Here is a 57,671-nt window from a genome sequence, read left to right as displayed (position 1 = left end):
CGCCTTGTGCAGGGCGTTTTTGAGCATAGGCTTCTCCGCCTCTGATCATGTCATCATACCTGGCATTAATGGCAGGTGCGTTAAGTCTGATTTACAGGATAAAACGCCTGTACAGACTTCTTTTCGGCCTGGGAAAATGAGAGATAAAAATATTCAGTTGAGAGTGGCGGTTAACGAGCCTTCATTCTTAAGCAGAGCATGCCCTCAGAATTGGGGCATGCTTAAGATCAGGAAAATCAGGAAGCCTTAAACGGATCTTTTTTATCATCCTGGCTGTCATCATTTTTTCTCGGGACTTCGCCATGATCTTTCGGCGCATCGGTAGCAGGATGATCGTCTTCCTCGTACGCATTACCCGCATTCGGCGCAGCTTCGGGTAATCCTTTGCTGACATCACCTTCATGTTTACGTTGTTCGTTACTCTGATGTTTATGCATTGTTTGCTCCTTTCTTCAGTCTGTTTAGTTTAGACCAGCAAAACAATTTCGTGAGAAACCGCCGTGACACGGATGAATGCTGCTGTGCATTAGCCAGCATTGTTGCGCTATTGCGACTACGCTTAAACGCTGACGCTAAGCGTTTGACCTGCTTACTCAGACTTCGCTCACCAGGCTCTTCAGCCACTTCCGATTATTCCTAATGCAATATCGCTATATTGTCCTATCTTTAAATCTCCAGGCGATATTTTCATTGGATAAACCACCAAAAGGAAAGACAGCATGACTGATTCAATCGAAACCAAAAGCAAAACAGATTACCTGCGTGACGTGGCATCACAGCTGAAAGAAATGCGTCACTATGCACAGACCAATACCGAGACACTTTCCGCCCATTGGTTAGCTTTTGATGCCGGTGAATACAAAGATGAGGGCAATGCAGCCCGCATTGATGCGCTGCTCAACAAGCAGGGTACGTTGCTGGAAGATCTGGAGAAGGCGATTCAGGATATCGAAATTGAAATTAACCACAGTGAGCAGGAGAGTTAAGTTATCTCCCGCTAACTGATGTGGTGGCGATTAAGGGATTAATCAGCCACCAACCAAAACTCTGCCTCATCAAACATCTCTTCCACCAGACGCGCTATCGTCGCCTTCTCGTTTTTGCTGAGATCGGTTTCAATCGCATTACGTTCCATGGGTTTGACCTTAACCTCGATATCAGGAAAAACACGATGTACGCGTTTTTCTAACTCTTCTAAGATCATTTCACGCGCGCCTGGCAAGCCCGCGACATTACGTTTATCGTAAATTAACTCTACAAACATGTTAACAATCCCTTAAGGGCAAAATCGCTTTGCCATTTTACTGTAAATAAAAACAGTATCAAGCTGATGTTCGGGTTAATTCGTTTTTTCTGAGCTGCGTAGAAAAGCACTTTCATCTGGTTTACTCTGATGGCGTTCACAACAATATGTGCGCTCACTCACCAGGAGAAGTGCAATGCGACAATTGGTTATAGATATTCTGCTCAAACTAGCAAAAATGGATGTCGACGCAAAGGAACTGACTGCGCAGATCGAAGCGCAGTCGTTGTTGGTTGCAGCTTTATTAGTCCAGGCGAAGCAAGACAATGCGTTAACCATTTCAGAAACGGTCCAGGATGCGATAGTAACGGCTTCACGTTCATCCTCTGAGTTCATGCAGTCGGACATCGATTTGCTACTGACTCACATCAACCGGCTGCTGGCCGTCGCCAAATATGTTGAAGTAAGAGGCAAAATGGCAGAGGAAGAGTAACGGCTTCGCTGGCGATAAGTCTGTGGTCTGTCGCCAGCGAAGCCGGTCAACATGATGATCGGCAAGCGCGTGCTCACTTTCTTACTCTGTCGTTCGCATCACGCGTCTTGCCCTCTCGCCTGCAAAGGGCTGAGTCACTACAGTTCATTCTTAATACAGAACTCTTCCCAGCTCATTCCCAGTGATTCCGCATGCGATCTGAGGTACGCCTCTATCGCCTCGGCGGCAACGGCTTTATCTGGTTCCGCGAGCTGGATTGAGAAAATAATGCCATCGAGATTCTTTTGACGTAAAAAAGCGGCGTAGATGCGCTCGGCATGCCATTCGCGTAATTCTCGCAACGACATGTTGGCGGCGCGTGCATCGCTTTCCGTCAGCTCATCTAATGCTGCCTGGAAGTCAGCATGGGCAGTGAAGAACAGGGTTCGCGCCTGAGCGTAATACGCTTCTGGAGTTTTCATTGCAGGTTTCCTGATATCTATTGCAGCGGCACAGTGTAGCCTGTTACATCAGGCTTGTCAGGCATAGCCGGGGCAGGGCAAGACGTCGTCCTTCATGCAGATGGCGTGGATAAACCCCGTTCGCCAGCGCCTGATACCCATGAAAATGCCGCTTTATCTCGAGGACCGTATTCAGATAGCTTGCGCACCTTACCGTAAAAATTATAACGTAGCCGCCATCAACCGGATTGTAGGGATCAAAGATGAAAAACTGGATGCTGATTGCCACACTGGCACTGAGTGGTTGCGCGCAAATCAATAGTTATGAGAGTGCGGTGCAAACGCCTGCTCCGGCAAATTTACAAGGTAACTGGCAGACGGTAGGGCCACAAAGCGATCTGATCAGTGACAAGGCAATGGCCAGCCTCATTATCCATGCCGATGGCAGTACGCTGGATTGTCGCCAGTGGCAGCGGGTGATTGCGAAACCAGGTAAACTGACACTGCTGAACGGGGATTACGTCAACGTTACGCGTCAGATGCGGGTGATGACTCTGGATGTAGATAATGGGGAGCTGGAATACGACGGCCTCACAATGCGTAAGGTCGAGCGACCGACTCTTGATTGTCAAAACGCCATTGCTGAAGTGGCAAAGCAGCCCGGCGTTGCGGTTATCCAGAATATCGAACCTCAATTAATGCGCCCGGCATTAGCGAAGTAAATTGCTGAACGCGGTCCAATGGACCGCATTCCTACAAGACCTTACAGCCTGTAAGTCAGGTTGAAAGCGTCGATAAAATGGATCTTACACATTTTACGCTTCAACTACCCACACGCTCACGCTGCCACCGTTACAGCTAAACAACGCACTGCCGTTGTCATCAGCGGTAAGGGTTTCTGACTTGTGTCCCAGATAATCACGCCAGACTTTCCCTGCATAGCCTTCACCCATCGAAATATGTTTTTCTCCCGCGTCACCGTTGGACATGATGACGACGCAGCCAGGGTTTTCAGCCGTGCCACTGCGGCTAAATGCCACACAGTTTGGATGATCAAAATAATCGGTCTGTGCTCCCCAGCCGAATAGCTGACGGGCACGAATAAGATTTTCCAGCTCAGGAATAACCGGCATATCAACCTGATGGACTTCGCCGTCACCGCCTTCATCCTGATAGCTGGCACCGAACAGGTCGGGATAAAAGACGGTTGGCACCCCTTGCTCCCGTAACAGAATGAGCGCGTAAGCGAGCGGTTTAAACCAGGACTCGACTGGGGCTTCAAGAGACTGTAAGGGTTGCGTATCGTGGTTAGCAACGATAGTCACGGCATGCCAGGGATCGGCCAGAACCAGCGAATTATCAAAGATTTTGCTCATGTCATAGGCGCTACCGGCTTTAGATGCCTCATGGAAATTCATATGTAAAGGGGCATCAAACAGCATGGTTTTGCCGTCAACCTGGTGAATATATTCCTGCAGTTTATCGGTTTCAAAAGACCAGTATTCCGCTACGATAAACAATGGATCGCTGGCGACGTCCTGAATATGATCGATCCACTCTTTATAAAACCACGCCGGAATATGCTTCACCGCATCCAGCCGGAATCCGGTGCAGGGCACCTGCTCCATAACCCAGCGCGCCCAGTATTTGAGCTCTTCTCTGACGGCATTATTGCGAAAATCGATATTGGCACCCATCAGGTAATCGAAATTACCTAATTCATTATCTACCTGATCGTTCCAGCCTTCGGCGGTGTAATCATTGATGATTTTAAATACGCCGTTTTCATCCGGGTTTTCGATATGATCTACGCCGCTGAAACACTTGTAGTCCCAGACAAATTTTGAGTATTGTCCTGCTCGTACCGGAAAATTAAAGCGTGTCCAGGCTTCGCACTCCACCACTTCTGGATAGATTTCATCACGATTATCGGGATTAACACGATTGACCCGAATCTGTTCTTTCTCATCTGCCCCCATTTTATGGTTAAGCACGACATCAAGTAGCACACCAATATCGTGACTGCGTAACGCGTTAACCGCATCCAGCAACTGCTGTTTATCACCATATTTCGTGGCTTGACTGCCTTTTTGATCGAACTCGCCTAAATCAAACAGATCATAGCTGTCATAACCCACCGAATAGCCACCTGATTCGCCTTTATAACAAGGAGGGAGCCATACCATGTTAATGCCTATGTCGTTAAGCAGGGCAGCTTTATCGGCTACTTCCGGCCACAGCTTGCTACCATCGGGATAGTACCAGTGGAAAAACTGCAATAAGGTTGGATTCTGCATAACGTGCTTCCAGTCAAAGGAGAGAGAACTGGAAGTATGGGATAAGAGTGAAGAAATTACGCGGGTGAACTAAAAATATAGTTTCCACCCGCGAAAGTCGGCTTTTTATTGGCTTTTTGGGTAAAGAATATTGCCCGCCATATTGCCGTAAGAGGTCATGACATTTTGTTGTTGCGTTGAGGTCGTCACCAGCGAGCGCAATTCATGCATCCGCTCGCCCAACAAGGTTTTCAGCGTGGTTTCGTTACGCAGAATTTGCTCAAGTACCGGGCGAATTTGTGCCCGCTGTAGTGCGGAAAGAATGTCGGCATCGTTATCACGCGCTACACGCTCGACGCTGCTAATGTAAGTTGATTCGCAACTCAACAGCTCATCCCATTGCCCTTGTCTGGCGTGCTCCAGCATAGCATTACTGAGCGTGAGCAATTGCTGATACCCTTTTAGCAGCTCGAGTGGATTACTCATTAAAACGTATCCTGCTGTGGCTGATAGTTAGGACCGATCTGTTTCCAGGCATCCGCGATGTTATTCAGTAAACCTTCGACTTCAGTAATCGCCTCAACATCATTATTGAGATTGGCCTGTAACAGACGGCGAGTCATATACTCATACAGGTTATCGAGGTTGGCAGAAATTTCACCGCCCACCTCATGATTCAGGCCTGCGCGCAAGCCATTGGTAATGATATTAATGGCTTTTGATAAGGCGTTTCCTTTACCCGGGATATCGCCTTGTTCAATTAAAATAGCGGCCTTTTTCATGGCGCTTATTGCGCCATCAAACAGCAGTACGACCAACTGGTGTGGAGTTGCGCTCAACACTGCACTCTCCACGCCCACCTGCGCATAGGCCTGAGTACCGGACTTAGCGTACATGCTTACTACTCCTGTTATAATTTAGCGAACTGCTGGGTCAGATAGTTACCGGTCTGCGTCATGGAAGAAACCAGGGTGCTCAGATTGGTAAACTGAGTTTTGTACCTTGCCATCGTTGCGGTGATCTGATCATTCACTTCAGTGTAACGGTCTGAAAGCTGCTTCAGGGAGGTATTAATCCCGTTAGTGGCATTTTGTACCTGACCACTACTTGAGAGCATCTGCGTCAGAGTGTTGTTAGCCTGCGTTGCAAAACCTGTCGTTTTACCGTCGCCTGTCAAGAAGCTCAACACATCGGAAGGCTGATTCGTTAACGCATTACTCAATTTAGTGCTGTCGACAGTCAGTTTGCCATTCACATCCTGCGTAATACCAAGCTGAGCCAGTGTTGTGAGGTTTCCGCTGGACTGAGGCGATGAAAGTTGGCTACGCAAACTGGTCTGAATATTGCGCAACGTGTTATCACCTAATAAATCACCATTACCGGAGTCCTGAGCTGTGCCAGCTTTGACAGCAGTATATTTCGTCTGATTACCAATGGTAGTCTGAAGCGAATTATAAGCATCGACATAAGCCTGTATCGCTGCCGTCATCGGTTGATTATCGGTGGCAACAGTGAGGGTTTCAGGTGATCCCGTCGCAGTTGTTTTACTGAGATTAAGCGTCACGCCTTCAGGGGCATCAGTGATGGTATTGCTGCTACGGGTGATGGACACACCGTTAATCTTTAACTGAGCATCCTTCGCGGCAACCTGTTCGGTCATAGCATTGCTGCTACCGCCCTGGCTGTAGTTAATGTACTGAGACAGGGTACTGTCATTGGTACTGACCGTCATCGCATTCGCCGTTCCACTATCACGTGCGGTCAGGGACAAATAATAGGTATTGTCATCAGCTTTAATAATACTCGCGTTAACGCTACCTTGTTGTTTGTTGATCGCATCGCGGATATCAGACAGGCTGGTCTGGTCTTTCGTCAACGTCACGCTAAGCGGCGTTTTCTGACCAGACTGAGAGATAGTAATGGTGCGGGATGCCATGCTCTGGTCACCCAGATCGGCATCTTTACTGGTTGCTGATTTAGACAGCAGTGACTGAGAAGAGGCCAACTGACTTACTTCAATCGAGTAGTTACCGGCAGAGGCTTTACTGGCAAGCGTGGCGGTAAATGCCGTATTGGTACTGGTCACTTTAGTTGCCGCGATAGCGGACGCATTCTGTAAGGCCGCAGCAGCGGTTTGCACTTTCGCAAGACCGGTTTTTACCACGCCCCAGGCGGTAAGCTGAGCGTTATAAGACGACTGCTGTTGAGTAATTGGCGTCAGTTTAGTCTGTTCAGCTGTTTCCAGACTCGTGTACAGAGTATTGAGGTCGAGACTCGTACCAGCACCGAGTGAACTTACACTTGCCATAGTTTATCCTTTACGAGGTTTACGCTAAGTAGAATGAGTATCGGCAGCGAGTGGTAAAAGATTAGCCTGTTTTTTACAAAATCGATGGCTGGATAAGCAGCCTTTCTTTAATTGTCTTCATGGATTTGCCCATCTGAAAATTACTGTGTTTTTTTTCTAAAGGTTGAGTAGGTGCTGACGATAATCAGGTTGTCGGTGAGCAAACCGAATTCAGACGCCTTAATCTGGCTCAATTTTTAAAGGAAAAATATCATGGCAGTGATTAACACTAACACCCTGTCTCTGGTTACCCAGAACAACCTGAGCAAATCTCAGTCATCACTGGGTACTGCGATTGAGCGCCTGTCTTCCGGCCTGCGTATCAACAGCGCTAAAGACGATGCCGCTGGCGAAGCCATTGCTAACCGCTTCACCTCTAACATCAACGGCCTGACCGTTGCAGCGCGTAACGCCAACGACGGTATTTCTCTGTCGCAGACCGCTGAAGGCGCACTGACCGAAGTCAACAACAACCTGCAGCGCGTACGTGACCTGACCGTCCAGGCGCAGAACAGCTCTAACTCAGCGTCTGATATCGACTCGATTCAGTCTGAAGTTAACCAGCGTATGCAGGAAATCGACCGCGTTACCAAGCAGACCGACTTCAACGGTATCAAAGTGCTGAATACCGGCTCAGGCAGCAGCACTTACAACTTCCAGGTTGGCGCAAAAGACGGTGAAACTATCGGTATCACCATCAGCGCAAGCGACGGTTTTGACCTGGCGGCTGCCGGTCAGTCTGGTACCACCCAGAACACCCGTGCTATGGGCACGGGCGATACCGTTAACGGTAACGCCCGTACTACTTCAGCAATTGGTTTTGACGTGCTGAAAGGTGCAGTAACGGGCGGCGCAACCGGTTCAGCTACCGGCACCACGCCGCTGGCCGATATCGACAAAGCGATTAAAGCTGTTGATAACCAGCGCAGCCTGCTGGGTGCGTCTCAGAACCGTTTTGAGTCCACCATCAGCAACCTGAACAACACCGTGACCAACCTGACCGCGGCCCGCAGCCGTATTCAGGATGCGGACTACGCGACGGAAGTATCAAACATGTCCCGCGCGCAGATCCTGCAGCAGGCCGGTTCTTCTGTACTGGCGCAGGCCAACCAGGTACCACAGACCATGCTGTCTCTGCTGCGTTAATCGCCGCAAACCACGCATGACTAAAAACGCCCTCATTATTGAGGGCGTTTTTTCATCTATAAAGTATCAACGGCTGACAACATTGACAGGTTTTAGGCTGCATTGGAGGTTTCAATGCCTGTCTGGCAGATACCTCATGTAGTGTGCAGATGTCTTCTTCATGAAATATGGAATCCGGTTTACCAGCACGGGGCCGTTTTTACTGCAAAATGATCAAAAACCCTAAGGAAAAATTAAAGTTTCAACGACAGCGGGCGATAACAATAGTGAAGGCGATAAAGCCGCAGGCCAAATACCTGACCCTGTCTTTCTTATTAAAGGATATTTATCATGGCAGTCATTAACACTAACACCCTGTCTCTGGTTACTCAGAACAACCTGAGCAAATCTCAGTCATCACTGGGTACAGCGATTGAGCGCCTGTCTTCCGGCCTGCGCATCAACAGCGCTAAAGACGATGCAGCCGGTGAAGCTATCGCTAACCGCTTCACCTCTAACATCAACGGCCTGACCGTTGCAGCGCGTAACGCCAACGACGGTATTTCTCTGTCGCAGACCGCTGAAGGCGCACTGACCGAAGTCAACAACAACCTGCAGCGCGTACGTGACCTGACCGTCCAGGCGCAGAACAGCTCTAACTCAGCGTCTGATATCGACTCGATTCAGTCTGAAGTTAACCAGCGTATGCAGGAAATCGACCGCGTTACCAAGCAGACCGACTTCAACGGTATCAAAGTGCTGAATACCGGCTCAGGCAGCAGCACTTACAACTTCCAGGTTGGCGCAAAAGACGGTGAAACTATCGGTATCACCATCAGCGCAAGCGACGGTTTTGACCTGGCGGCTGCCGGTCAGTCTGGTACCACCCAGAATACCCGTGCTATGGGCACGGGCGATACCGTTAACGGTAACGCCCGTACTACTTCAGCAATTGGTTTTGACGTGCTGAAAGGTGCAGTAACGGGCGGCGCAACCGGTTCAGCTACCGGCACCACGCCGCTGGCCGATATCGATAAAGCGATTAAAGCCGTCGACAACCAGCGCAGCCTGCTGGGTGCGTCTCAGAACCGTTTTGAGTCCACCATCAGCAACCTGAACAACACCGTGACCAACCTGACCGCGGCCCGCAGCCGTATTCAGGATGCGGACTACGCGACGGAAGTATCAAACATGTCCCGCGCGCAGATCCTGCAGCAGGCCGGTTCTTCTGTACTGGCGCAGGCCAACCAGGTACCACAGACCATGCTGTCTCTGCTGCGTTAATCGCCGCAAATCACGTATGACTAAAAACGCCCTCAGTAATGAGGGCGTTTTTTTATTTTATACCAGCATATACTGGGCTAATCACAGTTTTACGACGGCCGAATATTAGCTGAAGTGAAGCAGTACTGTTTTAAGGCTTTCAACCGTTCTGACTATGCTAAGTGGCTTTTAGATAGGGGCCTGCGTGAAGGAAGCTGCAAAACGTGAGCTCCGTCTTCTGGCGCTTGAAACCTCATGCAGCTATCTCATATTCCCATCCGTGGATTTATTACTGTGGCAAAGATTTTTCAGAGGATAGTCTGCTACTGTCATCCTGTGCGTTACTTTCGTTGATTATCGTTATAATTTCGTAAAGATAGCTTGTTTTAATTAACTGATAGAGAGGCACTTATTAACCTGGCGTGATTATAACATGCATAAAAAAGGTGATGCGTAGACGGAATAGGGCGGTGAGGGTTTCAATTGCGCGATAAAGTATTATTGCGTCCGTTTCATTACTAATACTATTACATTCATATGGTTTTACGGTAATTCAATGGCTTAGCATCTTTCTCTTCAACAGAAATGCGGTAGTGTTAGAGGTTTATATACTAGTCAGATACTGTGATTTTGCTATGTGTATTTTTAGATAATTGTTTAAAAACATAATTTTAAGGGGTTTTTGGGTGGCGCTGAATGCCAGTAAGGACGATTCTAAGACTCGGTCAATTAATTTCTCACAAAGCTGTTTTTTCCTTTATTAAGATAAAAAATCACCACAAGGCTTAAAGTTTTGCTCATAGCGGGCGATAACATTATTGAAGGCAATTAAGCCGCAGGCCAAAAACCAAACCTAAATCTCTTTATGAAGGATACTTATCATGGCAGTTATTAATACCAATACCCTGTCACTGGTTACCCAGAATAACCTGACAAAATCTCAGTCTTCATTAGGTACTGCTATTGAGCGCCTGTCTTCCGGCCTGCGCATCAACAGCGCTAAAGACGATGCAGCCGGTGAAGCTATCGCTAACCGCTTTAGTTCTAACATCAACGGCCTGACCGTTGCGGCCCGTAACGCCAACGACGGTATTTCTCTGTCGCAGACCGCTGAAGGCGCACTGACCGAAGTGAACAACAACCTGCAGCGCGTACGTGACCTGACCGTACAGGCTCAGAACAGCTCTAACTCAGCCTCTGACATCGACTCGATTCAGTCTGAAGTTAACCAGCGTATGGAAGAGATTAACCGTGTTACTCAGCAGACCGATTTCAACGGTATCAAAGTGCTGAACACCGGTTCAGGCAGCAGCACTTACAACTTCCAGGTCGGCTCAAAAGATGGTGAAACAATCGGTATCACTATCAGTGCCAGTAACGGCTTCAACCTGTTTAACACTACAGGTGCGACTGCTTCAACTACCGGTCAGACCATTAACGGCAACGCACGTACTACATCAGCGGAAGGCTTCGATGTCCTGAGCGGAACGGTTAACGCGACAGGCGGCACCGATGGCAGCCCGCTGGCAGATGTGGATGCAGCAATTAAAGCCGTCGACAATCAGCGCAGTCTGCTGGGTGCGTCTCAGAACCGTTTTGAGTCCACCATCAGCAACCTGAACAACACCGTGACCAACCTGACCGCGGCCCGCAGCCGTATTCAGGATGCGGACTACGCGACGGAAGTATCAAACATGTCCCGCGCGCAGATCCTGCAGCAGGCCGGTTCTTCTGTACTGGCGCAGGCCAACCAGGTACCACAGACCATGCTGTCTCTGCTGCGTTAATCGCCGCAAACCACGTATGACTAAAAACGCCTCAAATGTGAGGGCGTTTTTATTTAATCGATATAATTGCGCCGATTTATGGTAGCTATTTCCTCCCTTGATTCGCCTCTAACCGTAACACAATAGTCTGATATGAGTGCCACAGTTGCGCTCTGATTAGTACTGACGCGTTACAATAAGAGGGATACAAATGGGCAGGCTTTTAATTAGCATCGATAAATTCGAGCGTTTCACCATGTCCGTAAGCGAATCGCTTGATGTTATCGATGTCTTTCTTTCTATGGGATGGCAGGTTGATGTCGTAACCAGTTCTCATGGTAAAGCACTGTCATTCGAACTCGAACGACTTCGTCAACATCAGGCATTCCGCATCATTAGTGATAAACAAGGCGAAATTACAAAGAGTTACCATCTGATATGGATATATCGTGGCTTTGTATCAGAAAAGCTTTTGTCACTTCTAAGTGACTTAACTTGCACTACGCCAGTCATATTCCGCCATTTTTATGATTACAATGATGTTTATATGCCTTGGGGCGCAGAACTCGAGAACCAACTTGCATCTGTGTCATTAAGCTTATCCCCCGTAATTTCTGAACGACTGATACAAAATGGCCTGCTGGAAAAAAATCTACACCTTTTACCCTACACCGCATCAGCGGAATTCAGTTTTTCTCGCTCATTGCGATCTCGAACTGAGATAAAGAAAATTCTCTACTTTGCTCCTGACATTTCTGCAGAAATGTATGAATTACAGCAGCAACTCAAATCACTATCGGTATCGATGGAATGGTTTGACTGCAGCAATCCGGTCAGTCGTATCTATGCAGACTGGCTGGATACCTATGATGTCATCATCGGTAGTGATGAGATAGTGCCCAAGGCGCTGATGCTAGGCATCCCTGTTTTCCTTGCCTCAACAAATTATGTAGAGGGCTATCTTGGTGAACACAATATCAATGAATTTGAATCGTCTCATTTTAATGTCCTTAATTTACGCTTTTGTCCAGATACTGATGAGTGGATTGAACTGCTCAAGAAAGGTTTCGACGCAGCTAAAAGTTGGACACTAGAAAACCAGTCAGAATTTCAAAAAAAATGGCAGCTTGCCCCGGCCATTCAGGCGCTCTTATCCATCCCGATGGAAGCACGCTGCTGGAAGATGAGTGAAAGTTCTCGACATGCTTTACGATTTCACAGCCAGTCTGTTTTGTCCTGGGTAGATAAAACGTACTCTATTGAACAGTGGCTAAAAGAGCGATGCATTACTAATGCACGTCGTCAGGCGTTACTCTCATTTATAGCCTCTGTGCCCGAGAGTGGCGATATAGCCGTAGTTATTATTGATGGAAAAGGCGATAGTCAGGCTTGTATTCGATCTTTAAATGCTATCAAAAAACAAACATTAGCTCCAGCGCTCATAGATCTCATCAGCGTTATCGACATTGACCTGGAAGAAGGGCGTATTGAACGTTGCAAAACCTCTTTGGTTGATGAGGTGAACGTAATAATTAATAAAGAAGGACACGCAGCAATATTATTGGTTATGGCTGGCGATGAACTATTGTCAGATGCTCTTCTGCTATTGGCTGAACAACGATTGCGTCATCCAAATCGATTTTTTTGGTATGGCGATGAAACCTATAATGATGCGATGAATGAGCCGGGTGTTGTGTTGCGTCCCGCCCCTAACATTGATTTGCTTCGCTGTACGCCATATGTCGGTCGAACCGTGTTATTTGATCGTCTCAAGGCAAGTAAACTGGGTGGTATGTCTGACATCAGTGTTGGCATGGGAATCTATGAACTCATGTGGCGCGCTGTTGAGCAGCAAGGCACGGAGGCAATAGGACATCTTGCCGAGGTTATTGTCAAAACAGATGAGTCTAATCGCTTTTGGTACGAAAATGAGGTGTCAACTCTTTCATATCAGAATGTTGTCAAGGCCCACCTGGATCGTCTTGGTGTACCTGCTGTAATTGAAAAGGGCAAAAACGCGGGCTTTTCACGTGTAAGGTATCACTGGGAACAACGTCCTTTAGTATCAATAATTATCCCCACTCGTGACCATTTGACGCTACTGCGAGCTTGTATTGATTCGCTAATGGAAAAAACACGCTATCCCCATTACGAATTATTGATCGTGGATAATTTATCGACTGATCCTCAGGCCTGTGAATTTTTAGCGGAGTTGGAAGGGCTAAAATTAGAACAAATTAAATTATTGCGCTTTGACTCACCCTTCAATTTCGCTGCAATGAATAATAGGGCTGCAGAACGTGCAAACGGGGAAGTTCTGCTATTTCTCAATAATGACTGTCAGATTATTGAAGCTGACTGGCTTGATGCTCTAATTGAACATGCACTTCGCCCAGAAATTGCGCTTGTCGGGGCAAGGCTTGAGTATCACGATGGCCGAATCCAACATGGTGGTTATCTCCTCGGCACACAAAATGGCGTCGATAATCCCTGGGATGGGGCTGACGGTGAAGCCAAAGGATTTCAACGTTATTTACAGACCGAGCATAACCTTGGCGCCGTCAGTGCTGCATGCATGATGGTGCGAAAAGACGTTTTCTTCAATCTTAATGGCTTTGACGAACAAAACTATCCTCTCTACTTTGCTGATGTTGATTTAGGGCTACGTGCGCAGCAACAAGGCTACCTGAATGTATGGACTCCATGGGCGCGTGTTCGCCACATGGGCGGGGCAACGAGGCTAATGACAGAGAAGTTTCATATTCAGGAAAGGCCGCTCCTGCAAGATTACATCATGCTTCGAAGCCAGTGGCGCTCCGACCTTTTAAACGATCCCTGCTATCATTCTCACATGCAGCGCATGGGAAAAGCCTTTACGTTGGGTCCGGGAACAGCGCGTTTTCAGCAACCCCTACCTGGCCGTCCATTGCCTGTCGTTTTGGCTCATCATGTAGATTGGCAGGGGTGTGGAAACCACAGAATTTTGCAGCCTTTTAAAGCCATGGAAAGTCATTTTATGATAGAAGGGGGCATGACACAGGATATTCCCGGTGTCATGGAAGTGGCGCAATTACAGCCTGATGTCATTTTACTGGAGTCACTTAGCGGTAGCCGTTTTCCTTCAATAATGAGTCAGTACCGGGACGTTTGTGATGCAAAAATTGTTGTTGAGTATGACGATTACTTACTAAACGTCCCACTAAAAAATGGAAATCGTAATCATTTTCCCCAGCACATTATAAAAAATCTTCGACGTGTGATGGAGTGTGCTGACTGGGTTGTTGTTTCGACTGCACCACTTGCAGATGCCTACAGTCGCTTTCATTCGGATATTCGAATCGCTCAAAACAGGCTTGCAGAAAAACAGTGGGGGCATTTGCTTAGTCAACGAGGAATGGGTAAAAAAATTCGCGTCGGATGGGCGGGCGGGGGAACGCATGCCGGTGATTTAGAGATTCTGTTGCCTCTAATAAAAGCAATGGAGGATAAAGTGGAATGGGTCTTCATGGGAATGAAACCGCGAGGAGTGCAATGCGAATTTCATCCAGGCGTTCCATTTAATATGTACCCAGAAAAACTGGCGAGCCTGAATCTTGATCTTGCTTTAGTCCCCTTGACAATAAACCATTTTAACGAGTGCAAAAGCAATTTACGTCTGCTTGAGATTGGCACGTGTGGTGTTCCAATTATTGCAACAGATATAGCACCTTATCGCTGCGGCTTGCCTGTAACGCTGGTCGAAAATCGTTTTAAAGACTGGATGGCAGCAATCAATGCTCATCTGCATGATATGGAAACAACTTACCGCTTAGGCGATCAACTAAGAGAATCAATTCATAACGAATGGTACTTACGCGGTAATGGCCTTCACGACTGGAAAGAGGCATGGAGCTAAATTTAATGAGCGTTAAAGTAAGCAGAAATGATGATGCCGCATTCACAGGATGCAAATTTATATATCTGAATTTGGGATAAAGGAAATAACACCATGACATTAACGCACCCTTACTACATACTTTCTCCTGATTACAGAGAGTCGTCAGGCGGCATCCAGGTACTGCACAAACTATGCCATCGGATTAATTCTGAGGGGGGGGAAGCCTATATGGTAGGTTGTCAATTGACAAACCCCCGTTGGAATACGCCACTCCTTGATGAAGCGTCTTATGCACGGCATGTTAATGAGAACTGTCCCGGGATCGCTGTATATCCAGAAATACAATCAGGTAATCCTCTTCAGGCCGAAGTTGTAGTGCGTTACATGTTGAATCATGAAGCTTTACTTAACGGAAATAAGATGGATGAGGGCGTTGAGGATTTCATTTTCTGGTACAGTTCTCAATTAATAGTGAATGAAATAAATGTCGATTTTTTGACCTTAGTAGGCCCTGATAAAGAACTTTTCTTTGATGATGGTAGAGAGAAAACACTAAATTTATTATATCTAAACAGGGTTCCTGAAAGCGCTATAAACTTTAGTGAACTTCCTGACGATATCGAAATAATCTCTATTCAAAACCCACTGCCATTAGATGAACTTGCTAATAAATTACGACAGGCTAAGGTTTTTTATACCTATGAGTGGTCAGGGACCTGCAATTTAGCGGCTATGTGCGGGGCTCCTGTCGTTGCAAAAATAGCAAAAGGATACGAGAAATTAGCAATTGGTAACGCTGCGATAGTTGATATGGGTGGTGGTGGTGTTGCCTGGGCTGATGATTCGAACAGTCTGGAAAAAGCGCGAAGTGAGTTATATAAAGTTCATCTGCATATAAAAAAATTTGATGATGAATTCATTGCTCAACTCAATGTTTTTTTTGAAAAAACACAGCGTAGGGCACAAGAAAAATCTGCTTTACGTATTTATGATGAAGTGAGTTGGTTAAAAAATATTCATCAACACTACAATGATAGTCAGATTTCACAAGATCTGATAAGCCAGAAAATTAATTTTCTGGTAATTGTTGATGATAATGCTGAGTGGAAAGGTCCGGATAATAAAAGCCTGGGTTTGAATAAGTTGCAAAATATTGATGTGGGTTTTGTGAATGCGCAAAATGAGTTTAGTGGAAAGTTAGAGGATTACTTTGCTTTTCCTGACGCAACTACTTTCATAATGCATGATACTGACATGCTGCACACTAACATGTTTTTATCTGCACTTTCTGTATTCAATGAAAGTGTAGCAGAAATTGGTATGTTTGATAAGAGCTACCGTTTTCCATCCGGAGAAAACGCCCCCTTTTTTTCACCCGGTATTAATCCTGATTTGATTTTGCAAATGCCAGGATTAATGGGAAAGCATTTTTTGCTTCGTAATGGCAAACTTTTGGAACGTTTTCTTGAACCCGGAACAATTTTTGCTGACGCAGAACTACGCTTTTTATCTGTCTTAATCAGACTTAATCTAACGTCAAGCATGATACATATTCCGCTCGCGATTGTTTGTGCTCAAACAAATAGTGTTGAGGTTACAGAATCAAATTTGGCGACGATAAAAAAACACTATCATGAATCAGGTAGTAAAAATTTTAGTGTCGTGAAAAATAATTTTGCGACTGTTAAAATGATGGATGAACAATGCTGTGTGGATAAATATACTATTATTGTTTATGGATACAATAATCTTGATAGCTTGCAGAAAACGATTCTTTCATGCCTGGAAACACTTGATGGCATCGATTATCAATTCATCGTTATTCATGAAGACAAGACTTATCCAGAGTGTGATTTATGGTTAAATAATTTAATCGAAGTAGATTCAGCAAGGTTCAAAATTCATAAGTCGAAAAATGATATTGCCATTTCCGAAAAAATAAATTTGGTTATTTCTGAATGTGAGACTGAGCATTTTCTCCTGGTCAGTGCAGGCGTGATTTTTTGTAATAATGGGTGGCCTCGGACAATGCTTAAACACTTGAAGCGTGACACTATCGCTGCAGTGGGTGGGAAATTGACGTTAGAAAATAACCTTATTTATAGTGCTGGTCAGGAAATTATATCGCATGTAGGAATTTACAATCAGGGATATGGTGAAGCGCTTTCTGCTCAGGGCCCCTGGATGAAGTTGATCGTTGATCGTAATGTTTCGAGTTTGAATGCGGCCTGTATTTTGTTTAAAACCCGTAGTTTCATTATGGCAGGCAAACTCGACGCACGCTTTCAACTGTTACAATCGGCTGTGAGTCATCTTTTAATGTGTTTCTGTCAGCATGGTCTTTTTAATGTGGTGGCTCATGAGGCAGTAATGACATACGAAGGAAATGATATAGCAAAGGTCATCCACCTTCCGCATCAGGACAGTGCGCTAATTGATGAAACATTCTTTCTGGCTGAGGGTGTCGATCCTTTTGCTTGTAAAGCTTATAACTTCCACGATGATCATTACAGACTTGAAAAAAATCTCTCTCTCTACCCTCTGCGACTTCATCGTAAAGGCGTTGTTTATCTCGATACGGTTAATAACACTGAGACCCAACTCCGCGGGGATACGTTATCTCGTGCGTTTTCATCACAGGGTATAAATGGATTCGCCTCAGTTAGTAATGGATTGACTGCTAATGAAATTGCAAGTCTCGGTGCATGCTATTTCATTTATAACGATATTATGGCTCCAGAGTTGATAAAACATCTCTCGCTAAAAAAACAGAAGCAAGCAGGATTTGTTATATTGGATGCAACAGTATTCTACGATTACAGTAAACATAATCTATTAAATCTAAAAGAAATCATCTGCAAGCTTGATATGGTTATTGTACGTAACATTGAAGCCGAACAGTTCTTCTCTACAATGAACGAAAACGTGATTAATATTCCTGATGATGTTGTAATTGAGTCTTTACTTACAGAAAAAACAATACATAACAAGCCTAGGGTTGCCCTTGCTTTACATTCACTTCGAGAGAGTGATTGGCGTTTTTTATTACCTGTTATTCAGCACTATTCTGAGAGAATTGACTGGATTATTTATGGTGAATGCCCCGCGGAACTTAAACCAAATATTAAAGAATATCACCGGAAAGTCGTAAAAAAAGACTTCTTTGGCACGCTCTTGCACCTCAATGCTGATTTAGCATTAGCACCACTCGAAAGAGGGAATTTTAACAGACATAAGGGTGCCTTTGATGTATTAGCCTGGCAGGCTTTGGGTGTACCATGTTTTGCCAGTGATGTTATGCAATACGATTCTCTGACAGGGATTAAAGTTATCAAAAACAAAGCGTCTGAATGGAAATATGCTCTGCAAAAATATCTGGAGCAAGCCGATATTCTTAAAAGTGAAGCGATGATTTTTAATCAAGAATAGTGTTTTTTTAAATGCGAATTTAATTCAAGGGATTTGATGTCAGGTTGTTTTTAATATTCAAATTCGCATCGGATATGTACAGGTGTTGGATATCTCCAGTTTTCAAGCCTGTCATGTTATGCAGGCTTGACTGGTCATACTAACAATAGGCAGGAGTTGGAACAACAAGGCGAAGCGCAGCTTCCCAATTTGATGGGGAAATACCAAGATCACGAATTTTATCGCAACTCAGAACACTGTTCGTTGGTCTTAAGGCATTGGTAGGATAACTACCGCTATCAATGCCTTTTACAATTACGTCGTATTGGGCAATGATGAAGATGGTTTGAGCAAATTCACACCAGCTAACTTTTTGGTCGCCACAAAAATGATAAATTCCCTGACTTTCAACGCGCTCGGCAAGTTTTATCATTGCCAGTGCCACATCTCCGCCATAAGTTGGGCAGCCAAACTGATCATTAACGACTTTAATTTCGCCGTGCGATTTAGCCAGTTTTAATATCCTTTGGACAAAGTTGTCACCATATTCACTAAATATCCATGAAGCCCGCAAAATTACAGCATTAGGTAAAATATTTAATATGCGAGTTTCACCTTCCCACTTACTTAAACCATAGAAATTAATAGGGCAGGGTGAGTCATCTTCATTATAAGGCGTTTTTTTTCTGCCATCGAATACGTAGTCTGTAGAGATATGGATAAGGCGTGAACCATATTGTCTGGCAACAAGTGCAATATTTTCGGCGCCAAGCGCATTTATTTTCATCGCTCTGACGCGGTCGGTTTCAGCTTTGTCTACTGCTGTATAGGCCGCTGCATTCATTATCACATCAGGCCGGAATTTTTTTACAATCAGTTCAATTGCAGATCTTTTAGTAATATCAAGTTCCGCTGACCCACACGCCAGGGTAATCCAGTCTGTGGGAAAGCGATCCAGTATGCAGCGGCCCAGTTGACCATAAGCACCTGTTAGTAAAACGCGCATCAGAGCGACTCCTGCGGTAATGTTCCTTGATGATCATTTGCACACAGTATCAACAGCAGTACTGGCGATAGAAAAGTCACTTTGCGGTTATTCCTCATTTGGCAGGTGTGGTCCTTTAGGTAATTGTTTCAGCAAGGTTTCCTGGAAGCCCTGATCTCAGGCCATGCCCCTTAACTCTCTGGAAATTGTCACCCGTTCTACAATCAACCCATTTACGATGGGCATGTATGACGTCCCCGCTATTCACTTCCTCTAGAACCGGTCTGCGCTTGCAGAGTGATGATGAAAGAATACGAGCTTGCAAGTGAAACTAATGGCAAGAATAACCGATAAAAAAGCAGGTAAAGTAAAGGATAAGCTAAAGACGCAGCGCACAAGCGGAAAAAACACCCGGGCATCCGCGACGAAAATACCTGTTTTCTCGCGCAATAAGGCAAATGTGGCGTACTAAAACGGCAGGATTTTAATCCGGACAGGGAAATAATAAAAAAGTCATCGCAGCGTTACAGTTCATTACAACTATGCCGATAATCCCCTTCAGAATGACTCTCATTTTGATATAACTTTTCATGTTCTGGGGTGGTTATGCGCTTTAACTATGACCTGCTTCCGGGCGAACGCCTTTCTTTTGAAGAGATCGCCCGGCGTTATGCACAGCAATACCCTGATGAGAAAGAACTGACGGCGCGTGCGCTGCTGAGTCCTTCAACCAGCTATCGGACGTTAAAAATTCGTGCGGTCTTTGCTCAGGAAGAGAGTAACAGTCCTCTGGAAGACCTGTTGTTCATTGCTAACGACAATGAACGGAAAAACTATTTGCGCCGTTTTGAGTACTACCTTAAACAGCAGCAGCCTTTTCACTATTTTCGCCGTGGAAAAGAGGATGAGGATAATCGCTGGAAGGTGATAGGGAAAAGCTATGTCTATGCCATGGTCGATCCCCATTCTGCGCAGGCGCAAAACCTGATCAACAGCCGGGGTTATAAACTGGTTTTGATGCGTGAAGATGAAGAAGATGCCTGGTGGCAGCTGTTCAACGTGCAGTCTAACCCCTGTTTCCCGCAGTCTCGTCGCATCCAGTTTATTGTGGTACTGAGCACGCCCGAACACAAGATTCCGGCTGCAGTTATGCCTGGTACTGAAGTGGGGCGGCGAGTCAAAGCCAAAGTGTTGCAGAAAGCCAGCCAGTCAGAATTTATGGCGGCGGTAAAAGCGCGCTACGGTGCCTGTATTATTACCGGAACCAGCCTTCTCGACCCGCATCTGTGGCCGTGGGTTGAGGCCTGCCATATCGACACACGAGAAAACGATGAGGGTTTTCTGGCAGACAACAGTGTGGATAACGGGTTGTTCCTGCGCAGCGATTTACAGCGGCTTTTTGTCAACAAAATGATAAGCATTGATGGTGATTCCGGGCAGGTGCGTTTTCATGCGGATGAAAAAACGCGTGAAAGCATTGGTCCGTTTTATCAGGAGATGGAAGGGCAGGTTTGTGCACTGTGGGAAAACGTGCCATCCGCAACCCGCCAGCGTTTACTGTCATTACGTTAGTCTGTCTGTACAGAGCGGAACCTTCCGCTCTGAAACATCACAAATTTGAAATAACCTTGGTTTATCCCGCCTATTCAGCCAATCAAAAGCCCTACAGAATTGCATAATCATGCCGATAACTTCATTAACGCAGGGTAGTCAACGTGAACGATCTCTATACCGCCGATGGCGTGATGGACAAACATTCGCTCTGGCAGCGCTACGTCCCACTGGTACGTCATGAAGCACTGCGCTTACAGGTCCGCCTGCCAGCCAGTGTTGAACTTGACGACCTGCTTCAAGCCGGGGGCATTGGTCTGTTGAATGCGGTGGAGCGCTATGACGCGCTTCAGGGTACCGCCTTTACCACGTATGCAGTACAGCGCATTCGTGGGGCCATGCTTGATGAGCTTCGCAGCCGGGACTGGGCGCCGCGTAGCGTCAGACGAAATGCTCGCGAGGTAGCCGGGGCTATGCATCAGGTCGAACAGATGCTGGGTCGGGCCGCTTCTGAACAGGAAGTCGCGCAACAGTTGAATGTTTCGATAGAAGAGTACCGGCAGATTCTGTTGGATACCAACAACAGCCAGCTCTTTTCGTACGATGAGTATCGAGAAGAACACGGTGACAGTGCGGAACTGGTGACGGAAGGGCACGAAGAGGCCAATCCACTTCATCAGTTAATGGAAGGGAGTCTGCGTGAACGCGTCATTGAAGCGATCGAGGCGTTGCCCGAGCGCGAGAAGATGGTGCTGACACTGTACTACCAGGAAGAACTGAATCTGAAAGAGATTGGCGCGGTACTTGACGTGGGGGAATCCCGAGTCAGCCAACTGCACAGTCAGGCGATAAAACGCTTGCGTGCCCGACTTACGGGAGCGCGCTAGAAGGCTCAGTTCCTGGCGATCTATAAATAATAAGAAATCGGGGACTCAACAGTGGGAGCCAAAACCAAAGCCAGACCTTTAAGTCGTTATCTTAAAGACTACAAACACAGCCAAAACAATTGTTCACACTGTGGCAAAGTATTAGACCGTATGGCGCTGGTCTTTCGTGGCCAGATCATCAATAAAGAGGCCATCGCACGGATGGACCAAATGATTGATGAGCCGCTTTGGCTAAAACTGCAGCCAGAATTAACGGCACTTTGTCGTTTTTGCAGCGATATTTTTTGTAATACGCATCCTAATTATTTTGACATCATGGCCTTCAAACAATATCTGTTTGAACAGACTGAAATGAGCCCAAGCACCATTCGTGAATATGTGGTTCGCTTACGTCGGCTTGACGATATGTTGAAGGCCAGAAATTTTCCGGCTGAAAAACTCACAGGCAATAGCTGGCATCAATGCCTGGAAGAAGACTTACCCGATGCAGGTAATAACAATTATCGTATTGCGCTTCGTAAGTACGACCAGTTTTTGGGCTGGCAGCAACGTTAAGGGATCGGGTAAAAGTGTCAGGCAGGTTTTCCTCTGACATTCTGTCTCCCACCCCATTTTCCCCCTGTCCACAGGAGGAAAATGGGGAAGTTGTGTAACAGCCGGTGGATACTTGCCCGACCGCTTCTCCGTTCATCACCTGAGTTTGAATTCAGGATGATCCTTTCTGCATCTTCTGTAACACTGTAAAGATCACTGCTCTGTGCCCAACTGGAGGCCGCATTGTCTTTACATCTTATTCATCAGTTTCCCCGTATCGAACTTCTGGGCGCACCGACGCCGTTAGAATACCTGCCCCGATTATCAGACCATCTTGGCCGCGACATCTTTATCAAACGTGATGACGTGACGCCGCTGGCGATGGGCGGCAACAAGCTGCGTAAGCTGGAGTTTCTGGCCGCAGATGCCCTGCGTGAAGGCGCAGATGTGTTGCTGACTGCGGGTGCCATTCAGTCAAACCATGTGCGGCAGACGGCGGCGGTCGCCGCGAAACTGGGCCTGAAATGCGTAGCGTTACTGGAAAATCCGATTGCGACTCAGAGCGAAAACTACCTGACCAATGGTAATCGCCTGATGCTGGACCTGATGGATGTTGACGTGGTGATGGTCGATGCCCTGACCCATCCCGCTGCGCAGCTGGCGGAACAGGCGGAACGTCTGGAGGCGCAGGGTTTCCGGCCTTACGTGCTACCTGTGGGCGGCTCAAATGCACTGGGTGCGCTAGGTTACGTGGAATGTGCCCAGGAGATTGCGCACCAAAGTGAAGGCGTAGTGGATTTTGCGGCGGTGGTCGTGGCGTCAGGCAGCGCCGGGACCCATGCGGGCCTGGCCATAGGACTGGAGCAGCTCCTGCCAGAGACCGAGTTGGTTGGCGTAACCGTGTCGCGTAAAGTCAGTGAGCAATTGCCTAAGGTTGAAGAACTGCGTCAGGCGCTGGCGGCGCAGTTAGCCGTGCAGGCGCAGGCACCCATAACGCTGTGGGATGAGTATTTTTCTCCGCGCTATGGCGAGCCGAATGAAGAGGGCATGGCGGCGGTGAAAATGCTGGCCCGTCTTGAAGGCATTTTTCTTGATCCCGTTTATACCGGTAAAGCGATGGCCGGTCTTATTGATGGGATTAACCAGAATCGTTTTCGCCGTGAAGGCCCGTTGTTGTTTGTGCATACAGGCGGTGCACCGGCGTTATTTGCTTATCACCCTTCGGTCTGAGACGCAGCGCAAAAAAGGGTTATAATTCAGGCGTTATTTTGACGTCTTATGCGAAATAACGCCCATAATGACAGAGCGGCAAACCGTGTTTAGCCGCTTAACACCACACTGATAAATAATAAATGGGGTAAACATGGCTTTTTCACAGATTCGTCGCCAGCTGGTGACGGGAATGATGGCTGTTGCGCTGGTTGCAGGCGTCAGCGTTAAAACTTTTGCGGCGGAGAATTTACTGGCGCAGGTTAAAAGCAAAGGCGAGCTGCGTGTGGGCCTGGAAGGCACCTATCCCCCTTTCAGTTTTCAGGATGAAAAGGGCAAGCTGACGGGTTTTGAAGTGGAGTTCGCCCAGGAACTGGCGAAACACATGGGGGTGAAAGCCGAGCTTAAACCGACCAAGTGGGATGGTATGTTAGCCGCGTTAGATTCTAAACGTATTGATGTGGTGATCAATCAGGTCACGATCTCCGATGAGCGTAAAAAGAAGTATGACTTCTCTACGCCCTATACCATTTCAGGTGTGCAGGCGCTGACCTTGAAGAAAAACGCGGGCAGCATTACCAAACCAGAGGATCTGGCCGGTAAGAAAGTCGGTGTAGGCCTGGGGACGAACTACGAACAGTGGTTACGTGCCAACGTCAAAGGCGTGGATATCCGTACTTACGATGATGACCCAACCAAGTATCAGGATCTGCGTTCTGGTCGCGTTGATGCGATTCTGGTCGATCGTCTGGCAGCCCTGGATCTGGTGAAGAAAACCGGTGATACCATGGCGGTAGCCGGTCCGGCATTCTCTCGTCTGGAAGCCGGCGTGGCAATGCGCAAAGGCAATGAAGACTTGCTGAAAGCGATCGATCAGGCCATTGCGGACATGCAGAAAGACGGCTCACTTAAAAAGCTGTCAGAGAAATGGTTTGGCGCGGACGTAACGAAATAATGCAGGAAAGTTTACAACTGGTGCTGGATTCAGCACCTTTTTTACTTAAAGGCGCGTTGTTCACGCTACAGCTCAGTATCGGCGGGATGTTCTTTGGGTTGATACTGGGCTTTTTGCTGGCCCTGATGCGTTTATCGCGCTTCTGGCCGGTAAACTGGCTGGCGCGTATCTATGTGTCCATCTTTCGCGGCACGCCGCTCATCGCGCAGCTGTTTATGATCTACTACGGTCTGCCGCAGTTTGGCATTGAGCTGGACCCCATTCCGTCGGCGATGATTGGGTTATCGCTGAATATGGCGGCCTATGCATCGGAGTCGCTGCGTGGCGCAATTGCAGCGATTGAGCGTGGTCAGTGGGAAGCGGCTGCCAGTATCGGCATGACGCCGTGGCAAACCCTGCGTCGGGTTATTCTGCCACAGGCTGCCCGCACCGCGTTGCCACCCCTGGGAAACAGCTTTATCAGCCTGGTGAAAGATACGTCACTGGCCGCCACCATTCAGGTTCCTGAACTGTTTCGCCAGGCGCAATTGATTACCTCGCGTACCCTGGAAGTGTTCACTATGTACCTGGCGGCTTCGCTGATCTACTGGGTGATGGCCACCGTGCTGTCAGCATTGCAAAACCGTCTGGAAGCCCACGTTAACCGTCAGGATCAGGAGGCGAAATGAGTGCAATCGACGTTCGCCAGTTGGTGAAAAAGTTTAACGGACAAACGGTACTGCACGGCATTGACCTTGACGTCGCGCCCGGTGAAATCGTCGCCATCATCGGCCCCAGCGGCTCGGGCAAAACTACGCTGTTGCGCAGTATTAACCTGCTTGAAGTGCCTGACGCCGGTCGCATTAAAGTGGGGGATATCACCATTGATGCCAGCCAGGGCATCCACAAGCAGAAAGAGCAGGTGCGCCTGTTGCGCCAGCAGGTGGGCTTTGTCTTTCAAAACTTCAACCTGTTTCCCCATCGCTCGGTGCTGGAAAATATCATTGAAGGGCCGGTGATTGTAAAAGGTGAAGCAAAAGCGGACGCGATTGCCCGCGCGCGGAGCCTGCTTGAAAAAGTCGGGCTTCACGGTAAAGAAGACAGCTACCCAAGGCGTTTGTCCGGCGGTCAACAGCAGCGTGTTGCGATTGCCCGTGCGCTGGCAATGCGACCCGAAGTGATTTTGTTTGATGAGCCGACGTCTGCGCTGGACCCGGAGCTGGTGGGCGAGGTGCTGAACACTATCCGCGCGCTGGCGCAGGAAAAGCGCACTATGGTGATTGTCACGCATGAGATGAGTTTTGCCCGCGACGTCGCCGACCGCGCCATCTTTATGGATCAGGGACGCATCGTAGAACATGGACCGGCTAAAGCGCTGTTTAGCGATCCGCAGCAAGCGCGGACTCGACAATTTCTCGATAAATTTCTTAATCAATAAACGCCAACGCCGCCGGAAACAGGCGGCGTTTCTTGCCGTGCCTTCTGCTTTTATCCTCTCAGTTTCTTCTGAAAATTTACATTTAGTATTATTTTAATGGTTTGATTTTTATGGTTTTATACCGGATTGGCTTCTGCGCGAGTAACAGACTGTAACTTTTAAGAGCCGCCTGATTGAGACCTGCGTGAAAATATAAATAATTCTTCACAAATTCATCGCACGATCAGGACGAAATAATGAGTCAGGACAGAAAGGAAATCCTCTGGATTAATACCCTAAAAGGAGGATGCATCTTACTTGTGGTATTGCATCACTCCATCATCACCACGTTCGCACCTTCGCTCCCTCATCTGACTGCCGGTCTGTTCCCGGCTCACTGGTGGGTAGCATTTAATACCTGGCTTTCGCCCCTGCGGATGCCTGCATTTTTCTTTGTGTCCGGACTGCTGGCCGCCAATTCGGTCGTGAAGAAAAGCTGGAAAGCGGTCTTTACCAAGAAGTTCAGCAATATTGTCTACCTCTACCTGCTGTGGGGCGTGATTCAATGGCTGAGTATCCACTACATCTCAACCCATCTGGGCGAGCGGCTGTCGAGCAGTAAGAATGCCGCCTATGCTGATTCCCCGCTGGAGTTTATCAAGCTGTTAATGCTGTCGATGACCAGCCTGTGGTACTTGTATGCGCTGGCCGGATTCTTCCTGGTGACCAAGCTTTTTCATCGACAGAAAATAGTGCTGGTCGTATTCGCGATTGCGGCGAACTATGCGGCGCAGTTTAGCCTTATTCCCGGATGGGGACCGGCCAGCGTCGCGCAAAACTATCTCTATTTCTTACTGGGCGTCTTTTTCAGCGCGGCATTAATTGAGCTCAGCGGTCTGAAAGGTCGTCACTGGCTGTGGCTGGGCACAATAGCGCTGATCGGCATCCTTCATCATGCGGGCGGCATTTATAAAAATCCGTTTTACAGCCTGTTGACCATCGTCTTTGGCATTGTGCTGTGCCGTTTTCTTAACGCACATTTCAATATGGCCTGGTTGAATTACATCGGACGCAATACGCTGCAGATTTATGTCTTACACCGAATTTTTATCGAGTTAGTGGGGCTGAGCGCCATTTCCCTGGCGCTACATTATGGCTGGTTCGGCAATGCGGGCTTTAGCTGGGGTTGGGCGCTGTTGATGCCGTTAACCGGCGTGGCGGTGTGTACGTTGCTTTCGCTGTTGGTCTGGACGCTGTTGAACCGTGGACCCGGACGGATACTGTTTATCCACCCGCGTTTACTCAGTAAGCATCAGGCGGAAACGCAAACCTCATCATCCTGAATTCACGGGCCAGCTTACTGGCCCGTTTTTTGTCTACGTTAGTCTGGCGTGCAGATGCCTTTGATGACCAGATGCTGAATCAGAATAATGGTTTTCGCGTCAATGATGGTCCCCGCATCAATCATGGCAAGCGCCTCTTTAATCGGCACCTCAATCACCTTGATATCTTCGCCTTCGGCGGCAATACCCCCGCCCGCGTTTATTCGCATCTCACGGGTAAAAGGGGCGATAAAAAAGTGCAGACGCTCGGTAACGGAACCGGGGCTCATGAATATCTCGCCAATCTTAGTGACGTCATTCAGCTTGTATCCCGTTTCTTCTTCCGCTTCGCTTCTGATGGCCTGAATGGGGTCACGTGCGTCGAGCAAACCTGCACAGGCTTCAATCAGCTCAAAGTGATGACCGATCAAAAAAGCAGGCATGCGGAACTGACTGGTCAGGATGACCGTCCTGTCGTCGCGGTTGTAGAGCAGGATGGTCGCACCGTGACCGCGATCATAAGCTTCACGGGTAAAGCGCTGTTCTGTGCCATCGGTGCGCACATAGGTCATATCGTATTTGGTCAGGGTGCCCCAGTCGTTTGCCAGTATCTGCTGGTCGTTAACGGTAGCGGTAGTGGCAACGGGCGTAAAACGCGTCTGCTTCATGATGACATTCCATTTGTGAGTAAATCAGGAACAACCATTCAGACAGCGCGTGCCGAATGGAAAACTGAAAAATTAACCCTGAATCCGTAAAAGCCAAATGGCCTTTTTAGCCTGTCTGCGTTATTCCGCAGAGCATAAATAAACAAAAAGACGAATAAGCTATTAACGGCATTTATCCTCACGACCCGTGCGTCCTCTCTGTTATTCAGGTGATATCCGGACCTGAAATTACCCCAAAGGCGGCAGGAGAAAGGGCAACATGATTAATACGTTTCGACGTAGGGAAAAATGTTTTTCCGGTAAACTCTTTTACCTGGAGGACTGACTCACTCGCGATTGTCGGATGCATTGAAAACGCTCACCTGCACTTACGTTGAGTGGCCTGTCTTAAAGTACAGTTAACGTAATGGCAAAAATAGCGTTAAGCAAGTACCGACAGAGAAAATTCATAGTAAAGTCATATTCCATTGTGGATGGGCGATCCTGATTTACTCTGACGCTCAATGAATGTTACCGACGTCAAATTAAAGCCGGCATAAATGTCAAAGAATACCCTTTATTGTAAAGCTGGGTTCTAAACCGTTTCCGACAGATAACTTTAAGACTTTCGCTACATTCAGGTAACAGGACATACGGAATACTTTCCACATAACGATCATATGAGCAGCGCGAATTCGTTTTTTCTGGAATGACACCACGGCGGAAATTCCCTGATGAAGCACAATGAAAAAGAACACATTGCATGGATTAATACGCTCAAAGGCATCTGTATCCTGCTTGTTGTGCTGTACCATACGGTGTTGCCCGGCTTTGAAAATACGCTAAAAGACCTGAGCGCGGGCGTGTTTCCCGCAGAGATGTGGGGGCAGTTCAATAGATTATTATCCCCACTGCGTATGCCTGCTTTTTTCTTTGTTTCAGGTTTGTTGGCCAGCAATGCCATTATTAATCGCCCCTGGAAGCACATCACGACCAGCCGAATCACTAATTTGTTTTACCTGTACCTTGTATGGGGAGCCATTCAGTGGTGGTCAATCGTGGGGATTTCAACAGAAATCACCGGACAGCGTATTTCACAAAATCTTAATGCGGCCTATGCGGGATCGCTGGCGGAGTTTCTTACGCTGACATTTCTGGCGATGAGTACCTCATGGTACTTATATGGTTTAGCGATCTACTTCCTGTGCGCTAAACTTTTTCAGCGTTATAAGGTGCTATTGCTGGTCGCGGCAACGCTGCTCAATTACCTGGCTGTTGAAAAGGTGATCCCCTTCTGGGGGCCACAGAGTCTGGCGCAGTATTTTGTGTTCTTCATACTGGGGACGTTCTGGTGTACGCAGATGCTGCGTTTGAGCGAGTGGCGACGGGAAAATAGCTTGCCGTGGTTGTTGCTGGCGCTGGTGGCAGGTCTGCACGGCCTGTTCGGTGTGGATAAGCGCCTTTTCGTATCTGTCCTTGCCATCCTCATCAGTATTGCCGCCTGCCGTTGGTTAAATCAGATCAGCAGCATGGCCTGGCTCAACTGGATGGGGCGTCATACTTTACCCATTTACGTTCTCCATCGTATCTTTATTGAGTATTTCGGTATGACGGCCATTTTATTGGCACAGCGTCATCAGCTGTTTGAATTAGCGTGGTTTTCCTGGCTGTGGGCCAGCCTGTATCCGCTGGTGATTGTGGCCCTCTGCTCACTGTGTTCCATTGCCGTCTGGTCGCTGACGAATCGGGGAGCAGGGCGCGCGCTGTTTATCTTTCCAACCCTGATAAAACGGCCAGTTTACCCTGGCACCTGACCACGCGTTTGGGTCATAACGTCTGGCCGGGCGAGATATCAGCGGTTTGAAAAAGAGACATGAACCCGGCCAGCGATGAGGTGGCCGGGTTCACGTCCGTCTTATTTACGTGCGCGTACCACCTGATAGCGACGCGTGAGATACTCAACTGGCGCGCTCCAGACGTGCACAAGACGGGTAAACGGGAAGACCAGAAAAATCGTCATGCCCAGAATCAAGTGAACACGATAAATCCACTCAACGCCGTCAAGCCACTGGGCAGCATTGCCCTGGAATGTCACCACCGCCTGCGCCCAGCCGACCAGTTTCATCATGCCAAGGCCGTCCATGTGCTGCAGCGAAAAGATGATGGAAATCAGCCCCAGGGAAACCTGCACCACAAGAATACCCATAATCACAATGTCGGCGCGCGTCGAGGTCGCCCGGATGCGTGGATTGAGCAGCCGTCTTTTCAGCAACAGAAAGCCGCCAACCAGCGTCATCAAGCCAAAGACGCCACCGGCCATCATCGCGAGTTTCTGCTTGGTGGCAATCGACAGAAAGGGTTCGTACATCCAGTGCGGCGTCAGCAGGCCGAACAGATGCCCAAATAAGATCCCAATAATGCCGATGTGAAAGACGTTGGACGTAAAGCGCATGCCCTTTTTGTCCAGCATCTGGCTGGATGAGGCGCGCCAGGTATACTGTCCGTAGTCATAGCGCAGCCAACTGCCTACCAGGAAAACCGTTCCGCACAGGTAGGGATAGATATCAAAAAATAACACGTCCAGGTAGTGCATTATCGTGCACCTCCAGAGGTCAGTTCAAGATACTGCGGACGGCTGTCCTGACTGAAACGGCGTTGATGCTGTTGCCGTTCAGAACGATCGCAGGCTTTATCATCGATGAACTTAATTTGTTCTTCTTCCCATACCGCATCTATCGCTTCGCGCGTGTCATCGCGCGGCTCGGTGGCAACCTGCCGGGCAACGCTCTCACTGTGCAGCGGGCTACGCGCGAGGTTGAGAAGGGCGTCAAACAGCTGGCTAAACTCACTGCCGCGCGCTTTCAGTCGTCCGCCCAGCAGGGCCAGAATTGGAGCGATATCCTCCAGGCCCTGACGCGCCGCTTTCTCATCCTGTTGACTCAGGTACTCCAGATAGAGCGGCAGATGATCGGGCAACTCCCGGCAGTGGAGTTCCAGACCAGCCTGCTCATACTGAGCAAGCAGATCCACCATCGCCTGACCGCGATCGCGCGATTCAGCATGAACATGTTCGAACAGCAGAAGCGATGTTGCCCGCCCGCGTTCAAACAGGGCGCACCAGTCGCTCTGCTTATCCAGCGGTGCTGCCGTCAGATAATGCTGGGTAAAGGACGAAAGTGCAGGATAGTGCTGCGCGATCAGTGCATGCACCTCATCCTGGTGCTGCCACAGCGATTCATCCGGGTATTCAAGCAACATGCCAATAAGTTTCAGGATATCCATCATTCCCCTCCCGCTTTATTACCGATATCAATGGCATCAATGCGGCGGCTGTTAAACAAATTGAACTGAGTATCACTGCCGTGGCAACCGTCACCAAAACTGAAGCCGCAGCCGTTGCGTTCCGGAAAGGCATCCCGGGCCAGTTCGCGATGACTGGAGGGGATAACAAAGCGGTCTTCATAGTTGGCAATGGCCAGATAACGGTACATCTCTTCTGCCTGCTGCATACTCAGGCCCACTTCTTCAAGCGCGCGCGTGTCCGTCACGCCGTCAACGGTCTGCGAGCGTTTGTAATGGCGCATTGCGATCATCCGTTTCAGCGCGCGTAATACTGGCGCGGTATCGCCCGCCGTCAGCAGGTTAGCGAGGTATTGCACAGGTATCCGCAGGCTTTCCACATTGGGTAAAACGCTGGCATCCGCTTCGAGCAGACCGGCATCAGCCACCGACTGAACGGGTGACAGCGGCGGCACATACCAGACCATCGGCAAGGTGCGGTATTCCGGGTGAAGCGGCAGGGCCAGCTTCCAGTCCATTGCCATTTTCCAGACTGGTGAAGCCTGGGCGGCGTCGATCACGCTTTGCGGAATGTCCTGACGTAAGGCTTCCTCAATCACGGCGGGATCGTTCGGGTCAAGGAAGATGTCGCACTGGCGCTGGTACAGGTCGTGCTCATTTTCCGTGCTGGCGGCATCGGCAATCTTATCGGCGTCGTAGAGCAGCACGCCCAGATAACGAATGCGGCCCACGCAGGTTTCAGAGCAGACGGTCGGCATGCCTGACTCAATGCGGGGATAGCAGAAAATACACTTCTCTGACTTGCCGCTCTTCCAGTTGAAATAGATCTTTTTGTAGGGACAGCCGCTAATGCATAAACGCCAGCCCCGGCATTTATCCTGATCGATCAACACAATGCCGTCTTCTTCACGCTTATAGATCGCGCCACTGGGGCAGGTGGCTGCACAGCCTGGGTTCAGGCAGTGTTCGCACAGGCGCGGCAGATACATCATGAACGTGTTTTCAAACTGGCCATACATCTCTTTCTGCATGGCATCGAAGTTTTTATCGGCACTGCGTTTGCTGAACTCCCCACCCAGCAGCTCTTCCCAGTTAGGGCCGCCGACGATTTTATCCATCCGTTCGCCGCTGATCAGCGACCGTGGACGGGCGGTCGGCTGACTGTTACCTGCTTTAGCGGTATGCAGGTGTTGGTAGTCATAGGTAAAGGGCTCGTAATAATCATCAATGCCCGGCACCACGGGATTGGCGAAAATTTTAGTCAGCACGGTGCTGCGGCTCCCCAGACGTGGCGTCAGTTGGCCGTTGATTTTGCGTATCCAACCGCCTTTCCATTTCTCCTGGTCTTCCCAGGCCTGGGGATAACCTATGCCGGGTTTGGTCTCGACATTGTTAAACCAGGCATATTCCATGCCTTCACGCCCGGTCCAGACGTTTTTACAGGTCACCGAACAGGTGTGGCAGCCAATACATTTATCCAGATTCAGTACCATTCCGACCTGTGAGCGAATCTTCATTTTGCTGCCTCCTGAATCTGATCCCGGCCTTCATCATCCAGCCAGTTAACCTGTTTCATTTTGCGCACCAGGATGAACTCATCCCGGTTGGAACCGACCGTGCCGTAGTAGTTGAAGCCATAGGCCAACTGGGCATATCCACCGATCATGTGAGTCGGTTTAGGACAGGCGCGGGTCACCGAGTTATGGATACCGCCGCGCATGCCTGTTACTTCAGAACCAGGAATGTTCATCAGTCGCTCCTGGGCGTGATACATCATGGTCATGCCGGCAGGTACGCGCTGGCTGACAACGGCACGGGCCGTTAAGGCACCGTTGGCGTTGAACACTTCAATCCAGTCGTTATCTTCGATGCCCAGTTCCTGCGCATCGGCTTCGCTCATCCACACAATCGGTCCGCCACGGGACAGCGTCAGCATCAGCAGGTTGTCACTGTAAGTCGAGTGAATGCCCCATTTCTGGTGCGGCGTCAGGAAGTTAAGGGCTTTTTCCGGAAAGCCGTTGGACGGGATATGTTTTAGTCCTTCCAGACTGCGGGTATCAACCGGTGGACGATAAACCACCAGGCTTTCACCGAACGCCCGCATCCAGGGGTGATCCTGATAGAGCTGCTGACGACCGCTCAGGGTGCGCCAGGGAATCAGCTCATGGACGTTGGTATAACCGGCGTTATAAGAGACATGCTCATCTTCAAGCCCGGACCAGGTGGGGCTGGAAATGATCTTGCGCGGTTGCGCCTGGATATCCCGGAAGCGGATTTTTTCCTCTTCTTTGTTGCGGGCCAGATGGGCATGTTCCCGGCCGGTGAATTCGCTCAGCGCATTCCAGGCTTTGACCGCGACCTGACCATTGGTTTCCGGGGCCAGCGTTAAAATCATCTCAGCAGCGTCAATGGCGCTGTTGATCTGCGGCTGTCCTTTGGCCGGACCGTCCGCTTTCACGTAATTGAGTTTGCGCAGCAGTTCGACCTCTTTATCGGTATTCCAACTGATGCCTTTCCCCCCATTGCCCAGTTTTTCCAGCAGCGGCCCGACAGAGGTGAAGCGCTCATAGGTGGCCGGATAATCACGCTTAACGGTCACGATATGCGGCGCGGTTTTACCCGGAATCAGGTCGCACTGGCCTTTTTTCCAGTCACAGATATCGCCGGTCTGCGCCAGTTCGGCGGGCGAGTCATGCTGAACAGGCTGGAGCACCACATCGGTTTCCTCACCCAGGTGGCCCTGACAGAGTGCCGAGAAGGTTTTAGCGAGGCCTTTATAAATATCCCAGTCGCTTTTTGATTCCCAGGCCGGGTCGACTGCCGCAGAAAGCGGATGGATGAAGGGATGCATGTCAGAGGTGTTCATGTCATCTTTTTCATACCAGGTCGCCGTGGGCAGCACAATATCCGAGAACAGGCAGGTGCTGGACATCCTGAAGTCGAGGGTCACCAGCAGGTCGAGCTTGCCCTCCAGCGCCTCGGTCTGCCACTCCACGTCCTCTGGCATCAGCGCCGGATCATCCACTGGCTGGCCCTGAATACCGCTATCGGTGCCCAGTAAATAGCGCAGCATATACTCATGGCCTTTGCCGGATGAGCCAAGCAGGTTGGATCGCCAGATAAACATATTGCGTGGATGGTTGGTGCCGCTGTCGGGTTGCTCACTGGCCATACGAACGGTACCGGCTTTCAACGCCTGAGCGGTCCAGGCTTCTGGCGTCATGTTGGCCTGGCGGGCCTGGGCGCAGATCTCCAGTGGGTTGACGTTAAGCTGTGGCGAGGAAGGCAGCCAGCCCATGCGTTCTGCCCGAACGTTAAAGTCCAGCAGGTGACCGGTGTAATCGTGTGGATTGGCCAGCGGTGACAGAATGGATTTGACCTGCAATTTCTCAAATCGCCACTGGCTGGCATGATTGTAGAAAAACGAAGTGCTGTTCATATGGCGAGGAGGGCGATTCCAGTCCAGCGCAAACGCCAGCGGGGCCCAGCCTGTCTGAGGACGCAATTTTTCCTGACCGACATAGTGCGCCCATCCGCCGCCGCTCTGACCAACACAACCGCAGAACACCAGCATGTTGATCATCGCCCGATAGCTCATATCCATGTGATACCAGTGATTAATACCGGCACCGAGAATGATCATGGAACGGCCGTGGGTTTTATGGGCAGTCTCGGCGAATTCCCGGGCGATCTTTTCGATCTGGCTGCGTGGCACGCCACAGATCTGTTCCGCCCAGGCTGGCGAATAGGCACGAATATCGCTGTAATCCTGTGCGCAGTTGCTGTCATCCAGCTGACGATCGATGCCATAGTTCGCCAGGGTCAGGTCATAAACCGATGCAACGGGCACCCGGCTGCCGTCCGCCAGCGTCAGCATTTTCACCGGCAGTTTATGCAGCAGGATGTCGTCCTGCTTAACATGGCGGAACTGTGGGTTTTCCAGTCCACCGAAGTAAGGGAACGCCACGTCCACCAGCGCATCGTTCTGATCGATGAGGCTGAGTGCCAGTTGGGTGGCGGAGCCATTCGCTTTTTGCTCCAGGTTCCATTTCCCTTTTTCACCCCAACGGAAACCTATCGAGCCGTTAGGCACCACCAGTTCGCCATCGGCATTGCAGGCCACGGTTTTCCATTGTGGATTGTTTTCTTCACCCAGATTGTCCATCAGGTCAGCGGCACGGAGCTGGCGGCCCGGCGCATAACTGCCGTCTTCACGGGCTTCAAGCACGACCAGCATCGGCATGTCGGTGTACTGACGGGCATAGTTCAGGAAGTAATCACTGGGATTTTTCAGGTGGAATTCATTGAGGATCACATGCCCCATCGCCATGGCCAGGGCGCTGTCGGTGCCCTGTTTCGGGGCCAGCCATTGATCGCTCAGTTTTGCGACCTCGGCGTAGTCCGGTGTGATGGCGACGGTTTTCGTTCCTTTGTAGCGCACCTCGGTAAAGAAGTGCGCATCGGGCGTACGCGTTTGCGGTACGTTTGAACCCCAGGCAATGATGTAGCCCGCGTTGTACCAGTCAGCGGATTCCGGCACATCCGTCTGTTCGCCCCAGGTCATGGGCGAGGCCGGGGGCAGGTCACAGTACCAGTCGTAAAAGCTCAGACAGGTGCCGCCGATTAACGACAGATAGCGCGTACCCGCCGCATAGGACACCATCGACATCGCCGGGATAGGGGAGAAGCCAGCAACGCGGTCGGGGCCATAGCGTTTAATGGTCCAGATGTTGGCTGCCGCAATCAGCTGATTCATCTCCTGCCAGTTGGCCCGCACGAAGCCGCCATGGCCGCGCTGCGATTTGTACTGACGCGATTTTTCCGCGTCAGACATCAACGCATCCCATGCCGCAACCGGATCGCGGTTCTCACGCAGTGCTTCACGCCACAGCTCAAGCAGGGCTTTTCGCACCAGAGGATATTTCAGGCGGTTGGCGCTGTAGAGATACCATGAATAGCTGGCACCACGCGGACAGCCGCGAGGCTCATGGTTAGGCAGGTCTGGGCGAGTGCGAGGGTAATCCGTCTGCTGGGTTTCCCAGGTGACGAGACCGTTTTTAACATAGATTTTCCAGCTACAGGAGCCAGTACAGTTCACGCCATGGGTTGAACGGACAATTTTGTCGTACTGCCAGCGCTGACGATAACCGTCTTCCCAGTCACGGTTGTTGTGATAAACCTGCCCATGGCCATCGGCGAAACTTTCACCTTTTTGTTTGAAATAGCGAAAACGGTCAAGAAGTTTACTCATAACACTTCTCCAGTCGGGTCAACGACCCGTTGAATTCAACTCAATCATGAGCTGATGTGTGAATAATAATCGGGTGAATTAATCGCTGGTTTTCTTACCACGACCATATAAAAGCCAGGCCACGAGCAGGCAGACGATGTAGAAAAGCAAAAACACAATCATGGCGGCGGCGGGCGTACCTGTAATGGCCAGCGAACTGCCAAAGGCTTTGGGGATAAAGAAACCGCCGATGGCGCCCAGTGCCGAGATAAAACCCAGCGCCGCCGCCGTATCGGTCACGGCGGCATGCTGTGCGGCGTCCAGACTGTGGCCTTGTGCCAGCATTTTGCTTTGCGTTAGCTGGCGGAAAATCACCGCTATCATTTGATAGGTGGAGCCACTGCCCAGCCCGGCGGTCAGGAACAGCCCCATAAACACCAGGTAGAAACCCAGGAACGAGCCGCTGCCGCTGCCGGGTAAGGTGAGGAACAGCAGGGCGGAAAACATCACCATCAGCATAAAATTAATGATGGTCACTTTTACGCCGCCGAGCTTATCGGAGATCATCCCGCCCCCCGACCGGGCCAGTGCGCCAAGCAGCGGGCCAAAAAAGGCGAAATGCGTGATATCCACCGCTGGGAACTGGGTTTTCGCCAACACGGCAAAGCCCGCGGAAAAACCAATAAACGAGCCAAAGGTGGCAAGATAAAGCATGCCCATGATCCAGACGTGGGCATTTTTCAACACCGGCAACTGGTCACGAAGTGACGAACGCATTCCGGCAATGTCATTCATGCCAAACCAGGCGGCAATAGCGGTCAGCGCCAGTAGCGGCACCCAAATCCAGGCCGCGTTTGCCAGCCAGATGGCTGATCCTTCGCCGTGGGGAACGCCGTGGGATAAAAACGGAACAAAAATGATAAAAGGGGCAACGAGTTGCATCACGCTGACGCCTAAGTTACCCAAGCCGCCATTGATGCCCAGCGCCGAACCCTGCTGACGTTTAGGGAAGAACAGGCTGATATTACCCATGCTGGACGCGAAGTTCGCCCCCGCCAGTCCGCACAGCAGCGCAATAATGATGAAGACCGCATAGGGCGTTTGCGGGTTTTGCACAGCGAACCCAAGCCAGACACAGGGGACGATCAGGATAGCGGTACTGAACGTGGTCCAGACACGGCCGCCTAAAATGGGCACGATAAAGGAGTAGGGAATGCGGAAAAGGGCACCCGACAGCGCCGGAAGTGCGGTTAATAAAAAGAGCTGTTCAATGGTGAAATGAAAACCCACCTGATTCAGATAAACCGAAACGGCGCTGAACAACATCCACACACAAAATGCCAGCAGCAACGCTGAAACCGAAATCCATAAATTTCGACGAGCAATATGCTGCCCGCGCCGTTGCCAGAAATCAGAATCTTCAGGATGCCATTCCCGTAATAGCCTTTCTTTTTTATTCACAATGTACTCCGGGTCAGGATAAACGTTACGCGCAGGCAGGCGTGAAGGCATCTGCCTGCATTGAGGGCAAAGGTGATGAAATGTCAATTAACGTAAATTTTGCTGGTTAAATTATGATTAAGTTTCGGTTGTGGATTTTGATAAATATCAAGAACATCCCCAAATACGCCTAAAGGGGTAGAAGGCTGGCTAAAATAAGGATTAACAAAATTGTATTAATAATGGGATATTGAAATTTTAAATAAAATTACTGCCTTTAAATCAGGTTATTAGATTGGGCTTGTTTTGACAGGATGGAATAAGGTGTTAGTGCCACTAATAAGTTTCTGTCGCATTGTCGTGCGCCAGTCATCAGCAGAAAAGGGCTGAGAATAGCGCTGAGGGCGTGCGTTTTCGTTATCAACCTGACGCTTTCTGTCAACGCTTTTGACAGCATTGGTCGCTGCAATAAGGTTTTTTTTCTTTCTGGGGAAATATTCGTTTTTAACGCTGTTTTTATTTAACGATGACGGATGCCAGAAATAAATTACGCCATGTGTAAGGCGAAAAAAAAGGTTCATGCCGGGCATGAACCTTTATTCATTAGCGATCAGAGAGAAAGTCTGAAGATCGTTAGCCGATGGTCATCAGGCTGGCATTTCCACCTGCCGCCGCGGTATTCACGCTCAGCGATCGTTCAATCAGCAGGCGTTCCAGCAGCAGATTGGTTTCTCCACGGGCAAAGCCCTGCACCGATACAATGGCCCCTTCGCGCGCCGCGACCTGTTCGCACAGGCTGCGGAGCTGGTCGGCATCACCATGGTAGATCACGGCGTCAAAATGCCCAGCCAGCGGATCTTTCGCCAACGTGATACGGGCTTTCACCGCCGTCGGCAAGGTGGCGAGCACTTTGCGGTGCAGTTCATCGTCCGGCCACAGTGCCTGGCTACCGACGCTGGTCACCGCCGCCAGTTGAATCAGTGCATCTTGCTCGTTGTCCGCCAGACACAGCACCTGCTCACGCGGCAACAACAGGAAGGTATTGCGCTCACCGGTCGGGCCTGGCAGCAGACGCACGGTTCCCGCCTGGGCCAGCGCGGCATAGTGCTGGCAGAGTGAAGACAGCTGAGGTTTATCTGTTGCCCAGTCGGTCAATGCCTGATGCGGAGCCAGCAGGAGTTGACGCTGCGCATTATCGGCCGGACGTTCAGCATCCTGACGGGCGAGGGTAATGCTCAGTGCGTCATCCGGACGGTTCGCCAGCAGGCGATACAGATAAAGCGGACCACCCGCTTTCGGGCCGGTACCGGATAAACCTTCCCCGCCGAACGGTTGTACCCCGACGACCGCACCGACCATATTGCGGTTGACGTACAGGTTGCCGACTTTGGCCCCCGCCGTTACCTGCAGAATGGTTTCGTCAATGCGGGTGTGCACGCCTAAGGTCAGACCGTAACCCGATGCATTAATCTGTTCAATCAACTGCGGCAGGCTGCTGCGGGTGAAACGCACCACGTGCAGCACAGGGCCAAACACTTCCTGGGTCAGATCACTGACCTTATCCAGTTCAATCAGCGTGGGTTTAACAAAGGTGCCCGTTGCCCACTCTTTGCTGTCCTGCGGATTATCCTGCGCCGTTTGGTACACCTTAAAGCCTTTATTACGCATCGCCTGAATATGGCGCTCAATATTGGCTTTCGCTTCTTCATCGATCACCGGGCCGATGTCGGTAGACAGGCGTTCCGGGTTGCCCATACGACATTCCGCCATCGCGCCACGCAGCATTTTCAACGTATGATCCGCCACGTCTTCCTGCACACACAGCAGACGCAGGGCAGAGCAGCGTTGACCTGCACTGTCAAAGGCCGAGGCGACGATATCGATAACCACCTGTTCGGTCAGGGCGGAAGAGTCGACAATCATGGCATTCATGCCGCCGGTTTCGGCAATCAGTGGGGTAGGACGGCCTTGCGGGTCCAGCCTGCCGGCAAGGTTACGCTGCAGCAGCGTGGCGACAGCCGTGGAGCCGGTAAACATCACACCACGAATGCGTTCATCTCCGGTCAGTTGCGCACCCACGGTTTCGCCCAGGCCCGGCAGTAGTTGCAGTACGCCAGCCGGGACACCGGCGCTCAGTAAAATCTCCACGGCCTGGGCGGCGATCAGCGGTGTTTGCTCGGCAGGTTTCGCCAGTACGCTGTTCCCCGCAGCCAGTGCGGCCGCGACCTGACCGGTAAAAATGGCCAGCGGGAAGTTCCACGGGCTGATACAGACCACCGGGCCTAGCGGGCGGTGCGTTTCGTTGTCAAAATCATGGCGCACGATGCCAGCATAGTAATAGAGGAAATCGACGGCCTCACGCACTTCAGCAATGGCATTGCTGTAGGTTTTACCGGCTTCACGCACCAGAATGCCCAGCAATTGCTGCAGTTGACCTTCCATCAGCTGCGCGGCACGTTCAAGGATCGCCGCACGCTCCTGCGGTGGCGTAGCAAACCAGATAGGGCCGGCATTCACCGCCGCCTCAATGGCCTGCGAAACCTCCTGTTCTGAGGCGTTGCGGACCGTACCTACCACATCCGACGGTGCGGCCGGGTTGACGACATTCTGGCTTTCCCCGCTGCTCAGCGGTGCGTCGATAAGCGGTTGTGCGGCGTAAGGCTCACTGGCACCGCTCAACAGGGCGCTGGACAGCGAAGCCAGGCGATGTTCATTGGCCATATCGAGACCCGCAGAGTTCACCCGATCGCTGCCGTATAAGTCACGTGGAAGTGGAATTTTTGGATGCGGCAGGCCCAGCGTGCCTTCACTGATGCCCATTTTTTCGACCTGGGCCACCGGATCGGCCACCAGCTCGTCAATCGGCATCGTCGTATCAGCGATACGGTTAACAAACGAGGTATTCGCGCCGTTTTCCAGTAAGCGACGCACCAGATAAGCCAGTAAAGTTTCATGCGTGCCAACCGGTGCATAGATACGGCAGGGACGATTGAGTTTACCTTCTGCCACTTTGCCCACGACCTGGTCATAAAGCGGTTCGCCCATACCATGCAGACACTGGAACTCGTACTGCCCTGGGTAGTAGTTATTTCCCGCTAACTGATAGATGGCCGCCAGCGTGTGCGCATTGTGCGTGGCAAATTGCGGGTAGATCAGGTTCGGCACCGCCAGCAGTTTACGGGCGCAGGCCAGATACGAAATATCGGTGTACACCTTGCGGGTATAAACCGGATAGCCTTCCAGCCCTTCCATCTGGGCGCGTTTGATTTCGCTGTCCCAGTAGGCCCCTTTTACCAGACGGATCATCAAGCGGCGGCGGCTGCGCTGAGCAAGGTCCGTCAGTTCATCAATGACAAACGGACAACGCTTCATATAAGCCTGAATGACAAAACCAATGCCGTTCCAGCCTTCCAGCTCAGGTTCAAAACAGAGCCTTTCCAGCATATCAAGAGAAAGCTCTAAGCGGTCGGCCTCTTCAGCATCAATGTTGATACCGATATCGTAAGAGCGGGCCAGCAGGGTCAGAGACTTAAGAATCGGATACAGCTCGTCCATCACCCGGTCGTACTGGGCGCGGCTGTAGCGCGGATGCAGCGCAGACAGCTTGATCGAAATGCCCGGGCCTTCATAGATTCCACGGCCGTTCGAGGCCTTGCCAATAGCGTGAATCGCCTGCTGATAGGAAACCAGATAGGCTTTGGCATCGCTGGCGGTCAGGGCGGCTTCACCCAGCATGTCATAGGAATAGCGGAAGCCTTTCTCTTCAAGTTTGCGGGCATTCGCCAGGGCTTCGGCAATGGTCTCACCGGTCACGAACTGCTCGCCCATCAGGCGCATCGCCATATCCACGCCTTTACGGATCAGCGGCTCGCCGCTCTTACCGATAATCCGGTTGAGCGAGCGCGACAGGTTGGCTTCATTGTGGGTTGAGACCAAACGCCCCGTAAAGAGTAATCCCCACGTGGCGGCATTCACAAACAGTGACGGGCTGCGGCCAAGGTGCGACTGCCAGTTGCCGTTGCTGATTTTGTCACGGATAAGCGCATCGCGGGTCGGTTTGTCGGGAATACGTAACAAGGCTTCGGCCAGGCACATTAACGCTACGCCTTCCTGAGAGGAGAGGGAGAACTCCTGCAGCAGGCTCTGCACCATGCCAGCGCGGCCGGTTGCCCCTTTTTGGTGCCTCAGCTTGTCGGCCAGCGCGTACGCCAGCTGATGGGTTTTTTCTGCCAGCGCGGCCGGAAGACGGGCTTGCTCAAGCAACATGGGAACGGCATCGGTCTCTGGACGACGCCACGCGGCGGTCACCGCCGAGCGGGCAACCGACTGAGGCAGAATGTTTTCTGCGAATTCAAGGAAGGGCTGAACTATCTCTTCCTGGGCAAGCTCATCGGCGGCCGCATCGCTCAGCTGCAATGGAATCTCTTCCACCGTCTCACCCGCTTCTAACTGGGTCAGATAATTAAAGATCGCTTGTTTAATCAGCCAGTGCGGCGTGCGATCAATTTTCTGTGCCGCCAGTTTAATGCGGCTGCGGGTGGCTTCATCCAGCTTCACCCCCATGGTGGTTGTTCCCATGATTTTCTCTTCCTTAAAACGGTTTTGACCAGAGCATGGGCTGCACTATTACCCATGTTGCAACTTTGTGCAACCGTGTTAAATGTGACCTCAGTTGCACACTTTGAAACCCCTTTCATTATTAACATTTAAAAGCGGCACAAATCTTGCTGCAAGAAACTCGCCAATGTTGCAACCCCATTCAAGATAAAGGGTGAAAGGGATGCAAAGGTGCAACTTAATTGTGAGCGGGCGCAACCTGTGAACATTTAAAAAGGCCTGGGAGGTGAAACCAATGTGACGGATGTGTTAAATGCATTGTGTGCGCCGTGCCTTTACGGCAGGATACCGCGCCTTAAGGGAAATCGCTTTCTCTTGATGCGGTACTACCCTGACGCCGTCACGTTCCGATGGTTCAGGAAAAAGATTTCTCTTAAGAGATCGGATAATAACGGAGAAACAAATGACAGTAAGTACGCCAATGTTGGTGACCTTTTTAATTTATATCCTCGGGATGGTGCTCATCGGTTTTATCGCCTGGCGCTCAACCAAAAACTTCGACGACTATATATTGGGTGGCCGCAGTCTGGGCAGTGTCGTAACCGCGCTGTCAGCCGGTGCCTCTGATATGAGTGGATGGTTGCTGATGGGATTGCCCGGTGCCATTTTTCTTTCCGGTATCTCGGAAAGCTGGATCGCCATTGGTCTGATTATCGGGGCATGGTTTAACTGGAAAATCGTGGCGGGGCGGTTACGTGTCCAGACAGAGCACCATGATAACGCCCTGACGCTGCCAGACTTCTTTACCAGCCGCTTTGAAGATCGCAGCAAAATTTTGCGGGTGATTTCTGCGGTGGTGATCCTGGTGTTTTTCACCATCTACTGCGCGTCAGGTGTGGTTGCGGGCGCTCGCCTGTTTGAAAGTACCTTCGGGATGGATTACGCCACGGCTTTGTGGGCCGGTGCGGCCGCCACGATTCTCTATACCCTGGTGGGCGGATTCCTGGCCGTGAGTTGGACGGATACGGTCCAGGCCAGCCTGATGATTTTCGCGCTGATTCTGACGCCTGTTTTCGTGGTGATTGCCGTGGGTGGCTGGAGCGATTCCGTGGCGGTTATTCAGGCCAAAGGCGCTGAAAACCTGGATATGTTTAAAGGACTGAATGTGGTTGCCGTGCTGTCGTTATTGGGCTGGGGCCTGGGCTATTTTGGTCAGCCCCATATTCTGGCGCGTTTTATGGCGGCGGACTCACATCGATCTATTCGCACCGCGCGCCGTATCGGTATGACCTGGATGATTCTCTGTCTGGCAGGTGCGGTAGCCGTCGGTTTCTTCGGTATCGCCTATTTCCAGAACAACCCTTCTCAGGCCGCAGGCGTTTCGCAGAATGGCGAACGTGTCTTTATTGAGCTGGCGCGCATCCTGTTTAATCCCTGGATTGCGGGCATCTTACTTTCTGCGATTCTGGCGGCGGTCATGTCCACGCTCAGCTGTCAGCTGCTGGTCTGTTCCAGTGCGCTGACGGAAGATCTCTACAAAGGCTTTTTACGTAAAAATGCGAGTCAGAAAGAGCTGGTATGGGTCGGCCGTCTGATGGTGCTGTTGGTGGCATTAATTGCTATCGCACTGGCGTCTAACCCGGAGAACCGGGTTTTAGGCCTGGTCAGCTATGCATGGGCCGGATTTGGCGCGGCATTCGGGCCGGTGGTTCTGTTTGGCGTGTGCTGGAAACGTATGAACCGCAACGGTGCGCTGGCGGGCATGATTGTGGGGGCGGTAACGGTGCTGGTGTGGAAACAGTATGGCTGGCTGGGACTGTATGAAATCATTCCGGGCTTTATCTTTGCGAGTATCGCCATCGTGATCTTTAGCCTGGCGAGTCGTGAACCCTCTGCGCAGGCCGTCGAACGCTTTGAGGCTGCCGAGGCTGAATTCCTGACCAAATAAAACGCGTTACGTGTTGAAAAGCCTGCCTTATTGAGGGCGGGCTTTTTTTTGCCTGGCATTTGGCACAGACAGTTACGAAATTATTTCACCAAGGAACTTGTTTTTTTCTGAGTGGTAATGATAATCGGTATCGTTCGTTTTTACGTAAATTTACGTCTTATTGACGCTGCTTAACATTTAAGAGGTTGGCGATGTTTGTTCCTTTTCTCATCATGCTGCGTGAAGGTCTGGAGGCGGCACTTATCGTCAGCCTCATCGCCAGCTACCTGAAACGGACGCAGCGCACACAATGGTTTCCGGCCATGTGGGCGGGCGTGTTTATTGCCGCCGCGCTTTGCCTGGCGTTGGGCATCTTTATTAACCAGACCACGGGCGAGTTTCCCCAGAAACAGCAAGAGCTGTTTGAAGGTATTGTGGCGGTGGTTGCGGTCGTCATCCTGACCTCTATGGTGTTCTGGATGCGCCGGGTAGCGCGCAATATCAAACGGGAACTGGAGCAGGCGGTTGATCAGGCCTTGCAGAAATCCGCCGGGGGCGGTCTGGCGCTGGTCCTGATGGTCTTCCTGGCCGTAGCGCGAGAAGGGCTGGAATCGGTGTTCTTTTTGCTGGCCGCCTTCACGCAGGATGTGGGTTACGCACCGCCGCTGGGTGCTCTGCTTGGGTTAGCCACTGCCGTGTTGCTGGGCATGGCGATCTACTGGGGCGGCGTGCGCCTCAACATGGCGCACTTTTTCCGTTGGACCAGTATTTTCATTCTGTTCGTTGCTGCAGGGCTGGCGGCAGGCGCTATCCGCGCCTTTCATGAGGCTGGTCTGTGGAACCATTTTCAGCAGGTGGCGTTCGATATGAGTAATACCTTATCGACGCACTCGCTGTTTGGCACGCTGCTGGAGGGCATTCTGGGCTATCAGGAAGCCCCCAGCATCAGTGAGGTGGCCGTCTGGCTGCTTTATTTGATTCCCGCGTTATTACTGTTTGTTATGCCTGCACGCGCTGAACCCTCAGCCGCTGCGCGCTAACGCGTTTACCTGGCGCGTTCGCCGCGCCTCTGACTTTATAGGGAAAAATATGATGATGCGTTTTCGCCGTAATGCGGTGCTGGCTTCGCTGCTGGCGGTTTCCGGTTCTACGCTGGCCGCCGCGATCCCACAGGTTAGCGTGAGTGTCACTGACAAGCAGTGCGAGCCTGTGTCGCTGACGGTTCAGGCGGGTAAGACTCAGTTTTTAATCAAAAATAACAGTCAAAAAGCGCTGGAATGGGAAATCCTCAAAGGTGTGATGGTGGTTGAGGAGCGCGAAAATATTGCACCGGGTTTCAGTCAAAAACTGACCGCCAACCTCGAAGCTGGCGAATATGAAATGACCTGTGGCCTGCTGACCAATCCAAAAGGTAAGTTGATTGTGCAGGGCAGCGGCGGCAAAAGTGCGCAGAAAGGGAAGAGCGAACTGATGCAACTGGCCGGCCCGATCAACGCTTATAAAGCCTATGTGACTGATGAAGTGAATCAGCTGGTGACGGGCACCCAGGCCTTTACTGACGCGGTGAAAGCCGGCGATGTAGAAAAAGCCAAAGCGCTGTTTGCGCCGACGCGCCAGCATTATGAACGTATAGAACCCATCGCTGAGCTGTTCTCCGATCTGGATGGTCGCATCGACGCCCGTGAAGATGATTATGAGAAAAAAGCACAAGATCCGAAATTCACCGGTTTCCACCGTCTGGAAAAAGCCCTGTTTGCTGATAACAGCACCAAAGATATGGCGGGCTATGCCGAACAGTTGAACAACGACGTGCACGATCTGCAAAAACGCGTCAGCGAGCTGGCTTTCCCACCGGCAAAAGTGGTCGGTGGCGCGGCGGGGCTTATCGAAGAAGTGGCCTCCAGTAAAATCTCTGGAGAGGAAGATCGGTACAGCCGCACCGACTTGTGGGATTTCCGGGCTAACGTCGATGGCGCGCAAAAAATTGTCGAGCTGTTGCGTCCTGTTCTGAAGCAGGCGAATCCCCAGCTTCTGGCGAAAGTGGATGCGAATTTCGCTAAAGTTGACGCGATCCTGGATAAATACCGCAGCGGTCAGGGGTATGAATCTTATGAAAAACTGACGCCTGCCGACCGCACCGCGTTGAAGGGCCCGATCACCGCCCTGGCTGAAGATCTTTCCCTGCTGCGTGGCACCTTAGGCCTGGATTAATCATGGATAAGGATCAGGAGTTGACCCAGCCATCGCGTCGCCGTCTCTTAAAAGGCCTGGGGATGCTCGGTGGCGCGGCGGCCGTCAGTGCCGGATGCCCGTTTCATGCCGGGGCCGCCGACAATCCCGCCAGCTTTTCGCCGGGCACAGTGACGCCGAACGCGCGCCAGCAGACGCAGCCGTTTTATGGCGTGCACCAGGCTGGCATTACGACGCCGCAACAGGCGTCGATGATGCTGGTGGCGTTCGATGTGCTGACCAGCGACAAGCAGGAACTGCAGCGTTTGTTCCGGTTGCTGACGCAGCGCATCGCCTTTCTGACCCGGGGCGGCACGGCACCCGCAGTGACCAACCCGCAGTTGCCGCCGCTCGACTCAGGCATTCTCGGGGCAGAGATTGCCCCGGATAATCTGACCATGACCGTTTCGGTCGGCCACTCGCTGTTTGATGCGCGGTTTGGCCTGTCGGCGCTGAAACCGGTGAAACTGCAGACAATGACGCGTTTTCCTAACGACGCGTTGGATGCAAATCAGTGCCACGGCGATCTGCTGCTGCAAATCTGTGCGAACACCCAGGACACGGTGATTCATGCGCTGCGTGATGTGGTCAAACACACACCCGATCTGTTAGGCATTCGCTGGCGTCGGGAGGGGTTTATTTCCGATCATGCCGCACGCAGCGCGGGCAAAGAAACGCCGATCAATCTGCTGGGCTTCAAAGACGGCACGGCTAACCCGGACACGCATAACACGGCGTTGATGGATAAGCTGCTGTGGGTAACGGAAGAACAGGCTGAACCCGAGTGGGCGCGTCACGGCAGTTATCAGGCCGTAAGGTTGATCCGCTTCCATGTTGAAATGTGGGATCGCACGCCGTTAGGTGAGCAACAAACGATTTTTGGCCGAGAGAAACTGAGTGGTGCACCGCTGGGCATGCAGAACGAGCACGACGTGCCGGATTATCGCAAGGACCCTGATGGCGACATTATTGCGCTGGATGCGCATATTCGTCTGGCGAACCCACGCACCGCAGCAACCGAAAGCAGTTTGATGCTGCGCCGTGGATACAGTTATTCAGCGGGTATTTCAGCGTCGGGCCAGTTGGAAATGGGATTGCTGTTTGTTTGTTATCAGCATGATTTAGAATTAGGCTTTCTTACCGTACAAAATCGTCTGAATGGTGAGGCGCTGGAAGAGTATATACGTCCGTTTGGCGGGGGGTACTTTTTTGTATTACCTGGCGTTATCAGTGAAAAACATTATTTAGGCCAGTCCTTACTTGAGAGTTGATTAAATTTTAGTCACGGCATGTTGTGTGTGACAGCACAGGATGCCGTCTCTTTTCTCTCCTGCCTGTTTTTTTAGCGCTCCGTTTTTAACGTTTATTCACCTGACGAAAAATAAACTAACACGCTGTAATACAAGCGTAATTTAATTTAAGTAAGGTCAGTGTTAACGGTCGGTTGAATATTTATTTTTCATTAAAGTGAAAATACTGTTGCAAAATACCAATAAGATGGTTCACTTTACTATGAAAGCGTAATCGGGCGTGTTGATGTCTCACACTGGAGTTCGCGCATGGATAGATGTTTTTACAGCCGTATAGCAGTAAACAATATCGCACTTTCCCGTGAGGACGTTTCTTCCTCAATCGCTTTTACACCTCAACGTGTTTTCTCTCTTCAACCTCATTCCTTTTTTACCGGTAAACGGCAAGGCTGTTTTGCTGCCGGATATCAATCGTCATGGCCTGTCACGGCTCTAAAGGAAGCCAACTGAAACCTCTAAAGCGTTCACGTAATCGCATCGGGCTTGTTGCCTGAGCGGGAAATGAAACCAACTGTAAGGTGCCACTATGGGAAGACAGAAAGCAGTGATCAAAGCGCGTCGAGAAGCAAGACGAGTGCTTCGTAATGACTCCCGCAGTCATCGTCAGCGTGAAGAAGAATCGGTCACTTCGCTGGTGCAAATGGGTGGGTTGGACTCGATTGGCATGGCGCGCGATGTGCGTGACCGGGCACCGATTGAAGCCCGAAATGAAGCTCAGGCGCACTATCTTAACGCCATAGAATCAAAACAGCTTATCTTCGCCACCGGTGAAGCGGGCTGCGGCAAAACCTGGATTAGTGCTGCGAAAGCGGCAGAGGCCCTGATTCATAAGGATATCGACAGGATTATCGTTACGCGCCCGGTGCTGCAGGCGGATGAAGATCTGGGATTCCTTCCCGGGGATATCTCAGAAAAGTTCGCCCCTTATTTCCGCCCGGTTTACGACATTCTGGTTAAACGTCTTGGCGCATCCTTTATGCAATATTGTCTGCGGCCCGAAATCGGCAAAGTCGAAATCGCTCCCTTTGCTTATATGCGTGGTCGTACTTTTGAAAATGCGGTAGTGATTCTGGATGAAGCGCAGAACGTGACAGCTGCGCAGATGAAAATGTTTCTGACCCGCCTTGGCGAAAATGTCACGGTGATTGTTAACGGCGATATAACCCAGTGCGATTTGCCCGCTGGGGTGCCTTCTGGTCTCGCAGACGCGCTGGCGCGTTTCGAAGAGGACGAGATGGTGGGCATTGTCCGTTTCGGCAAAGAGGATTGTGTGCGTTCCGCGCTGTGTCAGCGCACTTTGCATGCTTACAGCTAGCGTTCGATTGAGCCATGTAGCGACCAAAACCCGGCTTCGGCCGGGTTTTTTATATTCTCCCGGCGCGTTATTCGCCGCCACCAATCTGCCAGATAAAGGTCGGATCACGTTGGTTTACCTCCCAGTCACCCACGTTGCGGCTCTTGTAGATCACCGGATTATGCGAACCAATAGTACGGGCATTGCGCCAGTGCCGATCCAGGGCTTTACTGACGCGCGTATCTGATGCGCCAAGGGCGTTAAACAGCTCGCTTGCTGCGCGCGTAATCCAGTCAACAGCCACCACCTGAGCCTTAGCCGCCTCCACTTCGGCCTGCACGTTGGCCGCATGAATCTGTTTTTCGTCCCGTCCCTGAATGTGCGCATCAAAAGCCAGCTGTAGCGCATGCGTTGCCTGCTGCACGGCGGCATCAGTTGCCCACACCCAACTGCTTATCTGCCCCACGACCTGTAAAACCTGCACATCCTGGCTAACCTGTCGGGCATTACCGTGGCTGTAGATTCGCTTTCTGCTTGCCACGCCCTGTGACACGTCGCGAACAATGGCCCGCCCAATACCGGCCAGCGTCGCCAGTAAAACATGCTGATAGAAGGCGGTTTGATAGCGAAAGCGCTCACTGAAATCATAGACGTGCGCAGGCTCAACCCAGGCCTCGCGAAAGCGGGTCGTACCGCTACCCGTCAGGCGTTGGCCAAATCCGTCCCAGTCATCGTCCCGCACCACCGCATCCTGATGTGTACTGACTACCGCAATCACATCACGCTGATTGTCAGTGCGCTTAGCGTAAACATCGATCCAGTCGGCATACAACGAGCCGGTGCTGTAAAACTTCTCACCATTGAGCTGCCAGCCTTTGTCGGTAGGAGACACGCGGGTGTTGACGTCTCCCAACTTGACGCTGCCTGTTTCACTCCAGCCGCTGCCAACGATATCGCCATCGATAAAACGACGAAACCAGCGTTGGCGATCGTCACTGTCGGGTTGATTAAGGCGATCCTCGACAAAGGCCATATGGGCTCGCAGCGCCTGAGGCAGGTTGGAATCGGCCTCGGCCAGTTCAGTCAGTAAGCGGAATAACTGAGGCAGGGACGCGCCAAAACCGCCGTGTGCCTGAGGAATACGCAGCGTGCCAAAGCCCGCCGCCTTCAGCCAGCGCAAAGGCTCATGCAGCAGCGTACGGTCACGTTCACGCTCGACGGCGCCTTCGGCGATACGGGCAAAAAGAGGGCGAAAACGCGCGGCCAGTAAGGTGTAATCAGGTTCAGACATGGTGTTCTCCGTGTGTTGACGGGTCATCAATATCGTGGCGAGTCGGCTCAAAACGGACCACTAACAAGAAAATGATGGGAATAATGGCGGCCAGTGAAACAATCCAGAACATGTTGGTGCCATAAGCCGCCTGCAGGATGGGCAGGATGAACAGCGCCAGGGCGCTTCCGATGCCCGAGATGGAACGACTAAAACCGACGCCAGTGGCACGAATATGTGTGGGATAGGAGAGTGCGGGATAGATCATTAACTGCGCGCCCGGTCCAAAGCCCTCAGCAAACAACCACAGCCCCAGCATCAAAATGGCAAACACCACGCCGGTTGTCGCATCGGGATGGCCAATCAAGGCCAGTGAGGTGAGGGCAATAAACTGCAGGGCAAATCCGGCAATGGCGACATGGCGTGACGGAAATTTCCAGGCCAAACGCATGCCAAGCAGGCCGCCGGTAAAGGCAAACAATGCGTTGAGTCCCAGCGAGGCGGAAATGGTTTCGAAGATGCCCGCCCCCAGAAACTGCGCCAGAATGGAGGGCAGAAAAAAGGCAATCGCGGTGTATTCAAACGAAATACAGGCGTTCATCACCGCTGCCACCACGGTGCGCTCCCGATAAGGTTTCTGGAATAACACGCGAAAACTGACCGCCGGTGCGGCTGGTTTTGTTGCCGCAGGAATACTGGTGTCTTCATGCGCGCGGATGCCGTACGAATCGCGCAGGATACGCACTGCACCGCTTAAATCACCCTGGTTCGCCGCCCACAGTGGGGATTCGTTCATAAACTTACTGCGCACGGCAATGATAAGCAGAGCAGGCACGGCACCAAACAGCAGCGAGGCACGCCATAACCAGTCAAGGTGCTGCGCCGGTAACAGAAAATAAAGGGCGAAGATAATCAGAAAGCATACCGAGGAGGCGGCGTACCACATCGGGCACCAGGCTGCCAGACGGGACGCTTTATTGCCTTTGCCGGAGAATTTCGAGAATTCAGCCAGATAAGCCATCGCCACAGGCAAATCAATGCCCACACCAATGCCCATCAGAAAGCGCGCGCCAATCAGTACCCAGACGTTAGGTGCCAGACCGGCTGCAATGGCGGACACCACAAAGAAAAGCATGTCAGCCATAAACACGGAATAGCGACCATATTTGTCGGTCAGCCATCCACCGATCAGATTGCCCAAAATCGTGCCAATCATAATGGATGACGTGACTAATCCGGTTAACGTGGGCGTTAAGCTAAACGCTTTCACCACATCATCAATGCCGTAAGACAGGGTCGTCAGATCGTAGGCATCCAGAAATACCCCGCCCAGCGCCAGAAACACTATCCAGCGCGCATAGCTGTTTTTCTCACTTTGGGTATTAATCAGTTTCGCGACATCACTGACGGAGCGAATAGGCGTGGAGTGAGGCGAGGCGGGGATCGCCACATCCTCATCAATATTCAGTGTGCTCATGTTGTCCTCGTTATTGTCTGTACAGGTAATGCCTTTATATGAAGGAATTGAGCCGTAAACAAACAACAAAAAGTCATAACTATTATTTTAAATTCAATAAGTTATTTCATTTATTTTTCGCATGAGAAACACCGGAAGCGTTATCGCGCATCCGGTGAAAAGAGAGCGTCAGAGGAAATAGTTCAGGCCTGACCAGAGGCTGACAGGCCAGATGGACAGACCTCAGGCGGCGGAACAAACCTCATCATGATGCCTCCGCCGGGACAATCAGACCTGATTCCGACGTGGTGCGTCGATAGCCAGCGCCCGGGTGCGGATGCTCAAGGCGCGCGCCCTGGCCAAAGAGCTTCTCTCTCAGCGTACCAGGTTGATAATCCTGTTTATAAACGCCCCGTTTTTGCAGTTCCGGCACCAGCAAATCGACGACATCTGCAAAGGTTTCATGCGTAACGGCATAGGCCAGATTAAAGCCATCAACATCGGTTTCCTCTACCCAGCTTTGTAATTCATCGGCAACGGTTTCAGTGCTGCCGACCAGCAGAGGCCCAAAGCCGCCGATGCCGACCCATTCAGCCATATTTTGTACGGTCCATTCACGTTGCGGATCGGCAGTGGAAAAGCTCTCCACAACGGACTGAATCGCATCGGTATGCAGATGCTTAAACACCTGATCGGGTTGGTACTGACTGAAATCGATGCCGGTCCAGCCGGAGATCAGCGCCAGTGCCCCTTCATGGCTGACATAGCGTTTGTAATCCTGCCATTTAGCCCGGGCGACGTTGTCGGTTTCCCCCACAATCACCGTTTGCATATTGAAAATCAAAATACTGCGTGGATCGCGACCGGCTTCCTCTGCGCGACGTCGGATATCGGCCACCGTTTTCTTTAACAGCACCTTAGACGGCGCGGCGACAAACACGCATTCGGCGTGCTGCGCGGCGAAGGCTTTACCGCGGCTGGATGCACCCGCCTGATAAAGCACTGGCGTGCGCTGCGGCGAAGGTTCACACAGATGAATGCCCGGCACCTGGAAAAAGGTTCCCTGGTGATTGATGGGATGCACCTTACTGGGATCGCTGAAAATATGGCGCTGGCGATCGCGTATGACGGCATCATCCTCCCAACTGCCTTCCAGCAGTTTGTAAACCACCTGAAGATATTCGTCGGCGTAGTCATAGCGGGCATCGTGGCTGGTTTGCGTGGCCTGTCCCAGATTGCGGGCGCCGCTTTCCAGGTAGGAGGTGACGATATTCCAGCCGACCCGACCTTTGGTCAGATGGTCCAGCGTCGACATGCGCCGGGCAAACGGATAGGGGTGCTCAAAAGAGAGCGATGCGGTCAGGCCAAAACCGAGGTGTTTTGTGACCATCGCCATTGGCGTAATCAGGGCCAGAGGATCATTCACCGGCACCTGGGCGGCACTGCGAATGGCCGCATCATTATTGCCGTTGAACACATCATAAATGCCCAGTACGTCGGCGATAAACAGGCCATCGAATTTACCGCGTTCCAGCAGCACCGCTAAGTCCGTCCAGTACTCCAGATCTTTGTATTGCCATGAGCGGTCGCGGGGATGCGCCCACAGGCCAGGGGACTGATGACCAACACAGTTCATATCAAACGCATTTAAGCGAATTTCACGTTGTTTAGGCATAGCAAACTCCTGAGCGGATGCGGCACTGTCAGGCCGCCCACGTTATTGGGATGGTGAAGAAAAGGGGTGAGTTAGTCAGTCAGCGAAAGGGGACATCGCTCATTTAGCGTTTCGGCGGTGAGGTTCAGCAACTGGCGGGCGACGGATTCAGCATGTGTGGCAACCTGGGGCAGGCCCATCAGTTCGCCAAACCGCCCCCGCGCCGCGGGGCCGACCACGTAAAGATGGGGATTAGGCTGGCCCTGAAGGTTGAGCGTTTGTGACTGCGCATTGACATGTATTCCCAGCGCCAGCGGATCGGGCTGGATAACGCCGTCGTCGGAAAGCTGTTTTAACAGCGCATCGCGCTCGGTTAAAGCACCATGTGCAGGGCCAGTGGTCACGATGACCCGCTCAACCTCCAGCATCACTGCATTGCCAGAACGGGGTTGCAGAGTAAGCTGAAGGGCGGACGGTAGGGCTTCAGCCACAGTCAGCCGCGCGGCGAGCACGCATAATTCACCACGGCGTTGTCGGTCCTGTAAGACCTGTCCGACCTGAGGCGCGATGCGATAGCGGTGTACGTCCCACCATGGCCGCAGATGCCGCAGAAAGCGGCGTTGTTCACTCAACGGCAGGCGCTGCCAAATCGCCTGGCCATTGCGCCTGACCTCATCAAACACCACCTGCCAGGGAATCGATTTTGCTTCGGCCTGGCGGATGTCCTGCCTTATTCGCCGTAGCCAGGCGCGGGTGCTCAAGGGGACGGTAAGATCACCATCAAACTGCCAACTGAGGTTTGCCTCACTCAGATTGGGCCGGGGAAGCTGCCCGCGCCGGGAAAAGACGGTGACAGGGCCACGATGTCCCTGCCGTTCAAGCGTAGCAACCATGTCGGACATGGTTAAGCCCGACCCGACAATCGCGACACGGTCGTCAGGCGCAATCTGTGACAGGGCTTGATGCCGCCAGGGATTGGCGATAAGCCCTGGATGATTTGCCAGCGGTGTTAAGGCTGCGGGAAGCTGGGGCGCGGGATGACTGATCGCCAGCACCACGATATCCGCCTGAATACGCTTGCCGGATGCGGTGCTGACCGTGCCTTGCCGCAAGGCTACGGCGCGGTCCTGCACATGTACCAGCCCGACCGGGGAATGCGCCTTTACCGCCTCAAACTGCTGATTCACCCAGTGTGCAAACTGCCTGCGTTGAGGATAGACATTGCCGTCATGCCAGTGGGCAGCCGAATCACGGATAAACGCACTGGAAGCACGGAACCAGCGGTCAAAACTGCCTTCTTCATCACCGGCTAATTGCATACGCGAGGCGGGCACATTAATGCGATGGGCCGGATCGGTTGTCGAGTAGGCAACGCCCTGAGCCAGCTGCGCCCGGGGTTCGATAACCGTCACGCGCAATCCTGAACTGCCAAGACGACCCAAATGAACGGCCAGCGCCGTTCCACTGAATCCGCCACCAACGATGACAATATGCTGCTCGGACATACACTGCCTCTCTGATTAGCTCGCACTGGCCTGTTTTTCGGGACGACGATCGCCCCCGATGGTTTCGCCGAAAGGACCGGTATTCACACTGCGCTGCTTTTTATCGGCATGGGTGGAAAGCGGCAACAGCGGCATCAGTAAATCGGCAACCCGATGTGCTTCTTCAAGATGCGGATAACCGGACAGAATAAAGTTATCAATGCCCAGCGCCTGATATTCCCGTATCCGTTCCGCCACCTGTTGCGGATTACCCACCAGCGCAGTGCCTGCGCCGCCCCGCACCAGGCCGACGCCAGCCCATAAGTTAGGCCCGATGCGCAGTCCATCACGTGAACCGCCGTGCAGGGCGCTCATGCGGGCCTGACCGGTCGAGTCCATGCGGGCAAAGATTTTCTGTGCTGCGGCAATGGTTTCTTCATCCAGGTGCGCGATCAACTTATCGGCTGCGGCCCAGGCCTCTTCCTCGGTTTCCCGCACGATCACGTGCAGACGAATGCCGTAGGAGAGCGTCCGGCCACGTTCCTCGGCACGCTTGCGCACCCCTTCCAGTTTAGCGGCAACCTGGTCTACCGGCTCGCCCCATGTCAAATAGGTATCAACCTGGCTGGCTGCAACCTCAACGGCTTCATCTGAGGAGCCGCCAAAATAAAGGGGCGGGCCTTCGGCCTGAACTGGGGGAAAGAGGATCTCAGCGCCTTCAACGTGAATATGTTCCCCGTGATAATCCACCTTTTCCCCTTTAAGCAGGCGAGAATAGACATCAAGAAACTCACGAGTGACCTGATAACGTTCAGCGTGGCTGAGAAAAATGCCGTCGCCTTTGTTTTCAACCGGGTCACCGCCCGTCACCACATTAATAAGTAAACGTCCTTCAGACAGACGATCCAGCGTTGCAGCCATGCGCGCGGCCAGGCTCGGTGGCTGTAAACCCGGTCGGACGGCCACCAGATAACGAAGCTGTTTGGTTATCGGAGCCAGCGCCGAGGCAACCAGCCAGGCGTCCTCACAGCTTTTCCCGGTCGGAATCAGTACGCCGTAAAATCCCAGATTATCGGCGGCAAGGGCGACCTGTTGCAGATAGGGCAGATCTACCGCTCTGCCGCCCTGGGTAGTCCCCAGATAACGCCCGTCGCCATGGGTCGGTAAGAACCAAAAAAGGTTAATGTTTTTTTCAGCGGCATCACGCATTAGCAGATTCCTTTATAACGATATTTGAAATTGGTAATTAGAAAAATCATTTTCGGTTATATAGCCTTAAGCAGAATGCGTGCCAACCGGTGTTGTATTTTTTATCTATTAATATCAATGAGATGGATTTTCATCGGTGTGGTAATGACTGCTGCAAATGCAGCAATGTGTGACAGCTGTTGTTGCGTTTGCAGCAATTCACGACCGGCACCGGCTCGTTTCTGACCGCAACAAGGGATATGTTTAGCGTTCACTCACTCTGCAGGAATGCGCTATGCAGCACGCTGGCCCCGATTTAATTGACCCCGCTTCCCTGGCGTTCAGGCATATTCTGGATCAGCTGGCACCCACGGACGCCACCGTCTTGATCATCGGTGAAACGGGTACCGGCAAAGAGGTGATGGCGCGCTATCTGCATCATCACAGCCAGCGTCGTCATGCGCCCTTTATGGCGGTTAACTGCGGTGCGCTGACGGAGAGCCTGGCCGAGTCTGAACTCTTTGGTCATGAAAAGGGGGCGTTTACCGGGGCGGGCGATCGCCATCGTGGCTGGTTTGAGGCCGCGCAGGGCGGAACGTTACTGCTGGATGAAATCGGCGAACTCAGTCTGCCCCTTCAGGTCAAACTGCTTCGCGTGCTACAGGAAAGGGAAATTACCCGCGTGGGATCTTCTCAGGCTGTGAAGGTTGATGTCCGGGTTATTGCCGCGACGAACCGCGATCTGACAACGGCGATAGCCGAGCGGCGGTTTCGTGAAGATCTCTACTACCGGCTTAACGTCGCCAGCGTTGCCTTGCCCCCGCTGCGCCAGCGGTCAGAGGATATCCCGGTTCTGGCAGACTATTTTCTGCAACGGTATGCGCGCCGACTGGGGCGACCGCAGTTGCGTCTGAGCGACGAGGCGATGGAAACGCTCAAAGCCTATTCCTGGCCGGGGAACATCCGGGAGCTGGAAAATACATTGCACAACGCGGTGTTGCTCTGCGAAACACCGCAGATAGAACCCCAGCAGCTGCGGCTGGGCACGGTGACGGGCGCGGGACAGGTACAAAAGCAGGATGCGCTTGATGCGTTTATTCGCCAGCAGATCCAGTGCAGCGAGTCGCCACTTTATCCCCGCGTCATTGAGGCGCTGGTCAGAAATGCCTATGAACTGAGCCAGGGCAACCAGTTACAGGCCGCGGCGCTGCTGGGAATCAGCCGTAACAGCCTGCGTACCCACCTTGGCCATTTCGGCATCATCAAGCCGCGCCGTAGCCTGATGTCAAGCCCCCGCACTGCTTCAACGGCCGTCGCGCAGGAGCGCGAGTTGCGCATCGGTTATCAAAAGTTCGGCAACCTTGGCATCCTCAAAGCGCGCCAGCAACTTGAACAGCAGCTGGCCGGGCAAAACGTCAGTGTCCTGTGGAGCGAGTTTCCCGCCGGGCCTCAGTTGTTACACGCGCTGAGCCACCGGGAAATAGATTTTGGCACCACGGGTGAAGTGCCGCCTTTGTTTGCCCAGGCCAGTCACTGCGCACTGGTCTATGTTGCCTGGGAACCGCCCGCGCCGCAAAGCGTGGCGCTGCTGGTGGCAAAGCACAGCCC

At 51.3% G+C, this 57,671-nt stretch carries 44 protein-coding genes (1 of these 44 only partly in view); 23 read left to right on the top strand and 21 right to left on the bottom strand.

The annotated features are described in order from the left end of the window. Window positions 1–236: 236 nt before the first annotated feature. Entirely contained in the window at window positions 237–437 is a 201-nt protein-coding gene (locus A6A26_RS17840) for a hypothetical protein (protein ID WP_063879973.1), read from the bottom strand. 282 nt (window positions 438–719) lie between these two features. Here A6A26_RS17840 and A6A26_RS17835 point away from each other — a divergent pair, with 282 nt between their 5' ends. After that, window positions 720–986, top strand: coding sequence for a hypothetical protein (locus A6A26_RS17835; RefSeq protein WP_063879972.1), 267 nt, complete (start codon window positions 720–722; stop codon window positions 984–986). Between the two features lie 38 nt (window positions 987–1,024). On the opposite strand, the gene A6A26_RS17830 is transcribed toward A6A26_RS17835, so the two are convergent. Next, a complete protein-coding gene (locus A6A26_RS17830) occupies window positions 1,025–1,264 on the bottom strand; it encodes a DinI-like family protein (protein WP_063879971.1) in 240 nt (79 codons plus the stop codon). A 175-nt stretch (window positions 1,265–1,439) separates the two neighbouring features. Between A6A26_RS17830 and iraP the strand changes: the two genes are divergently transcribed. Then, window positions 1,440–1,736, top strand: a complete 297-nt coding sequence (iraP, locus tag A6A26_RS17825) for an anti-adapter protein IraP (RefSeq protein WP_063879970.1) — start codon at window positions 1,440–1,442, stop codon at window positions 1,734–1,736. Window positions 1,737–1,873: 137 nt separating this feature from the next. Here iraP and A6A26_RS17820 read toward each other — a convergent pair whose 3' ends face one another. Continuing rightward, entirely contained in the window at window positions 1,874–2,197 is a 324-nt protein-coding gene (locus A6A26_RS17820) for a DUF6388 family protein (protein ID WP_063879969.1), read from the bottom strand. Window positions 2,198–2,439: 242 nt separating this feature from the next. Between A6A26_RS17820 and yedD the strand changes: the two genes are divergently transcribed. Beyond that, a complete protein-coding gene (gene yedD / locus A6A26_RS17815) occupies window positions 2,440–2,898 on the top strand; it encodes a lipoprotein YedD (RefSeq protein WP_063879968.1) in 459 nt (152 codons plus the stop codon). Window positions 2,899–2,991: 93 nt separating this feature from the next. Here the strand turns inward: yedD and amyA are convergent, their stop codons facing one another. The 4 genes from amyA to fliD form a co-directional block, all read right to left on the bottom strand. Next, window positions 2,992–4,473 (bottom strand): alpha-amylase, encoded by a 1,482-nt coding sequence (gene amyA, locus A6A26_RS17810; protein ID WP_063879967.1) that lies wholly within the window; start codon window positions 4,471–4,473, stop codon window positions 2,992–2,994. A 105-nt stretch (window positions 4,474–4,578) separates the two neighbouring features. Continuing rightward, window positions 4,579–4,938 (bottom strand): flagellar protein FliT, encoded by a 360-nt coding sequence (gene fliT, locus A6A26_RS17805; protein WP_063879966.1) that lies wholly within the window; start codon window positions 4,936–4,938, stop codon window positions 4,579–4,581. Continuing rightward, on the bottom strand, window positions 4,938–5,348 hold the full coding sequence (gene fliS, locus A6A26_RS17800) for a flagellar export chaperone FliS (protein WP_063879965.1): 411 nt from the start codon (window positions 5,346–5,348) through the stop codon (window positions 4,938–4,940). The genes fliT and fliS overlap by 1 nt, the downstream gene beginning before the upstream one ends. Window positions 5,349–5,362: 14 nt before the next feature. Further along, a complete protein-coding gene (fliD, locus tag A6A26_RS17795; RefSeq protein WP_063879964.1) occupies window positions 5,363–6,760 on the bottom strand; it encodes a flagellar filament capping protein FliD in 1,398 nt (465 codons plus the stop codon). A 252-nt stretch (window positions 6,761–7,012) separates the two neighbouring features. Between fliD and A6A26_RS17790 the strand changes: the two genes are divergently transcribed. The 5 genes from A6A26_RS17790 to A6A26_RS17770 all read left to right on the top strand — a co-directional run bounded on the left by A6A26_RS17790 (window position 7,013) and on the right by A6A26_RS17770 (window position 18,259). Further along, entirely contained in the window at window positions 7,013–7,945 is a 933-nt protein-coding gene (locus A6A26_RS17790) for a flagellin N-terminal helical domain-containing protein (protein WP_063879963.1), read from the top strand. Window positions 7,946–8,275: 330 nt separating this feature from the next. Then, entirely contained in the window at window positions 8,276–9,208 is a 933-nt protein-coding gene (locus tag A6A26_RS17785) for a flagellin N-terminal helical domain-containing protein (RefSeq protein ID WP_063879963.1), read from the top strand. Between the two features lie 860 nt (window positions 9,209–10,068). Further along, a complete protein-coding gene (locus A6A26_RS17780) occupies window positions 10,069–10,974 on the top strand; it encodes a flagellin N-terminal helical domain-containing protein (RefSeq protein WP_063879962.1) in 906 nt (301 codons plus the stop codon). A gap of 190 nt (window positions 10,975–11,164) precedes the next feature. Next, a complete protein-coding gene (locus A6A26_RS17775; protein ID WP_063879961.1) occupies window positions 11,165–14,848 on the top strand; it encodes a glycosyltransferase in 3,684 nt (1,227 codons plus the stop codon). Between the two features lie 93 nt (window positions 14,849–14,941). After that, window positions 14,942–18,259, top strand: coding sequence for a glycosyltransferase family A protein (locus tag A6A26_RS17770; RefSeq protein ID WP_063879960.1), 3,318 nt, complete (start codon window positions 14,942–14,944; stop codon window positions 18,257–18,259). A gap of 139 nt (window positions 18,260–18,398) precedes the next feature. Here A6A26_RS17770 and rfbD read toward each other — a convergent pair whose 3' ends face one another. Beyond that, window positions 18,399–19,244, bottom strand: coding sequence for a dTDP-4-dehydrorhamnose reductase (rfbD, locus tag A6A26_RS17765; protein WP_063879959.1), 846 nt, complete (start codon window positions 19,242–19,244; stop codon window positions 18,399–18,401). Window positions 19,245–19,829: 585 nt separating this feature from the next. Between rfbD and A6A26_RS17760 the strand changes: the two genes are divergently transcribed. From A6A26_RS17760 to A6A26_RS17725, 8 genes are all read left to right on the top strand, one after another. Then, entirely contained in the window at window positions 19,830–20,795 is a 966-nt protein-coding gene (locus A6A26_RS17760) for an HNH endonuclease signature motif containing protein (RefSeq protein WP_063879958.1), read from the top strand. Between the two features lie 143 nt (window positions 20,796–20,938). Further along, entirely contained in the window at window positions 20,939–21,661 is a 723-nt protein-coding gene (locus tag A6A26_RS17755) for an RNA polymerase sigma factor FliA (RefSeq protein ID WP_063879957.1), read from the top strand. Between the two features lie 51 nt (window positions 21,662–21,712). Next, window positions 21,713–22,216 (top strand): flagella biosynthesis regulatory protein FliZ, encoded by a 504-nt coding sequence (gene fliZ, locus A6A26_RS17750; RefSeq protein ID WP_063879956.1) that lies wholly within the window; start codon window positions 21,713–21,715, stop codon window positions 22,214–22,216. Window positions 22,217–22,438: 222 nt separating this feature from the next. Further along, complete coding sequence (locus A6A26_RS17745; RefSeq protein WP_063879955.1) at window positions 22,439–23,425, top strand: D-cysteine desulfhydrase; 987 nt, start codon at window positions 22,439–22,441, stop codon at window positions 23,423–23,425. Window positions 23,426–23,558: 133 nt separating this feature from the next. Continuing rightward, window positions 23,559–24,359: a cystine ABC transporter substrate-binding protein gene (gene tcyJ, locus A6A26_RS17740; protein ID WP_063879954.1), complete on the top strand. Its 801-nt coding sequence runs from the start codon at window positions 23,559–23,561 to the stop codon at window positions 24,357–24,359. Beyond that, complete coding sequence (gene tcyL, locus A6A26_RS17735) at window positions 24,359–25,027, top strand: cystine ABC transporter permease (protein ID WP_063879953.1); 669 nt, start codon at window positions 24,359–24,361, stop codon at window positions 25,025–25,027. The genes tcyJ and tcyL overlap by 1 nt, the downstream gene beginning before the upstream one ends. Then, window positions 25,024–25,776 (top strand): L-cystine ABC transporter ATP-binding protein TcyN, encoded by a 753-nt coding sequence (gene tcyN, locus A6A26_RS17730; protein WP_063879952.1) that lies wholly within the window; start codon window positions 25,024–25,026, stop codon window positions 25,774–25,776. Before tcyL ends, tcyN begins: the two co-directional genes overlap by 4 nt. Before the next feature lie 236 nt (window positions 25,777–26,012). Next, complete coding sequence (locus A6A26_RS17725) at window positions 26,013–27,098, top strand: acyltransferase family protein (RefSeq protein WP_063879951.1); 1,086 nt, start codon at window positions 26,013–26,015, stop codon at window positions 27,096–27,098. Window positions 27,099–27,136: 38 nt separating this feature from the next. Here A6A26_RS17725 and A6A26_RS17720 read toward each other — a convergent pair whose 3' ends face one another. Further along, entirely contained in the window at window positions 27,137–27,745 is a 609-nt protein-coding gene (locus A6A26_RS17720) for an NUDIX domain-containing protein (protein WP_063879950.1), read from the bottom strand. 713 nt (window positions 27,746–28,458) lie between these two features. Between A6A26_RS17720 and A6A26_RS17715 the strand changes: the two genes are divergently transcribed. After that, window positions 28,459–29,538, top strand: coding sequence for an acyltransferase family protein (locus A6A26_RS17715; protein ID WP_063879949.1), 1,080 nt, complete (start codon window positions 28,459–28,461; stop codon window positions 29,536–29,538). 101 nt (window positions 29,539–29,639) lie between these two features. Here A6A26_RS17715 and narI read toward each other — a convergent pair whose 3' ends face one another. The 7 genes from narI to putA all read right to left on the bottom strand — a co-directional run bounded on the left by narI (window position 29,640) and on the right by putA (window position 42,272). Further along, window positions 29,640–30,317: a respiratory nitrate reductase subunit gamma gene (gene narI, locus A6A26_RS17710; RefSeq protein ID WP_063879948.1), complete on the bottom strand. Its 678-nt coding sequence runs from the start codon at window positions 30,315–30,317 to the stop codon at window positions 29,640–29,642. Next, the gene (narJ, locus tag A6A26_RS17705) at window positions 30,317–31,006 is read right to left on the bottom strand and encodes a nitrate reductase molybdenum cofactor assembly chaperone (RefSeq protein ID WP_063879947.1); all 690 of its coding nucleotides are present in this window, start codon (window positions 31,004–31,006) and stop codon (window positions 30,317–30,319) included. The genes narI and narJ overlap by 1 nt, the downstream gene beginning before the upstream one ends. Then, on the bottom strand, window positions 31,006–32,541 hold the full coding sequence (gene narH / locus A6A26_RS17700; protein WP_063879946.1) for a nitrate reductase subunit beta: 1,536 nt from the start codon (window positions 32,539–32,541) through the stop codon (window positions 31,006–31,008). The genes narJ and narH overlap by 1 nt, the downstream gene beginning before the upstream one ends. Further along, complete coding sequence (locus tag A6A26_RS17695) at window positions 32,538–36,275, bottom strand: nitrate reductase subunit alpha (protein WP_063879945.1); 3,738 nt, start codon at window positions 36,273–36,275, stop codon at window positions 32,538–32,540. Before A6A26_RS17695 ends, narH begins: the two co-directional genes overlap by 4 nt. Window positions 36,276–36,353: 78 nt before the next feature. Further along, window positions 36,354–37,715 (bottom strand): NarK family nitrate/nitrite MFS transporter, encoded by a 1,362-nt coding sequence (locus tag A6A26_RS17690; protein WP_244181341.1) that lies wholly within the window; start codon window positions 37,713–37,715, stop codon window positions 36,354–36,356. A 269-nt stretch (window positions 37,716–37,984) separates the two neighbouring features. After that, the gene (locus A6A26_RS17685) at window positions 37,985–38,284 is read right to left on the bottom strand and encodes a hypothetical protein (protein ID WP_063879944.1); all 300 of its coding nucleotides are present in this window, start codon (window positions 38,282–38,284) and stop codon (window positions 37,985–37,987) included. A gap of 43 nt (window positions 38,285–38,327) precedes the next feature. Beyond that, window positions 38,328–42,272, bottom strand: a complete 3,945-nt coding sequence (putA, locus tag A6A26_RS17680; RefSeq protein ID WP_063879943.1) for a trifunctional transcriptional regulator/proline dehydrogenase/L-glutamate gamma-semialdehyde dehydrogenase — start codon at window positions 42,270–42,272, stop codon at window positions 38,328–38,330. 442 nt (window positions 42,273–42,714) lie between these two features. Between putA and putP the strand changes: the two genes are divergently transcribed. The 5 genes from putP to phoH all read left to right on the top strand — a co-directional run bounded on the left by putP (window position 42,715) and on the right by phoH (window position 49,032). Continuing rightward, the gene (putP, locus tag A6A26_RS17675) at window positions 42,715–44,199 is read left to right on the top strand and encodes a sodium/proline symporter PutP (protein ID WP_063879942.1); all 1,485 of its coding nucleotides are present in this window, start codon (window positions 42,715–42,717) and stop codon (window positions 44,197–44,199) included. Between the two features lie 191 nt (window positions 44,200–44,390). Further along, complete coding sequence (gene efeU / locus A6A26_RS17670) at window positions 44,391–45,218, top strand: iron uptake transporter permease EfeU (RefSeq protein ID WP_063879941.1); 828 nt, start codon at window positions 44,391–44,393, stop codon at window positions 45,216–45,218. Window positions 45,219–45,267: 49 nt separating this feature from the next. Further along, a complete protein-coding gene (efeO, locus tag A6A26_RS17665; RefSeq protein WP_063881195.1) occupies window positions 45,268–46,389 on the top strand; it encodes an iron uptake system protein EfeO in 1,122 nt (373 codons plus the stop codon). Window positions 46,390–46,391: 2 nt separating this feature from the next. Continuing rightward, window positions 46,392–47,678, top strand: coding sequence for an iron uptake transporter deferrochelatase/peroxidase subunit (efeB, locus tag A6A26_RS17660; RefSeq protein WP_063879940.1), 1,287 nt, complete (start codon window positions 46,392–46,394; stop codon window positions 47,676–47,678). Between the two features lie 565 nt (window positions 47,679–48,243). Then, window positions 48,244–49,032, top strand: coding sequence for a phosphate starvation-inducible protein PhoH (gene phoH / locus A6A26_RS17655; RefSeq protein ID WP_013026125.1), 789 nt, complete (start codon window positions 48,244–48,246; stop codon window positions 49,030–49,032). A gap of 67 nt (window positions 49,033–49,099) precedes the next feature. Here the strand turns inward: phoH and A6A26_RS17650 are convergent, their stop codons facing one another. The 5 genes from A6A26_RS17650 to ssuD all read right to left on the bottom strand — a co-directional run bounded on the left by A6A26_RS17650 (window position 49,100) and on the right by ssuD (window position 56,084). Beyond that, the gene (locus A6A26_RS17650; RefSeq protein WP_063879939.1) at window positions 49,100–50,302 is read right to left on the bottom strand and encodes an acyl-CoA dehydrogenase family protein; all 1,203 of its coding nucleotides are present in this window, start codon (window positions 50,300–50,302) and stop codon (window positions 49,100–49,102) included. Further along, entirely contained in the window at window positions 50,295–51,758 is a 1,464-nt protein-coding gene (locus A6A26_RS17645; protein WP_063879938.1) for an MFS transporter, read from the bottom strand. The genes A6A26_RS17650 and A6A26_RS17645 overlap by 8 nt, the downstream gene beginning before the upstream one ends. Window positions 51,759–52,002: 244 nt before the next feature. Next, the gene (locus A6A26_RS17640) at window positions 52,003–53,412 is read right to left on the bottom strand and encodes an LLM class flavin-dependent oxidoreductase (RefSeq protein ID WP_063879937.1); all 1,410 of its coding nucleotides are present in this window, start codon (window positions 53,410–53,412) and stop codon (window positions 52,003–52,005) included. 71 nt (window positions 53,413–53,483) lie between these two features. Further along, the gene (locus tag A6A26_RS17635; protein WP_063879936.1) at window positions 53,484–54,896 is read right to left on the bottom strand and encodes an FAD/NAD(P)-binding protein; all 1,413 of its coding nucleotides are present in this window, start codon (window positions 54,894–54,896) and stop codon (window positions 53,484–53,486) included. A gap of 15 nt (window positions 54,897–54,911) precedes the next feature. Beyond that, the gene (ssuD, locus tag A6A26_RS17630) at window positions 54,912–56,084 is read right to left on the bottom strand and encodes an FMNH2-dependent alkanesulfonate monooxygenase (protein ID WP_063879935.1); all 1,173 of its coding nucleotides are present in this window, start codon (window positions 56,082–56,084) and stop codon (window positions 54,912–54,914) included. 274 nt (window positions 56,085–56,358) lie between these two features. On the opposite strand from ssuD, the gene A6A26_RS17625 reads away from it, so the two are divergent. Further along, window positions 56,359–57,671, top strand: partial view of a sigma-54-dependent Fis family transcriptional regulator gene (locus A6A26_RS17625; protein WP_063879934.1) — the 5' portion only. 574 nt of this gene lie beyond the right edge of the window; 1,313 of the gene's 1,887 nt are visible here — the first part of the coding sequence; its start codon is at window positions 56,359–56,361; the stop codon falls past the right edge of the window.

The sequence above is a fragment of the Pantoea sp. OXWO6B1 genome (assembly GCF_001641135.1).
GTDB classification, from domain to species: domain Bacteria; phylum Pseudomonadota; class Gammaproteobacteria; order Enterobacterales; family Enterobacteriaceae; genus Pantoea; species Pantoea allii.
The sequence above is the reverse complement of the archived record's forward strand: the minus strand, read 5'-3'. Positions and strand labels throughout refer to the sequence as shown.

What these genes read in the sequence shown, in the direction of transcription:
- rfbD (WP_063879959.1), bottom strand. Translation starts at nt 19,244, where the DNA reads ATGCGCGTTTTACTAACAGGTGCTTATGGTCAACTGGGCCGCTGCATA.
- A6A26_RS17650 (WP_063879939.1), bottom strand. Translation starts at nt 50,302, where the DNA reads ATGTCTGAACCTGATTACACCTTACTGGCCGCGCGTTTTCGCCCTCTT.
- amyA (WP_063879967.1), bottom strand. Translation starts at nt 4,473, where the DNA reads ATGCAGAATCCAACCTTATTGCAGTTTTTCCACTGGTACTATCCCGAT.
- A6A26_RS17760 (WP_063879958.1), top strand. Translation starts at nt 19,830, where the DNA reads ATGCGCTTTAACTATGACCTGCTTCCGGGCGAACGCCTTTCTTTTGAA.
- tcyN (WP_063879952.1), top strand. Translation starts at nt 25,024, where the DNA reads ATGAGTGCAATCGACGTTCGCCAGTTGGTGAAAAAGTTTAACGGACAA.
- A6A26_RS17835 (WP_063879972.1), top strand. Translation starts at nt 720, where the DNA reads ATGACTGATTCAATCGAAACCAAAAGCAAAACAGATTACCTGCGTGAC.
- fliS (WP_063879965.1), bottom strand. Translation starts at nt 5,348, where the DNA reads ATGTACGCTAAGTCCGGTACTCAGGCCTATGCGCAGGTGGGCGTGGAG.
- A6A26_RS17820 (WP_063879969.1), bottom strand. Translation starts at nt 2,197, where the DNA reads ATGAAAACTCCAGAAGCGTATTACGCTCAGGCGCGAACCCTGTTCTTC.
- efeU (WP_063879941.1), top strand. Translation starts at nt 44,391, where the DNA reads ATGTTTGTTCCTTTTCTCATCATGCTGCGTGAAGGTCTGGAGGCGGCA.
- A6A26_RS17775 (WP_063879961.1), top strand. Translation starts at nt 11,165, where the DNA reads ATGGGCAGGCTTTTAATTAGCATCGATAAATTCGAGCGTTTCACCATG.
- A6A26_RS17640 (WP_063879937.1), bottom strand. Translation starts at nt 53,412, where the DNA reads ATGCCTAAACAACGTGAAATTCGCTTAAATGCGTTTGATATGAACTGT.
- ssuD (WP_063879935.1), bottom strand. Translation starts at nt 56,084, where the DNA reads ATGCGTGATGCCGCTGAAAAAAACATTAACCTTTTTTGGTTCTTACCG.
- efeB (WP_063879940.1), top strand. Translation starts at nt 46,392, where the DNA reads ATGGATAAGGATCAGGAGTTGACCCAGCCATCGCGTCGCCGTCTCTTA.
- A6A26_RS17785 (WP_063879963.1), top strand. Translation starts at nt 8,276, where the DNA reads ATGGCAGTCATTAACACTAACACCCTGTCTCTGGTTACTCAGAACAAC.
- A6A26_RS17770 (WP_063879960.1), top strand. Translation starts at nt 14,942, where the DNA reads ATGACATTAACGCACCCTTACTACATACTTTCTCCTGATTACAGAGAG.
- tcyL (WP_063879953.1), top strand. Translation starts at nt 24,359, where the DNA reads ATGCAGGAAAGTTTACAACTGGTGCTGGATTCAGCACCTTTTTTACTT.
- narH (WP_063879946.1), bottom strand. Translation starts at nt 32,541, where the DNA reads ATGAAGATTCGCTCACAGGTCGGAATGGTACTGAATCTGGATAAATGT.
- A6A26_RS17720 (WP_063879950.1), bottom strand. Translation starts at nt 27,745, where the DNA reads ATGAAGCAGACGCGTTTTACGCCCGTTGCCACTACCGCTACCGTTAAC.
- yedD (WP_063879968.1), top strand. Translation starts at nt 2,440, where the DNA reads ATGAAAAACTGGATGCTGATTGCCACACTGGCACTGAGTGGTTGCGCG.
- A6A26_RS17685 (WP_063879944.1), bottom strand. Translation starts at nt 38,284, where the DNA reads ATGCCCGGCATGAACCTTTTTTTTCGCCTTACACATGGCGTAATTTAT.
- putP (WP_063879942.1), top strand. Translation starts at nt 42,715, where the DNA reads ATGACAGTAAGTACGCCAATGTTGGTGACCTTTTTAATTTATATCCTC.
- tcyJ (WP_063879954.1), top strand. Translation starts at nt 23,559, where the DNA reads ATGGCTTTTTCACAGATTCGTCGCCAGCTGGTGACGGGAATGATGGCT.
- fliD (WP_063879964.1), bottom strand. Translation starts at nt 6,760, where the DNA reads ATGGCAAGTGTAAGTTCACTCGGTGCTGGTACGAGTCTCGACCTCAAT.
- phoH (WP_013026125.1), top strand. Translation starts at nt 48,244, where the DNA reads ATGGGAAGACAGAAAGCAGTGATCAAAGCGCGTCGAGAAGCAAGACGA.
- putA (WP_063879943.1), bottom strand. Translation starts at nt 42,272, where the DNA reads ATGGGAACAACCACCATGGGGGTGAAGCTGGATGAAGCCACCCGCAGC.
- narI (WP_063879948.1), bottom strand. Translation starts at nt 30,317, where the DNA reads ATGCACTACCTGGACGTGTTATTTTTTGATATCTATCCCTACCTGTGC.
- A6A26_RS17695 (WP_063879945.1), bottom strand. Translation starts at nt 36,275, where the DNA reads ATGAGTAAACTTCTTGACCGTTTTCGCTATTTCAAACAAAAAGGTGAA.
- A6A26_RS17635 (WP_063879936.1), bottom strand. Translation starts at nt 54,896, where the DNA reads ATGTCCGAGCAGCATATTGTCATCGTTGGTGGCGGATTCAGTGGAACG.
- A6A26_RS17840 (WP_063879973.1), bottom strand. Translation starts at nt 437, where the DNA reads ATGCATAAACATCAGAGTAACGAACAACGTAAACATGAAGGTGATGTC.
- efeO (WP_063881195.1), top strand. Translation starts at nt 45,268, where the DNA reads ATGATGATGCGTTTTCGCCGTAATGCGGTGCTGGCTTCGCTGCTGGCG.
- A6A26_RS17830 (WP_063879971.1), bottom strand. Translation starts at nt 1,264, where the DNA reads ATGTTTGTAGAGTTAATTTACGATAAACGTAATGTCGCGGGCTTGCCA.
- A6A26_RS17780 (WP_063879962.1), top strand. Translation starts at nt 10,069, where the DNA reads ATGGCAGTTATTAATACCAATACCCTGTCACTGGTTACCCAGAATAAC.
- narJ (WP_063879947.1), bottom strand. Translation starts at nt 31,006, where the DNA reads ATGGATATCCTGAAACTTATTGGCATGTTGCTTGAATACCCGGATGAA.
- A6A26_RS17715 (WP_063879949.1), top strand. Translation starts at nt 28,459, where the DNA reads ATGAAGCACAATGAAAAAGAACACATTGCATGGATTAATACGCTCAAA.
- iraP (WP_063879970.1), top strand. Translation starts at nt 1,440, where the DNA reads ATGCGACAATTGGTTATAGATATTCTGCTCAAACTAGCAAAAATGGAT.
- A6A26_RS17725 (WP_063879951.1), top strand. Translation starts at nt 26,013, where the DNA reads ATGAGTCAGGACAGAAAGGAAATCCTCTGGATTAATACCCTAAAAGGA.
- A6A26_RS17790 (WP_063879963.1), top strand. Translation starts at nt 7,013, where the DNA reads ATGGCAGTGATTAACACTAACACCCTGTCTCTGGTTACCCAGAACAAC.
- fliT (WP_063879966.1), bottom strand. Translation starts at nt 4,938, where the DNA reads ATGAGTAATCCACTCGAGCTGCTAAAAGGGTATCAGCAATTGCTCACG.
- A6A26_RS17645 (WP_063879938.1), bottom strand. Translation starts at nt 51,758, where the DNA reads ATGAGCACACTGAATATTGATGAGGATGTGGCGATCCCCGCCTCGCCT.